Origin of the sequence: Chryseobacterium sp. CBo1 (assembly GCF_001693475.1) — a bacterium.
In the GTDB taxonomy this organism is placed as follows: Bacteria; Bacteroidota; Bacteroidia; order Flavobacteriales; family Weeksellaceae; genus Chryseobacterium; species Chryseobacterium formosense.
On sequence record NZ_MAUH01000070.1, the window covers coordinates 1 to 57,671 of the forward strand.

Below are 57,671 nucleotides of genomic sequence, written 5' to 3' on the forward strand. Positions count from 1 at the left end.
CAGTGATAAAGATACAAAATTTAAACTAAAAAAACAACATAAATATTTGATAATCAATTAATTAAAACAATTTCTTGTTTTACTAAAACACAAAAAAGTCGGAAGAAAAATCTTCCGACCATGACTACCTTTTCAGGTCTTTTTTATGTTTATAATCTAGAAATCGGTTGGGAATTCCGATAATTAATTATCAAGATTTTAATTAAAACTATTAACCTTCAACATTTTCAGCCAAAGCAAAATTCGGCTCAGAATCGTTAGAAATTTTATTGTCTCCTCCAATGATTTCTTTTCTATGTTTTATTCCCCAATCTGTCAGATTATTTATGATTGTCTGCAGAGATTTACCATGCGCTGTAAGTTCATATTGTACTGTTATAGGTTGAGTATCTAAAACCGTTCGTTTAATTAATTTATTGACTTCCAGCTCTTTCAATTCCTTGCTCAGCATTTTATTAGAAATCCCTACTACGTCGTTGAGGATATCAGAAAATCTTCTCTTATTATAATAGCAAATTGATGAAATAATGGATATTTTCCATTTCCCGCTCAATACATCCATCGAGTCCTGTACGGCCATCATTTCTTTTTTATGACCATCTGTTTTTAAGGGTTGACAACTCATAGGTGGTTACTTTTATGTTACAACGTTACTTCGTCGTTACTGTTACTTTTCGTTACAAAGTTACCAAAATAAATTTATATATAATAATTTTGTCTCAGAATTTTAAAACAGATAAGAACGATGGACAAATTGAAAAATAAAGTAGCTTTAGTTACTGGCGCTTCAAAAGGAATAGGAGCATCAATCGCTAAATATTTTGCAGCAGAAGGCGCAAAAGTAGTAGTAAACTACGCTTCGAGTAAAGAAGATGCAGATAAAGTTGTGAATGAGATTACCAACAATGGCGGAACTGCAATGGCTGTGCAGGGCGATGTCTCGAAAGAAACTGATGTCATCAGACTTTTTGACGAAATCAAAAATGCTTTTGGCACACTGGATATTTTAGTAAACAACGCCGGAATTTATAATTATGAACCTATCGAACAGGTAACCGCTGAAACATTTCATCAGCAATTCAACATTAATGTTTTAGGATCTGTTTTTGCGATTCAGTCGGCATTAAAATTATTTGGTGAAAAAGGAGGAAACATCATCAATATCAGTTCAGGAGCGAGCCGTTCTCCGTTGCCAACAGGTTCGGTGTATTCTGCTACGAAAACGGCGTTAGATGCTTTTACAGTTGCGCTTTCAAAAGAGTTTTCAGGAAGAAATATCCGCATCAATTCTATATTGCCGGGTGTTGTAGAAACAGAAGGATCTCACAGCGCAGGTTTTATCGGAAGTGAATTTGAAGCAAAACTTATATCTACAACTCCACTCGGACGAACCGGACAGCCGGAAGATATTGCAAAAGTGGCTGTATTTATTGCTTCGGACGATGCAGGATGGATTACCGGTGAACAGATCGCCGTTTCAGGAGGAATTTTTGGCTTATAATTAATGTAATAAAAATGAACAGATTAAAAAATAAAGTAACCGTTGTTACAGGTGGAAACAGCGGTATCGGATTTGGGATTGCAGAAGCTTTTAAAAACGAAGGAGCAGTTGGCACTATTACCGGAAGAAATAAAGCAACTCTGAATAATTCTGTTGAAGCTTTGGGCACAGATTTTATAGGTATTGTAGGAGATGTCACGAATCTTGATGATTTAGAAAACACTTTTAGACACACCTTCGAAAAGTTTGGTAAAATAGATGTATTGGTCGTCAATGCAGGAGGCGTAGTAGATGGTGTAGCGATGGGTACAATTGACCAGGTTACAGAAGAGAGCTACGATAAATATATGGATTTAAATTTAAAAAGTTCCTATTTCACGGTCCAAAAATCACTTCCATACCTTAACGACGGAGCTTCGGTTATTTTGATTGGTTCCAGTGCTGCTCATCGTGCTGCACCCGGAATGGCGATTTATTCGGCGGCAAAAGCAGCAATAATATCATTGGCAAAAGGCTTATCTTTAGATTTACTTCCACGAAAAATAAGAGTGAATGCCCTTTCTCCCGGTTCTATTGACACACCGGTTTTCGGGAAAATGGTACCGGAAGAACATTTGGACCAGGTGAAACAAACCTGGATAGATATTACACCCATCGGAAGACAGGGATTGCCTTCTGATATCGGAAATGCTGCTGTATTTTTAGCGTCAGATGAATCATCTTTTATTGTAGGAACAGAAATTCTTTCGGATGGTGGTCTTACAAATATTAGTTTAATGAAATAAATTCAGCAGATTAAACATTCATTTATAATAAGGTTTTCAATATTTCCGGACTTTCATTTGTTGTAACATATTTAAGATTGTGATACTTACCTGATAAATAACAATAAAAAACATCATTATGAAAACTTCTTTGAAAAATCAGTACGCTTATGTAAATCAGGTTTTAATTGCAGTAGTATCTGCAGTTTTAGGATACAATCTTTATCAGGAAATTGTACATCCCGAGAATTCGAGATTAACGATAAGTATCATTCTTGTGGTTCTAACTTATATCTTAGTTGAAAAATATGGTTATAAGCTGGAAAAGGAAATTGAAAAATAATTATCGCCAGAGGTTTGAAGAAATTCAGACCTCTTTTTTATTCTAATTTACCAGCCAATCTTTAAAATCCTTCCCCCGTTCGCGGCTTACTGTAATTTCTTCCTGCGGCTGGAAGTTGAGCTCCACTTTATAATTGGGTGACGTATGAATATTTTTGATGTAATCCGAATTAATAATAAACTGTCTGTTTGCGCGGAAAAACTTCTTATCATCAAGCACATCTGTCAATTCATCTAAAGTGAAATCTGAAGGATAAGCTCTGTCCTGAGTCTGCAGATAAACGATTTTATTTTCGCTGTAAAAACAGCTGATTTCGTGGGTTTGAACAATTTTCAGATTATAACCGATCTTTACCAGAATTCTTGAAAGTGTAGTTTTTTCTTTTTTAATGATCTGTTTAATATCATCCGAATTTACCAACTGATCTGAAGGAAGAAATGATTTAAATTTTTCAATCGCGCCCGAAAGATCTTCATCCATAATGGGTTTCAGAAGATAGTCGATGCTGTTGAGTTTAAAAGCTTTCAAAGTGTATTGATCGAAAGCTGTGGTGTAAATGATAAACGATTTCGTAGAAATTTTCTCGAAGATATCAAACGAAAGACCATCTCCCAAAACGATGTCCGAAAAAATGAGCTGTGGATGTTCGTTTTCAGAAAACCAGGCAATCCCCTCTTCCACCGATTCTATTTTCGCAAGCACTTCAATGTCAGGAAATTCGTTCAGCATTCTTTCCAGTTTTCTTGCAGCGGGTTTTTCGTCTTCTATAATGACCGTTTTTATCATTGAGCTTTGGTTTTAGTTTTATTCCGAAATAAAAATAATTAAATCTTTTCAGTTTTAAAAATTAATCGGCTTTTTGGTCTTCTTAAGTTCTTCTTCAATGATTTCGTTTTCCCATTCAGCATCAAAAACAAAAAGTTTTACGGCTTTTACAGCTAAAATAATTCCCCAAACCGTCAAAATAATAGATCCGTTAAATATTGATTGAGACAAATCTCCGCTTTTCATGAGTCTTCGGAAAAATATGAACAAGGCAACGATTCCAAACCACATACAGTTTTTGTAGAATGATTTCAGTTCTTTTACTCTTTTTTGTGCGCTGTTATAATTCATGATAATAAGTTTTTATTGATGATTAATTAAAGTGATTTTGAATTCTTTCTTTCCTCCTCCATCAATTCTTTTATTTTCTTTTCTTCCCAATCTTTTCCGATCCCGAAAGTGTTTACGGCGTGTGCTGCAATTCCGATTCCCCAACCCAACATTGGCCAGTAAAACCATAAATGATTTGGTGATGTTAAAAAATTTAAAATAATCAAAAAAGGAATAACTAAACAGTAAGAAGTAAGATTTCCGTAAAAACCTTTAAGGTCTCTTACTCTTTTTGCAGCTCTTTCGTACGCTAAATTTTCTTTGTTGAATGATAAATTTTCCATGATGTTTTGTTTTAGAATTATTATTTGTTTGTTTTCTTGAGTCAAATTTAGGTCGATAACAATGCTCGATTCAACTATATATGACTGAGCTGTAATTTTTCAATACTGAACAGTAAAAATCCCGACTCAATTGAAATCGGGATTTGCTTTTAAATATCATTTTAATTTTCAGATAAGAATTAGTTTTATCATTCTTCTTTATTTTTCTGCATAAACTCCCGGATTTTCTTTTCTTCCCAACGTTTTGCAAAATCGAAACGTGGCAAAAAAACAAATAAAGCATGCGCTAAAAGTCCGATTCCCCAAAAAATGGCTGTGAAAAAGTTTTTAAACTGAAAATAGCTTTCATTGGGAGCCAAATTGCTGTAATTAAAGAAGGCAATCATGATATTTACTGCCACATAAGAAAAGAGATGTCCGTAAAAACCCCGCAGTCTTTCGACCTGTTTCTTAGCTTGCTGATAATGAATATCGTTTTCGTCAAATTTTTCCATGATGTTTGTTTTTTTGTTTGTCCATAATTTCCTGAATCTTCTTTTCCTGCCAAGATTGCCCGATCCCAAAAACCTGAAATGCATGGGAAGCAACCCCGATTCCCCATCCTAAAAGCGGCCACCAAAACCAATGATACTTATTTTGAGTATAAAGATTTACAAAAATTAAAAAAGGAATGATGATGCAATATGAGGTAAGGTTTGCATAAAAACTTTTAATCTCTTTTACGCGTTTTTGAGCTCTTAGATAGGCTTTGTTTTCATCTTCTTTATTCAAAACAAGATTTGGCTTCTCATTAAGAATTGGAATTTTTACTTTAAAATAATCTTCAGACTTTTCAATAAAAACATTCTTTTTTGTGAGTAAAGAATACCGCTGAACAATATTTGCCAAACCTATTCCCGCACTTTCTTTGATCTGCTCGCGAATCTGCAGGTTATTTTCAATGCATAAAGTATCGCCTTCCGTAAAAATTTTGATCACCAAAGGCTTTGAAGAAGTTGCTAAATTGTGTTTAATGCAATTCTCCAAAAGCAACTGCAAAGAAAGCGGAACTACAAATCTTTTCAGGCTCTCTTTATCCACGTTAAAATCAAAATTCACGCTGTCCTCAAATCTTGTTTTCAGCAAATCACAGTAGATTTTTGCAAATTCAATTTCGTCTTCGACAGTAACCAGTTCTTTATCTTTCTGCTCCAGAACATACCGGTAAATCTTTGACATGGAAGCGGTAAACTTCTGAGCCTGAACAGGATTTTCGTCGATCAGCGAACTTAAAACATTTAAAGAATTAAACAAAAAATGAGGATCGAGCTGGTTTTTTAAACTTTCAAACTGGGCATTTGCTGATTTTGCAATTAATTTCTGCTCTACAACTTCTTTTTTAGACGTTTTTTTCAATTCGTCCATAAAACCTTTTGCATGAAGAAAAGCAGAGATCAGAAGCGCCACATTGATGGTAAACCAATTGATAAAATTGTATCTGCCCGTAAAATACTCTTCTGTTGTCGCCGCTTTCTGAAAAACAACAAAATTCATGTAATTACAGAAATAAACCAGAATAATATTAGCAATCAGAATAACGACAATGCTGATAATTCCTCTTTTAGTCGTTGCTTCAGACCATGGAAACTTTTTGTTGAGATAATCGTTTATCAAGCCGTTTCCTGCACCCAGAACAAACGAGTACATGAAAGAAATGAGAATGGTCAGCATGAAATTTTCGAACGTTTTCTCATTTGTAAATGCAAAAAAGAAAAACATCGATGTTCCTAGAGATATCCACGCTAAGGTTATAAAATTCTTCCGTTTCATAATGGGTTTCCGGCTTAAATAAGCATTAATAGAAAGGTTATTGCAGACAAAAATAGATATTTATTTTTCCGCAGGCAGACTCAGGAAATATTCAGCTTCAGATTTTCCCCAATTAGGATCTAAAGACGTTTTTGGTTTAAATGAATTGAATTTCTCTAAAGCAGATTGAAATAACTCCATTCCTTTCTTTTTACTTCCGCCAAATTGTTCAGGTGTGAAATATACGTCTTCGGCTTTAATCAAAGTTACTCTCGGGTTTTGAGGATTTAGCTGTTCGGCTTTCTTCAGTGTTTCATCTGCCTTCGTTCCGAAAGTCATGTATCTTTCCATCGGGTTTACCATCATTTTCAGAGAGTAAATCATTTTTTGAAGAAGATAAATCTCAGAATTATTTTTATCTGCTTCTTCAGCCTGATCTACAAATTTCTGAGCCTGATCTGCAACAGCGTCAAGTTCGCTCATTTTATTTTCTCGCATTAAAACTCTTCCCTTCTGAATGTGTGAAAACGCAGCGTAATAGCTCGGTTGCCATTTCCCTTTTTCTTTATCTGCAATTCTCTGGAAGTCGTTTGCTAAAGCATTGAAGTCTTCGGGCGTTTTACAGGCTTCAATTTTGGCAATTTTTTCTGTCATTACTTTTTCGTACTGATTCTGTGCAAAAGCAGTTAAGCTAAACATACTTAAAGCAAAACTTAAAATTAATTTTTTCATGATTTTTAAAATTTTAATGTTTGATATTTATAATTTTTAAACGCAAAGTGCGCAAAGATTTTATTTAAATAAATGAGGATATTTTTCGTTCGCAAAGGCGTTTCACTCAGCTATGACCACAATTGTTTTTAAGTGATTTATTAAAAGAAAATCTAAGATTTTCAAAAACTTATGTGTTCTTATCAACGTTATTATTTTAGCTAAACTAATGTAACTCATGTGTCAAAAAGCTTTTGTTACTTTTGACTTCGTCTAATCTGCGATTTGCGGTTAAAGTAAATTTAAAGGTTATTGTTAATCGCATCCTCTGTTTTATCGACCCCAAAGCTGATGAACATTCCTACAAAAACAAAGGTATTCACCGGCGGAACAATGGCTGATCTGAAATTTCCGTCACTTGAAAAGTTGTATCCGTAAATATTTTTTCTTCCTAAGACATTCGAAACACTCAATACAAGAACGGTAAATGCTTTTGCATCTTTTTTTCCGATATTCGGAAGATAATTAAAACTTAAATTAATTGAGCTGAAATCTTTCAGACTTCCTTCATTTCGAATGATATTCTCTCCGTTATCAGCAATAATATCATAATAAGGTCGTCCTTTAGCATAATTGAATGAAAGATTGGTCTGGAATTTCATTTCAGGGAAAAATCTTTTGGCAACGACCGATAATGTATGCTGAGATGCAAAACCCGGTTTTAAACGCATCGGATAATTCATAAAATCCCTTTCAGAATCCAAATATGAATAGCTTACCCAGTAATCAATATTTTTAATGGTTTTCTTATCTCTCCAAAAAAGCTCTGCACCTTTTGCATAGCCATCACCATTATTGTTAACAGCAGTTTGTACAGGTTGATACTGACCCGGAATATTAGCAATATTCTGTACCTTGATTAGATCATTGTATTTTTTATAAAATGCCTCCAATCTCACACTTCTGCCTTCCGCAGTTTTCTGAACCTGAAAAATATAATGCTGTGACTGCTGAAAATCTAATTGTGCCGCAGAATTGATGTATCTGCTTTCAGGATTTTGGTAAAAAATTCCGTAAGCAAATGAGGTTGTCCAGTCTTTAGCTAAACGATAGGCAAGAGCAAATCGTGGGGCAAAATTGCTTTCTTTCAGATAAGATGAATACTCAGCTCTGGCTCCGATTTTTGCCGAAAATCTATTGCTGAAACCAAGATCTGTCTCCACAAAAGCCGAAGAAATCAAATCTCTGTAACCTTTGTTTACATCTTCGATCGAAAGCTCTTCATTCGCATAATTGAGTTCAAAACCTCCTCTCACTGCGCTTATTCTATTCATCTTTCTCTCTAAAACAGTTTTAAAATTAAGATAATTCCCATCATTCAGCAATCTTGTAGGTGCAGATTGAACCTCATCCGATTCTGTTGAAAAATTAAGGTCTGAGCGGTTAAAAGAATATGAACTTCCGACATTGAGAAGATATCTTCCTAACTTTTGTCTGAATGAAAGGTTATGAAATGTATTTTTACCTCTCAATTTCACCAAAGAATATTGTGAATCTGAATCTAAACCAGCAGTTTTCACTCCCATTGCATCGGTATTGAACATTCCGTAATATTTCAGCACACCGCCGGATTTTGTTTTAATTCTAAAATTAAAATCACCATTGAAACCGCTCGGAGCTGCATTAAAATCAGTATTAAAATTAAAAACTTCCTGCATCAGTTTTAAGTTCGAATATCCTGCACTCGCTCCGAAAGAAAATGTTTTATCATCATTTACTCTTTGAAGGGCGACATTCAAAAATATAGGAGAAACGCCAAAATCGTAAGAGCTTTGATCAGGGAAATCTACACTTTCAAGCATTAAGGCTCCGGAAAGGGCTTGTCCGTAAAGCGCAGAATATCCACCACTGGAAAATACATTTCCTTTAAATAAAGACGTATTCAGACGGTCACGGCCTGCAATTCCGGGAACAGAATTGGAGAAATAGTTATTAACCAAGCTTCCGTCCATAAAAATCTTGGCTTCAGTTCCGGTTCCTCCACGGATGAAAAGCCCTTCTGTCTCGCCGACTTTCTGAACACCGGGAAGATAGGTAAGGTAAGAAGAAATCTGCGCATCCGAACCAGCCGTTGTATAAACATCCAGCGGACTGATAATTGCCGACCTGTTTTTGTCACTGGCTTCGATAGAACCCGCCGTTATCACCACAGCATCGATTTCGTTTACCTGTTCTTTTAAATCTATATTGATATTTAAATCCTGATCCGATATTGTTATATTTTTTTCAGAACCAATGTACTTAGTGTGCGAAAATATAAGCGTGTGATTTCCTTTTTCAGAAGTTTCAAAAGTAAAAAAACCTTCTTTATTGGTAGTTGCACCATCATAAGTATCTTTCAGAGTAACATCTACTGCGCTGATTCCTTTATTTTTGTAACTTACTCTGCCCGTAATTTTCACGTTCTGAGAAAAATGCAGAACGCAGACAAAAAGGGTAAAAAAGCAAAGATTTTTAGAATAAATGGTCTTCATGGCTGTTTATTTGCTTACAAATCTATATCTAAAACTTTATTCTTTAAGTTTTTTGTGACTGAACGGTAGATTTGTATGACTGAGCAGTATTTTTTAATTTTAGATAAATAACACTAGAATATTAATCACTAAAATATTATTAAAATGAAATCAACAAAGCTTTTACTTCTTGCAGGATGCACATTATTTGCTGTTTCCTGCTCTACATCAAAAACGTACAACATCATCGCAAAAAGCGGAACAGAAACCGGCGGAACAGCAAAATTTACCCAAGATGGAAATGAAGTAATTCTAAATCTTGACGTGACCAAGCTTACACCGGGAATTCACGCAGTACATATTCACGAGAAAGGAGATTGCTCTGCTCCCGATGCAGCATCTGCAGGAGGACACTGGAATCCCGGAAGCCACAATCATGGAAAATGGGGCGAAAATCAATTCCACATGGGCGATATCGGAAATCTTGAAGCTGATAAAGACGGGAATGCAAAACTCACTTTTAAAACCGATAAATGGTGTCTTGATTGCGTGGAAGAAAGCAAAAACATTATCGGAAAAGGTTTAATCATTCATGCCGATAAAGACGATTTTCAGACCCAGCCAACAGGAAACGCAGGCGGAAGAGTGGGTTGTATTGAGATTAAATAGATTTATTTTACCGCAAAAGAGGCAAAAGAAATTCTTGATAAAAGAAAGATTACTAAGTCACAAAATAGAAACTAATTCTTTTTGTAAATTTTTAGTTTACTAAAGAGGTATTAAAATCTTTTTTGCTTTTGCAATAAAAAATAATCCACATAAAATTTAAGCACAAAAAAACCACTAATTTTCGTTAGTGGTTTTTTCTTTTATTAATCAGTTTTTATTGCTTCGTTTTCATATCTGCAATGATGTTCATCGCTTCCTGAAGATAGGTATCTTTTCTTAGGTTTTTTACCCACATTTCAGATTTCTTTTTGAAAACCTCATCCTTTTTCTCTCTTTCGATTTCTGCAGGGAACATGGCAAATTTCAATCCGTTATCATATTTCGTAAGCTTTTTGAATTTTTCAATCTGAGCTTTTCTCTGCTTCATCAATTCATTAAACTTATTGATATTTAATGTAATGCTTTCTTCCTTATCCAGCTGCTCTCTCCATTGTGCAGACTCCAATAACAATTGATAGTTTGCATTCTTAGCCATTCTGTCGTTGCTTGCTTTTTCTAAAGCTTTCACATCAAAATAATTTACTTTCTGGAAATTAGCACTCGGAATTTTATCCCATGCCAAAGCAAAATCGTCGTATCTCTCACCAATTTCTGCATACGTGAAGAAATCTTTCATCTGAATATCAGAAACAATTCCTTTTCTCTGGTTTGATTCTCCTGTAACTCTGTAGAATTTCTGAATCGTCAGTTTTAAAGAACCGAAATCATCTTCCGTATTTAAGAATCTGTTCAGATCAACAAAAGTCTGTACTGTACCTTTACCGTAAGATTGAGGAGACCCAACAATTACCGCTCTTCCGTAATCCTGCATTGCACCTGCCAAAATTTCTGATGCTGAAGCTGAAATCTCGTTCTGCATAATCACTAAAGGTCCGGTCCAGATCGGAGTTTCCTGCTTGTTTTTCAACGTCTGGATTTTTCCGTTACTATCTTTTACCTGTACATAAGGACCTGCATTCATAAACAATCCCATAATATCCCCAACTTCTGTCAACGAACCACCTCCGTTATTCCTAAGGTCTAAAACAACCCCCTCAATTCCTTCAGCTTTTAATTTGATAATTTCGTTTTTGATGTCATCAGAAGCATTTCTTCCTTTTTCATCTTCAAAATCGGCGTTGAATCCTGGTAAGTTGATAAATCCGTATTTTTTTCCGTTGGGAGAATTTACGATAATACTTTTCGCAAAAGTGTCTTCAATAGCTACTTCTTCACGAATCATCGTCACTTCTATAATCGTTTTATCTTTTTTCTGAACCGTTAACGTAACCGGAGTTCCTTTTTCTCCTCTTATTAATCGAACGGCCTCATCAGAAAGCATTCCTACTACATTTACCGCTTCTTCATTCGGTTTAGACTTTACTTTCAAAATTTTATCGCCGTCGGATAGTTTTTTAGATTTCCAGGCAGGAGCCCCAATTGAAAGTGCACCTAGATAAAGGTTGCCTTTTTTCTCCTGAATGATTGCACCGATTCCTATTACTTTTCCTTTAAACTGAGTATCAAAATCTTCTTTGTCTTTTGGAGAATAATAGTTGGTATGTGGATCAAAAACTTCTGTATAGGCATTCATATACACCGAGAACCAATCCATTTTTTTTCTCTTCTTAAATCTCGTAAAAGTTTCTTTCACCAAATCTTTTACCTCATCCGTTGCTTTTGTAAGCTTTTGCTGAGGCGAAAGAATTTCCAGTTTTATGGTATCTTTTAATTTAAATTTCTGTACAGAATCTTTCTTCTCTTTCTGAGCTTCTTCTTTGCTGTTCATTGATTCAATTTCCTGAAGGATATTGTATTTGATAAATTTTTTCCACTCATTATATTGTTCCTTTTGGTCTGCAGGAACTTTTTTAATTTTAGATTCAAGAATAAGGGTTTCATCTTCTTCCAGATTGATCGGTTTGCTGAAGATTTCCTGTGTCATCTTATCTATTTCATCCACTCTCTGGTACAATCGGTCTACTGTAAGTTTATAAAACTGCAGATCACCCTGATTGATATAATCATCAAGCTTTGTTTCATGCTTGCCAAATTCGTTCATATCCGACTGCAGAAAATATCTTTTTCCGGGATCAATCATTTCAAAATAATGCTTGTAAACATCTTTTGAATAAGCATCATTAATAGGTTTCGGGCTGTAATGTAAGTATGAAAGAGTGTTTTTAACGCTCACCATTATCGTCTGCATTTTTTCGTCATCATTTTTAGGCGAATTGAAACAAAACATAAGACTTGTTAATGGAATAAAGAGTAAAAATTTATTTAGTTTAAAATTTTTCCACATAAATCTTTAGAGTATAAAATATTATTTAATAAAAATGGTTTGCCAATAAGTCTCTAAAACTCAACGGCTGTTACAAACTATCAAATTTAATACCTTATTTAGAAATAACCGTTAAATTTCAGTTTTTTTTAATAATAAAACATATGAAACGGTAATCCTTTGATTATCTGTGCAAAATTTGTTGACCATAAATTAAATTGAAGCTGTTTTTAGAGCAATGCTTTATTCATATATTTGTTAAAATTAAATATACAATATGGAAAAACCCCTAATTCTGGTTACAAATGACGATGGAATCACGGCTCCGGGTATCAGAAACTTAGTAGAATTTATGAATGAAATTGGAGAAGTTATTGTGGTAGCTCCCAATTCGCCTCAAAGCGGAAAAGGTCATGCCATTACGATCAACTCTACATTAAGCTATGAAGAAGTGCATTTAGACGGTCCTCAAAGAGATTTTTCGTGCAGCGGAACTCCGGTTGACTGTGTGAAAATGGCCTTAGATAAAATACTTCCGAGAAGACCGGATATTGTGGTTTCCGGAATTAATCATGGCGCCAATTCTTCGATTAATGTAATTTATTCGGGAACGATGTCTGCAGCCGTAGAAGGCGGTGTAGAAGGTCTTCCTTCAATTGGGTTCTCACTTTTAGACTTCAGCTGGGAAGCAGATTTTACGCAGGCAAAAGAATACATTCAAAATATTGTCAGAAAAACTTTGGAAAACCCGATGCCTAAAGGTGTTGTGCTCAATGTAAACATTCCTAAACTTTTAAAAGAAGAAATAAAAGGGGTGAAAATTTGCAAGCAGGCTCATGCAAAATGGGAAGAAAGTTTTGATGAGAGAATCAATCCGCATGGTAAAAAATATTACTGGCTTACCGGTTATTTCAACAATATGGATGAATCTGAAGATGCAGACGAAACAGCTTTGGCAAACGGATATATCTCAATTGTACCTGTAAAGTTTGATATGACCGCTTATGAATATATGAATACACTTCGTGATGTAATGGATTTTGAATAATGTACGAAAAATTAGATAACCCTGTATATCATTCACTTAATGAATATCATAAAAAGTTTTGCTTAAACTTCGGAGATTCTAAGTTTTATAATCCTGAAGTTGCTGCTTTTGGCGGGTCATTAAACGTTGCAAAAGAAAATGATATCACAGACTATGCAAAGATCTGTGATGATTTTCTTATTTTCGGAGCAAAACCTGAGTTAGGAGAATTTAAAACAGAAATGTCTCAGCTTGTTTGTGATCAATACGTTTTGGAAAACAAAATTGAGCTTGATTATACTGAAGAAATTGTTGAACTTCAACATGAAAACCATGAAGAATTATTGGTTTTTGTTAAAAAGTTTTATCCGCATTATTTCAAAAGCAGAACTCCGGAATTAGGGCGATATTTCGGTATTTTTAAAGATGAAAAACTTGTTGCTGTAACAGGTCAGAGAATGCAGATGAATGATATGACAGAAGTAAGTGCCGTCATTACAGACCCAGATTATCTGGGAAAAGGCTTTGCCAAGCAATTGGTCGCATTTGTTTCCAATACAATATTCGAAGATGGCAAAACACCTTTCCTTCATGTTGCAGAAAATAATCTCGGAGCAAAGAAACTTTATGAAAAACTAGGCTTTGATTTGAGAGGTAAAATAAATTTATGGGGTGTGAAAAGATAATTTTCATACCCTGTTTTATCTAAAACAAAACTTTATCATCTTTCCTCAGTTCTTCCAGATATTTAACCTTATCATCCCTGTAAAAGAGATTCATCGTCTCAAAAGGAATCATTTTTAAATCTTTATTCACAATATGAACGCAGGATTTTTTCACAGCACGAACATCAAAATCATGAGCATCCATAAAATTCATGATAATAATTCTGAACAGATTATCATAATCTAAATTCGGGGCCGAAACTTCAGGAAGACAGCACAATAACTGATTTACTTTAGGCTGAACTTTATCCACAGAAATTCCCGTACTGAAAATATCAAGAAGTTGCATCTGCAATCCGGTATCCTGTTCATAAACAATGGTATTTCTGGTTTCATTATTCAGCAAATCTGCGGGATTGATGTATCTCGTCAAAGGTATGGTTTCTCCTTCCAGTTTTAAAATATAACCCATCGCCAAAGCATCCGGATTACACGGGACGGGAATAATGTCATCGCCATTCAAAAGCGGAAACTGGTTTAAAATTTCCTGTCTTACTTCCGTCAATGTAATTTTTTCATGCGCAGAGTCTTCCCTGTTTCTTCCCGCAATTTCTACAGGCTGAAAGGTAATTCCTCGGACGCATTTCTGTTTTAAAGCAAAATCGATGATCTTACCGATTTCATCAATATTTTTATCTTTCTGAAGAACGATAACAAGCGTTGTAGAAAGATTTAAAGCATTCAATTTCTCCAAAGCTTTCATTCTCACATCTGTCAAATCTTTACCTCTGAAATCTTGTAAAACTTCAGGTTTAAAAGAATCAAACTGAAGATAAATTTCAAATTCCGGTGCATAAGTCGCTAGTTTTTCCGCAAAACCTGGGTCATTGGCAATTCTTACTCCGTTTGTATTGAGCATTAAATGTTTGATCGGTTTTGTCTTTGCAATATCCATGATTTTAAAAAACTCAGGATGGATGGTCGGTTCGCCTCCACTAATCTGGACAACATCCGGTTCACCTTCATTTTTAACAATGATATCAAACATCGCTTCAATTTCTTCCAAAGTTCTGTGACTTCCGTAATGCGGTGAAGACATCGCATAACAGGTCGGACAAGTAAGATTGCACCGATCCGTCACTTCCACAATCGAAAGACAGCTATGTTGCTCATGATCAATACACAAACCACAATCGTAAGGACATCCGTATTCTACATCGGTTCCGAAATGTACAGGTATTTCTGAGGCTTTATTGTAGTTTCTGATATTTTTGTAATATTGAACATCAGAAGCAATTTTAGTCTTAAAAAATCCATGATCAGGGCATCTTTTAGTCATGAAAACCGTTTCATCTTCAATGATAATCTTTGCTCCTACCCTTTTCAGACATTCCGGGCAAAGACTAATCGTATAATCGTAATAAGTATAATTTCGTACCGGCATAATTTTGATTTACATTCCACCACAAACAAAACCGCTTATCAAACCACCGATAAGCATTGATATCAGAACAGTTTTCCAAAACTGACCTGTTGAAAATTTCTTTGTATTGTCCCATTCATAAATGACTTTTGTAATCGCCCCAATCACCAACGAAACAACGAAAAGCACAATGGCAATGATTCCGATAATCATTATCACAAGACCTTCCAAACCACCGACTTCAAGTAAGGTTAAAAATTTCATGATTTGATATTTAAAGTGAAGTTACAACTTTTGTTTTTCTCAGTTTCAAGAAATAATAAAAAATCACGCCAATACAAACCAACTGTATCGTTCCTAAATTTCCTATTATTTCTATTCTTGGTTTAATAAAATCCAACATCAATCTAAAGCTGAAATAGCTCAGCATAAATAATTGAAAAACAAAACCTGAAGGATACTTATTTTTATTCTGAGCAGCCTTTAAAATGATCCATAAAATAATGAGAAAAGCAATTTCGTACAAAGCGACAGGATGTCTCAGATATTCATCGCCCAAATGCATTCCGAAAATAAAATCTGTGGGAATTCCGTACGTTTCTTCATGAACTCCAGTCAGAAAACACCCAATTCTACCAATAATCATTGCCAAAATTAAAGGAAAAACAATTAAATCTCCTGTGCTTTCTTTGTGACCCACAATTTTTTTTGCCCATTCCACACCTATCAATCCAAAAGCCAAACCTCCAACAATGGTATTATTTGTCCAAAATCTTTTAAAGTTGAAATTTTCGAATAATGTGTACGAATTTTCAAGATTTCCGATGAGCTTTGAACCGATTAAAGCTCCTGCCGTTGCTCCAATTAATACCGCTGCAGAAGTATTGAAGGACAGTTTTTCTTTTGATTTCCTTTTTAAATAAAAATAATACCGCATCCCGATGAAAATCCCGATGGTTTCAAAAATAGGATGCGCCAAAATCGTTTTACCGAAAATCTGAAAGGTAACAGGAAAATCCATGAAACCAAAAATAGGATATTTCAAATGATGATGATACAGATTTTGTGAATAAATTTCCCACAGATTTGCACGGATGTTTGCGCTAAATGTTTGTTCAGAATTTCTTAATAATTCCGTTCATATTTTTTATTCAATTCATGCCGTTTTTGCCACGAATGCACAAATTATTTACTCTTATATTTTAAAATATTCGTGCATTCGTGGCAATTACATTCTCAATCACCCGTGAAAATCCATGCAATCCGTGGGAAATCATTTTTTGCATCACTCATAAATATTTTATAAAACATTTTCTTTCGAGATTTCTAAAAATCTTTTGCTTAATTTTAAGTAAAATAATTTTCCAAAATATGCGTATAGAATATGATATAAAACTGGGATTCAAAGACGTAATGTTCAGACCCAAACGTTCAACATTAAAGTCCCGCTCTGAAGTAAATCTTGAAAGAGAATTCACCTTCAGACATACCAAAAAAAAATGGACAGGAACTCCCATCATTGCCGCCAATATGGATACAGTCGGAACTTTCGAAATGGCTGCTGAATTAGCAAAAGATAAGATCATCACGGCTATTCACAAACACTACACTCCGGAAGAATGGAGCAACTTTTTAAATAATCAACCTGAAGAAATTCATCAGTATATTGCTTTGAGCACCGGAACCGGAAAATCTGATGAGGAGAAAATAAAAACCATCATGGAAAAGCACCCAAAAATCGAGTTTCTCTGTATAGATGTTGCCAATGGTTATTCTGAGCATTTCGTTGAATTTGTGAAGAAAGCAAGAACAAATTTCCCCGATAAAATTATTATGGCAGGAAATGTCGTAACCGGAGAAATGGTGGAAGAGCTTCTTTTAGTCGGTGCAGATATTATTAAAGTCGGAATCGGGCCAGGTTCGGTTTGTACAACGAGAGTAAAAACCGGAGTTGGTTATCCGCAACTTTCTGCCATTATTGAATGTGCCGATGCAGCGCATGGTTTGAAAGGCCACATCATTGCAGATGGAGGCTGTAAAGTTCCCGGAGATGTTGCCAAAGCTTTTGGAGGCGGAGCCGATTTTGTGATGTTGGGCGGAATGTTTGCCGGTCATGACGAAAGCGGTGGCGAAATGGTGGAAGAAAACGGTAAAAAATTCAAACTCTTCTACGGAATGAGTTCTAAAACAGCAATGGATAAACATTCAGGAGGTGTGGCAGAATACAGAGCTTCAGAAGGTAAAACCGTGAAGGTTGCTTACAAAGGTTCTGTTTCAGAAACTGTGAAAGATATTTTGGGTGGTGTTCGCTCAACCTGCACTTATGTAGGAGCTTCTACATTGAAAGAATTGTCAAAAAGAACGACTTTTATCAGAGTTCAGGAACAGGAAAATCAAGTTTTTAATAGTTAAATTTCGTTAAAACCTTTTTTGCTTCATTTTACAGCAATAATTTTTAACCATATGGAAAACTCCCTGTTTAAAGCATTAACCGAACTAGAGGGCTAATTGAGGGGCTGTATTTTTGCATTTTTTTTCGAATTTCTGTCTATTTGCATTGTTCAATTCAGAGTTAAGAACACAAATGATGAAAAAAGAATCTCCGGATATTTTGGCCTGTAGGGTTTAAAAGTGTCCGGATTTTTTTTCTTTTAGATTGAACTTCTTCTTCCAAATATTCTTACATTTATTAAGAATTCAATGGCATAAAAATTGCCTTTGATTTTTCCTTACATTACAATCAACAATTTGAAAATTAACTGTTTGTTTTAACAATTAGTTTTTGCTGTCTTATTGTATTAATAAAAAACACAAATCAATTGAAAATAATATATTTTTTCTCCATCAGGCTCGTGCTGATTATGATTCTCTGGTCATGTTTTTTTCATGCGCAGAATACAAATTCTAGCTTAGAAGCAGATCGGCTTATAAAAAGCACAGAACAGTTTTATATAACCGGAAAATCAAACAATGTTTTAAATTATTCAGAAAAGATCATTAAGCTTTCAAAGCAATCTCAATATGAGAAAGGATTATCGTACGGATATTTTTATCTTGCTTCCTATTATTATGATCAGGCCAAATTTAAACAAAGTATTGATTATGCCAAGCAAGCACAAAAATATTCTGATTACCTGGAAACGGACGAAACGCATTCAGCCCGAATTTCTTCATTATTAGGCAGTAATTATCTGCTTTTAGAGCTTTATACTCTCTCTTTTAAGCATTATCGGAAAGCACTGGAGATTTTAGACGGTAAAAAACAGAAAACTCCCACAGATTTACTTACTGAAAGTGCTGCATATTCTAACCTGAGCTATATTTATGAGAACATCAATAAGCCGGATTCTATGTTCTATTTTTTGCAAAAAGAAAATAAGATTCTGAAAACAATTGATTTTAAAGATGATTATGTTCAAAATGGCTGCTCCTGTTTGGGATATGGAAATTATTATCTGAAACAAAATAAGATCGATTCTGCAAAGAATTATTACAACAAATCATTGGAATATTTTAAGGAGAATGAACATCCTTGTAAAATTGAATCATTGATGGGTTTGGGAAATCTTTATGCTTCACAGAAAAATTATTCCGAAGCTCAAAAATTTTATGATCAGGCTTTAAAAAACTTCGATCACAATAATTTCCCAGATATTCTGAGCGAACTGTACAGGAAAATTGCCGAGCTTAAAATCTCACAGGGAATTTCCGGTGAAGCAAAATATTACCAGGATCTCTATCTTAAAATACACAATGAGCTCGATGAAAGAATGAAGAAAGAACGTGATTTCGCTCTTAATCAAGTTATGAAAGAAGAAAAAATAAAGCATGATGAGGAAGTAAAAAATACCTGGAGGACAACATTCATTATCATTTCTTTACTTATCATCATCACAGGTTTCATCATTTATCTTTTAAAAAAATCAAAGCATAAAACTCAAAAAACAATTGAAATAACCGAAAAACTTATCAAAGAAAAAGAACTGCAGGAACAGGAATCTAACAAACTGAAACAGCAGCTTAATGAAGCTTTTGATGAAGTAATACAACTCGCAAAAGACAATAATCCTTCGTTTTATACCAGATTTCAGGAAGTTTATCCGAAATTTCAGGCTAAAATGCTCAAACTAAATGAAGCTTTAAAACCCAGCGAGCTTACTTTTGCAGCATACATCTATTTAGGTTTTACGACAAAAGAGATTGCAGATTATACCTTCAAAGCGGTAAAAACTATTGAGAATAACCGTTATAACTTCAGAAAAAAAATCAATCTTTCCCCAGAAAAAGATCTTCAGATCTGGTTGAGAAATTACATTAATGCAGAATAAAAAATCCCTCTCATAAGCTTTATGAGAGGGATCGAATATTTAGCTTAAATCTTATTAAGTCAACATTCCACCGTCAACATTTAAAACCTGACCGGAAATATAAGATGACATTTCACTCCCTAAGAATACACATGCATTTGCCACGTCTTCAGGTTGTCCTCCTCTTTTTAAAGGAATACCGTCTCTCCATCCCTGAACTGTTTTTTCGTCTAAAGCGGCTGTCATTTCAGTCTCAATAAATCCCGGAGCAATTGCGTTGCAACGGATGTTTCTTGAACCCAGCTCCAAAGCAATAGATTTGGTAAAACCAATCACACCGGCTTTTGAAGCTGCATAATTTGCCTGTCCTGCATTTCCTTTTACTCCCACTACAGAAGTCATATTGATGATAGAACCTGATTTTGCCTTCATCATTGGCTTAATTACCGCCTTTGTAAGGTTGAATACAGAATCTAAATTTACTTTGATAATAGTATCCCAATCTTCTTTAGACATTCTCATCAGAAGATTATCCTTCGTAATACCTGCATTGTTTACCAGAATATCAATTTTACCAAATTCAGCCATTACATCATCTACCAATTTTTGCGCTGCATCGTAATCTGAAGCATCAGACTGATAACCTTTAATTTGAGTTACAGAACTTAAAGCAGTTTCCAATTCTTTCGCTTTATCTACAGATCCGGCATAAGTAAAAGCCACTTTTGCACCTTGCTGGGCAAAAATTTCGGCAATACCTTTTCCGATTCCTCTTGTAGCTCCGGTAATTAGCGCTACTTTTCCTTCTAATAGTTTCATATAATGATTATTTATTTTTTAAAAAAATTGAGTGTAATAAATAAATTATTCGGTTTGCAAATATAGATAATTTGTCTTTGCGAATTTTAAATTCACAAACTAAAGGTTTTCTAAAACATTACTTTGTCTTCGGAAGAACTAAAGTCAATAACTTCCGACTCCTTGTCTTTTGTAAGGGTAAGTTTTTTGTTATCTGCAGAATATTTATCATAAACCACCTCTTTAAGAGGCTCATTTTTGAGATTGGTAACTCCAAACTTATCTCCTTTTTGTACTACAACTTCATCTCCGGAAAGAAAACTTACGATATCATCGTAGATAAAAGGAACAATTTCTTTTCCCTCCTCATCAAGCATTCCGTAAAGATTTTCTTTATTTTTACAGATAATGGCAGGGTAAAACTGAAATGGCTTTATCGAAACAATATCTTTAATCGGCGTATAAGATTTATCTTTCGGCGAAAATTTATAATACGTTTCTTCTTTTTTAACAATGACATTATTAAAAAAGATTTTCTCAATCTGAAAGCCATCTTTCAAAACACTTTCAAAGTTTTTATCTAAAAGCTTCTCCTCATTGTCTTTGCTTACAAAAACATAATCTTCACCTTTTATTTTAAAACTTTCTACAACGTCGTATTCTTTTGGTAAAATCACCTCACCACTCACTTTAATAACAGCAATTTTAGGATTTTTATAATCTTTAAGCGTCTTAAAATTGCCATTGAATAAATGATTCACATAATGATATTCGGTAGGGAAAACTTTTTTTTGTGTTTTATCAAAGACACTTACTTTATTATCTTTAATAAGGTAAATATAATTTCTCCCTACATAAGCCTGTTCGTAAATGTTTTCTGCTAAAACCTGCTCATTTTCATCTACAATCCCATACTTATTCTTGGCAATATCTTTCGTTATTAAAAAAGGAAAACCATTAATATCTTCAATGTAATGATCTGAAAACTGACTGACTGTTTTACCATCAATATCAACCACTTCTCCGGTTTTGGTTCCTGTATTTAAATATACTTTTCCTTTGTAAAATCTCAGGTTTTCTTTGAACTCTCTTTCAGAAACCTGTTGTCCGTCAAAATTATAAATAAACCAAAGTTTATCTCTTTTAATGAAAAATCTGCTTTCGTTCGCAAATTCTATTTTATCCTGAAAAGGAATAATTTCTTTTCCGTTGTAGTCGTAAACACCGTCTTTTCCATCTCGTGATACAATTAAACGGTCTTTATTTTCCCAGGTTTTATATTTAAATTTATCTAATGGGATCAACTGATTTCCCTTAGCATCAATCAAAGCCGTTTTTCCGATGGCATCTCCATCTTTTACTTGCAGAATGAATCTGTCTTTCGAGAGTCGGAGAATTTCACTTTTAAAAGGATAATTAAATGAAATATTTCCCAAAGAATCTATGATGGAAGATGATGAGATTTTAGCGTCAGATACAATACCATACCCTTTAGAATATGAATGTACTTCTTTTCCAAGCTGTTTAGATAAAAGAATTTCTTTGTATTGATTGGTTTGTGCAGAAAAAAAGCCGGACAGAAGTATAAAAATAAGTTTTTTCAATGAAATTATTTTACAGAATTATTGACAATTAAAACAATCTCACCTTTTAAAGTTTTACTTTTAGAAAATTCTATTAATTCATTGATTGTTCCTCTCTTAGTTTCTTCAAATTTTTTGGAAATCTCCCTGCTTAAGCTTGCTTTTGTTTCTTCACCGAAAAATTCTTTGATTTGCTCTAAAGTTGTATTGATCTTGTGCGGACTTTCATACAAAACAATTGTTTTTTTCTCTTCAGCCAATTGTTTAAGCTTCGTTTGTCTGCCTTTTTTCTGCGGAAGAAAACCTGCAAAAAGAAATTCATTATTGGGTAATCCGGAAACCACCAAAGCCGGAATCAAAGCTGTTGCACCGGGAAGACAAATCATTTCAAGATCATGATCTGCTCCTGCTTTTGCCAGCAAATAACCGGGATCTGAAATTCCTGGCGTTCCTGCGTCGGTTATAATGGCGATATTTTGACCATTTTTCAGGTCAGCAATCACTTTTTCTGTCGCCTGATGTTCGTTGTGAAGATGATAAGATTTTAGAGGTTTCGAAATCTCAAAATGTTTCAGGAGAATTCCCGAAGTTCTCGTGTCTTCACACAAAATATAATCTACTTCTTTCAGCGTATTAATCGCTCTGAAAGTCATATCTTCAAGATTTCCGACGGGTGTCGGAACAAAATACAGTATACCGCTCATTAATTCAAATATTTGAATCCAAACAAGCCTTTATCATAAAACACATTTATGGTATCCCCATGTTTTAATTGTGATAAAGATTTTTGTTGGTTCATTTTTCTTTTTCTATCTATTTTCTCTGTAAAACTATCATCGAAAATAAATTCTTCGTTAGTCTTATTGCTAAGTGAAATTATTTTATCGTGATTAAAAACCTGATAAACAACCTTTTTCTTTTCAACAGATTTTATCTGATTTAAAAATAAAGTTTGCGTTGTAATAAAATGATTGAGCCAAACATAACCAACTATTAAAAAAAATATGGTTGCGAGAAGAAATCCTCCTATTGCTTCTTTACTTTTTTCAATTTTGAAAAATCCGAATAGTAAAAAGAAAATAATAATTACAAGATAAATTTTCCAAAAATGATTATTTGCAAAATATTCAATGTCACTTTTTAGATAAATTGACTTAATAAAAGGCTTTTCAACAAAACTGTAAATAGAAAAAATAACAATAAAAATACTATAAAACAGAATCCTTCTAAGTTTTATTTGTTTTCCGAAAATTGTTATCGTTTTATTCATTTAAGTTTTTACGCGAACTTATTTTCTACCAAAATCCACAGTCTCTGTGCGTATTCATCCACTTTATCCCAGCTTTTTGCGTAATAAAGATCACTTAGATATTCTTTTGCTTCTTCCAGATTTCTGCAGCTGTTCAGTTCCGTCATGGCATTATTTAAATCCGATTGACTCCCGCCAAACAAAACTTTTGTAAATGCAATTCTGTCGTTCAGATCTAGTCTGAATTCTGGTCTTAGCTTTTCAGCCTCCATAAAATCTGTAGGAATATTTGTTTTAATCAAACTTCCGGTGTCTTCTTTTACCACAGGAATTTCAACTTTTTCATGCGGAGTTTCTCTTTCCAAAGGATCATCATCAAACAAAGTCTGAATATTTTTTAACCCTCTGATATTCGCTAATTTTATCTTCTTTTCCTGACGATATGCTTCAATGTTTTCAAAGCTTTCGTCTGATTTAAGATTTTCCTGGTCTATTTCAGCCTCCGGTTTTTCTATTTCAACAATCTTTCTTCTTTCTGAGTCTTCAGGTTTTAATTCTGTTTTTTCACCAACAATTTCAGCTTCTGAATCTTTTTTTATTTCGGTTAAAATTACTTCTACATTAGAGTTTTCAGTGATTATTTCTTCCTGATTATGGTTGAATTCATTAGACTGATATTCGGTTTCGGTTTCTTCAATCAGAATTTCATCTTCATTTTGTTCAACCTCAAAAATGTCTTCTATAACTTCTTTTTCTTCAGAAAGAATCTCATTTTCAGCAATTTGATTTAACTGATCATTGAAAACCTCTTCCTCTTCAGTAACCGGCTGATCAAAAATATTTTCATCAAGATCATCATCATTTTCGGGCTGAGAATCTTCCAAAATGCGCTCTTCATCTACAAAACTCAGAACCTGATCCGTATTTTCCGGTTCTTCGTCCTCATCAATTTCATTTAACTGATTATTGAAAACGGCCTCTTCCTCAAGTTGCAAATGATCAGAAATCTCGTCCGAAACAAAATTCGCATCCGCTTCAGGCTGGTTTTCTTCTGCGAGGTTTACCATATTTTCATGGAAATCACTTTCGATGATTTCAGTCAGTTGATGGTCAAAAATGGCTTCCTGTTCTTCTGTAGAAATTTCATTATCTGTTTCCGGATAATTTTCACCAATTTCATTTAATTCATTGTTAAAAATAGCTTCTTCCTCAGTTACAGGCTCATCATTCAGCAATGCATTATCAGAAAAACCGATATTTTCGCCGTTGTAATGCTCCAGATTTTTGTGAAGCAATTTTAAAAAAGAAGTTTTTTCAGCGAGATCATTAATCAGATCATGCTTTGAAATCAGCTCGTCAACATTGTTTATTTTGCCCAAAATATCTAATAGATTTCTGGATTCAAAAAAAATCTTTTCCTGTAAATCTTGAATGTTCTGCATCGTAGATTCTTGTTAAAATTTGCTTACTTTTGAGGTTAAAATATTACGGCTAATTTAACAAATGTTTTTAGAAAATACAATTAATCATTCCAAACAAAGCGGTTGGATGGAAGTTATTTGTGGCTCAATGTTTTCCGGAAAAACCGAAGAGTTGATCCGAAGGCTGAGAAGAGCAGAAATGGCGGGGCAGAATGTGGAAATTTTTAAACCAAAAATAGATGTGCGATATTCTGATGAGGACGTAATTTCTCATAATCAGAATAAAATTCGCAGCACCCCGGTGGAAAATCCTAATGAAATACTGCTGTTGGCTTCCAATTGCGATGTTGTGGGAATTGATGAAGCTCAATTTTTTGATGAAGGCATTGTAGATGTAGCCAATCAATTGGCAAACAGCGGAATCAGAGTGGTAATTGCCGGCCTCGATATGGATTTTTTGGGAAGACCTTTCGGACCGATGCCTAATTTGATGGCGACTGCAGAATATGTTACCAAAGTTCATGCGATTTGCAGAAGAACAGGAAATCTTGCCAATTATTCAATGAGAACGTCCGCAGGAAAAGATCTTGTAGAACTCGGAGAAACAGAATCTTACGATGCTGTAAGCCGAAGAGTTTTTGTGGATGAAGTTTTGAATAAAAAAGAGGATTAATATCATATTTATTTTTAATTTTGTTTAAAATTTAATAGTTAAAACTCTCAAAAAATGATATTAGAAATCAAAAATTATATAAAAATCAGCAATTCTATTGATGAGATTTTGAAAAATTCGCCCTTCAAGTTGAAATATATCATTGAAAAAAGCGGGATTTCTGAGCCTACATTTTTTAGAAAAATGAAAGAGAAAAAATTTCTTCCGGAAGAGTTGTTGAAGATTGCAGAAATTATTGAGCCGGAAAAAAATTCTAAAGATGATATTTTGAATGCTATTCGAGAAGGAATTGAAGACGTAAAAAACGGAAGAATTACGGAGCATTCGATTGTAATGAATGAAGCAAAAGAAAGAATTGCAAAAAAGAAAAATGTACATTTTTTGGACAAATAGAGCCAAATCAGATTTGGAAATTCTGGGAGATTTTCTCATTGAAAATTGGGGCTTTGATGTTTTGGAGGATTTTTATGAAATTTTAGAAAGAAAAATATCTTTACTTGAAAATGGAAATCTTATTCACCAAAAATATGAAGACACGGAATTTCATAAACTATTGGTAACAAAGCACAACTCTATCATTTACGAAATTTCAGGAAATCAAATAAATCTTTTGAACATGATCAACAATTTCAGAAATCCCGATTCTAATTATAACTTAATTACAGAAAAGTAGTTTATGAACTACACTATAAATCAAATCGCAGAAATCACCAATTCAAAAGTTATTGGAGACAGAAGTTTAATGATCAAAAACATTGCTTTTGACAGCAGAATTATTTATTCTACTAAAAATACTGCGTTTATTGCCATCAATACTCATAAAAATTCTGGGGAAAAATTTATTGAATCTGCTATTGACAGAGGAATCAATGTTATTATTTCTGAACATCAATTCCCGCAATTTGAAAATATAACTTGGATTATTGTTGAAAATTCGGTGGAGTTTCTTCAAAAATTATCCAAATTTCATTTCGAAAATTCTCATTTAAAATCGATCGGAATTACGGGAAGTAATGGAAAAACTATTTTAAAAGAATGGTTGTATCAATGCCTTTGGAACGAATTTCCTACGGTAAAAAGTCCGAAAAGTTTCAATTCTCAGATCGGTCTTCCGCTTTCTCTGCTTCAGATAAATGATTCTCACGAACTTGGAATTTTTGAAGTCGGGATTTCCAAACCAAACGAAATGGAAAAACTGGAAACTATTTTCCATCCGCAAATTGGTTTGCTTACGCATATCGGAACTGCTCACTTGGCGAATTTTAAATCGGAAGACGAGTTGATTGATGAAAAAATTAAACTCTTCAAAGATTCCGAAGTTATTATTTACAATGGTGACAATTTATCGGTTGATAAAAAAGTAAGAGAATTATATTCTGATAAAAAATTAATCTCTTACGGTTTCAAAGACCACAACCAAGTTTACTTTAAAAATAATATCTCAAAAAACGAAGACGTTGTTGTAGAATATTTTGATGAAGAAATATCTTTTCCCGCTCATCAAAGAGACGAAGCGACGTTAACTAATGCTTTGGCGCTTTTAACAGTTTTAAAGGAGTTAGGAGTCGAAAATAAAAAGATCGTCGAGAAAATCAACGCTCTGAAGGCCGTTGAAATGAGGCTTGAAGCGATTGAAGGAATTAAGAGTAATATTGTGATTAATGATTCTTTCAATCTTGACCTCGATTCTCTGAAAACTGCTCTTCAGTTTTTAAATGAATATAATAAACCGAAGAAATCTTTGGTGTTAACAGATATTGTTGGAGTCAATTCAAATTCTAAAGAACTGTATGAGGAAGTTTCGGATTTGGTAAATGAACAAAAATTTGATTCTGTTTTCCTGATCGGCGATGAAATATCAAAATTTAGTGAATTATTTAAAGCTAAAACTTTTACTTTTATTAATACTCAGGAATTAGTTGACAGTAAACATCTTACTGAACTTGAAAATCAGATCATATTACTAAAAGGGGCAAGAAAATTTGAGATTGAAAAGCTTAAAGACATTCTTGAACTCAGAAAACACGACACTGTTTTAGAAATTAACCTCAATGCAATCCTTCATAACATCAATTATCATAAATCTTTACTGAAGCCAACCACAAAAATGATGGCCATGGTAAAAGCAAACTCATATGGCTTAGGAAGTTATGAGATTTCAGAATTTTTACAGCATCATCACATCGATTATTTGGGAGTAGCTTTTGTGGATGAAGGAGTTGAGCTTCGAAAAAAAGGAATTACCGTTCCTATTGTTGTCATGAATCCGGAGCAACACAGTTATGAAACGGTGATTGAATATAATTTAGAACCTGAAATTTACAGTTTCCGTGTTTTGGAATTATTTTATCAGGCAGTTCAGAAATCGGGTTATGATAAAAAGTATCCTATTCATATCAAATTGGAGACAGGAATGCATCGTCTTGGCTTTAAGGAATATGAATTGGATCAATTAAGTCAGACTTTAGATCATAAAAATTTAAAAGTTCAAAGTATTTTCAGCCATCTTTCGTCTTCAGATATACCGGAAGAAAAAGAATTTACTTTAAATCAGCTAAAAACTTTTGAAAAAAATTCAACCTATTTAATAGAAAAATTGGGATACACTCCTATCCGTCATATTTTAAATTCATCAGGAATTACCAGCTATACCGATCATCAATATGATATGGTAAGAATCGGGATCGGAATGTTAGGAGAATCACCAAATAGTGAAATACAAAAACAACTGCATTCTGTTGTAAGCTTTAAAACCGTAATTTCACAAATTTCTGTTGTAGACAATGGAGAATCTGTAGGGTACAGCCGTAGATTTAAAGCAGATCATAAAACAAAAATCGCCACCATTCCTGTAGGATATGCCGACGGAATTCCGAGATTAATTGGAAACCAGATAGGAAATGTGGGAATTAATAAAACTCTCGCTCCGATTGTCGGTAGCATTTGTATGGACATGATGATGATTAAAGTAGACGATGTTCCCAATGTAAAAGAAGGCGATACGGTAACTGTTTTTAATGCTAAACCAAGCTTAAAAGAATTCGCAGAATACTGCAAAACGATAACCTATGAAGTTCTAACCTCCATTTCGCCACGTGTGAAACGGATTTATGTAAAAGATTAGCCTATGAGAAAGCTCCTGATCCTATTATTTGCATTCCAATTACTTCTGATACAGTCACAGGTAAAAAAGAATCTTGTGATTCCGAAAAATCCAAGAATCGGGCTTTCACTGGCAGGTGGCGGAGCAAAAGGTTTTTCTCACGTCGGCGTTCTCAAAGTATTAGATTCTTTAGGGGTTAAAGTCGATTATATTTCAGGAACAAGTATGGGTGCTATTGTCGGAGGTCTGTATGCGTCTGGTTATTCCGGGAAAGAAATCGAAAAAATTGTAATGGATACCGATTTCTATTCATTGATACGTGATCCAAAATCAAGAAAAGAAAGCACTTTTTTCAACAAATCGGTCGATAAATATCTTTTTTCAATTCCTCTGAAAAACGGAAAAATAACCCTTCCCTCTTCCATCAGCTCCGGACAAAAGAATGTCTATCTTTTAAAAGAGTTATTTAAAAACGTTTCAAGCGTTAATGATTTTTCAAAACTGCCAATTCCTTTCATGTGCATCGCCACAAATCTCGAAAGCGGAAATATGGAAATTTTTGAAAAAGGAGATTTGGTACAGTCTATCATGGCAAGTTCGGCATTTCCTTCTTTAATGGATCCTGTGAAGATTGGCGACAGTATTTATATTGATGGAGCAATGACGGTAAATTATCCTTCAAAGCCATTAAAAGAAAAAGGAATTGATATTGTAATTGGGGTAGACCTGAATCAGGATCTTTCAAAAAGAGAAGATTTAAATAACATTATAGCAATATTAAACCAGGTAATTGATTTCGGAATTCAAAAAGATACCAGAAGACAATATAAATATACGGATATCAACATTAAGCCCAATCTAACCGGAATGACCGCAACAAGCTACGATGACAAGAAAAAAATTCTTGATAGCGGATATGTTGAAGGGCTGAAGTATTCAGCAATTCTGGATCAACTTCCTAAACGTGAATTTGACCGTCTTAGACAGCCTATAAATCAGATTTATTCTAATGTTTATAAGATTGATAGCATTTCGATAGAAGGAGGCCGTATTTACGGTAAAAACTATGTTCTCGGTAAAATGGGACTGCGTCTTCCATCCATGCAGACATACGGAAGTATCAACAAAGGTTTAGACAAACTTATTGCTACAAACAATTATCGATTCATCAATTACGACATTGTTACAGAAAATAATTTTAATTACCTTAAATTATATGTTACCGAAGATGAAGCAAGACATTTTCTTAAAGTCGGTTTGCATTATGATGAAATTTTCAAAACTGGTCTTCTTTTAAATTATTCAGCAAAAAGATTGTTATTTAAAAATTCAAACTTATCCTTAGATGTTGTTGTCGGAGATAAGCCAAGATATTATTTAAACTATTTTATTGATAATGGCTACATTCCTGGCTTTGGTATTTACTCTTCCGGAATGAGTTTCGATTTGAGAGGAAATGATAATATAAGCATAGATAAATGGCAGTGGTTGCGAAACGAAGCTTATATACAATCTGTATGGAAAGATAAATTTGCAATCGGAGCAGGAATCAGTCATGATTATTTTGAAGCAGATATGAATGGTTTAAATAAAAGATACAACCGCTTTCTGAATCCGTACGTATTTTTAAAAAGCGATACCCAAAATGACCGCGATTTTCCAACCAGAGGATTTTATCTAAACGCTGAAGGTAAAGTGATCGATCTTCTCAAATCTGAAGTCGACAAACGTCTTATCCAAGTAAAAACTGATGTAAGAATTAATTTACCACTCATCAGAAAGCTGAGCTATCATTTAAATCTTTATGGCGGAATTACAATTGGAGAAAATCTGCCACAGTTCTACCAATACAGATTGGGTGGAATTTTTGAGCAGAATATTATCAACTTTCACAATTTTGCAGGATTTTATTTCGCTCAGCTTAATACCAATAATGTGGTCTTGATTTCAAACGATCTGCAATTCAAATTTTATAAAAACTTATTCCTGAGCGGTAATTTTTCTTTTGCCAACCTTTCAAACGATATTACTTTCGAAGATGCGGTAAAGGTTAATTATAGCTCAATGGGAGCAACTATAGGCTATAGATCTCCGTTTGGACAGATCAAATTCAATTTCAGCCATTCACTAAAAAACAATCAAAAAGGCATATTCAGTGTTATTTTAGGACACTGGTTTTAATACAATGATACAATTCTTTTACGAAAGCTTACCCGAATCTGTAAATACAGACTACAAAACATGGCTGGAAGAAATTATTCTTTCAGAAGGAAAAAAAGTCGGCGAAATCAATTATATCTTCTGTGACGACGAATATTTATTAAAAGTAAATCAGGATTATTTACAACACGATTACTATACCGACATCATTACATTCGACTATGTAAAAGGCAAAACAATAAGCGGCGAGATTTTCGTATCTTTGCAGCGCATTTCAGACAACGCTTCTACCCTTTCCAAAAATTTCGAAGAAGAACTGAGAAGAGTTTTGGCTCACGGTATTCTTCATCTTAGCGGATATAAAGATAAAACCGAGGAAGAAGAAAAGTTGATGCGAAGCAAAGAAGATTTTTATTTAGCAAAATACAATTAAGTTTTATTTTTTTAGAAGCTTAATCCCGCTCTCCGCACTCGCTATTTTCTTTTTTTCAAAAAGAAAATAAGCTCAAACAATTGCTGCGATCGGGGCTAAAAACACAGCATATAGGCGATTATAGCCTATAATTTACAATAATGTTTCACGTGAAACATTTATAAAAAAGATTAAAATTTAAGGCTTAAAATAAGCAATAAAGAAATGATTTCAGAAATATATGACGTAATTGTAGTTGGTGCCGGTCACGCAGGATGTGAAGCAGCAGCTGCAGCAGCCAATTTGGGTTCAAAAACGCTGCTTGTTACAATGAACATGCAGACTATTGGACAGATGAGCTGCAACCCTGCAATGGGAGGAATTGCAAAAGGACAAATTGTACGAGAAATCGATGCAATGGGAGGATATTCAGGAATAATAGCAGATAAATCTGCTATACAATTCAAGATGCTTAATCTTTCCAAAGGTCCTGCAATGTGGTCTCCAAGAACTCAAAATGACAGAATGCTTTTTGCAGAAGAATGGCGTTTAGCATTAGAAAACACCCCGAACCTGGATTTCTTTCAGGATATGGTAAAACAGCTTATTATCGAAAACGGTAAAGCTGCAGGAGTTGTAACTTCATTAGGAATCGAGATCAGATCAAAATCTGTAGTTCTTACAAATGGAACATTTCTGAATGGTCTTATACACGTTGGTGACAAGCAATTAGGCGGTGGAAGAATGGGTGAACCGAGAGCTTTTGGCATCACCGAACAATTGGTTTCTTTGGGTTTTGAAGCAGGAAGAATGAAGACCGGTACTCCACCGAGAGTAGATGGAAGAAGCCTTGACTATTCTAAAATGGAAGAACAAAAAGGAGATGAAAAACCTCAAAGATTCAGCTATTTAGACACTCCTAAATTAACAAAACAATTAAGCTGTCACATCGTTTACACTAATGAAACAGTTCATGATATTTTACGTGAGGGATTCGACAGAAGCCCTATGTTTAATGGTACAATCCAAAGTTTAGGTCCAAGATATTGTCCAAGTATTGAGGATAAAATCAATCGTTTTGCTGAAAGAAACAGACATCAGCTTTTCGTAGAACCTGAAGGCTGGAAAACGGTAGAAATCTATGTCAATGGGTTCAGTTCTTCACTTCCTGAAGATGTTCAGGTTAAAGCAATGAAACATATCCCTGGATTCGAAAATGTAAAAGTTTTCCGTCCTGGCTATGCCATTGAATACGATTACTTCCCTCCTACCCAATTAAAGCATACCTTAGAAACAAAATTAGTAGATAATTTATATTTCGCAGGTCAAATTAATGGTACAACTGGATATGAAGAAGCAGCAGGACAAGGTTTAATTGCAGGAATCAATGCTCACAATAAAGTAAAAGAAAAGGAAGAATTTATTCTCAACAGAGACGAAGCATATATCGGCGTTTTAGTAGATGATTTAATTACAAAAGGCACAGAAGAACCTTACAGAATGTTTACTTCCAGAGCAGAATATAGGCTTCTTTTAAGACAGGATAATGCAGATATAAGGTTAACGGAAAAAGCTTTTGAACTTGGTTTAGCAAAAGAAGAAAGATTAAAAAGAGTTCAGGAGAAGGTAGCTAAAAGCCAGGAACTTGAGACCTTTTTACGAGAAACTTCTTTAAAACCTGGAGTTATTAATCCTATTTTAGAAAGCATAGAAAGTAATCCGGTAGATCAGGCCTACAGAGCATCTCAGTTCCTAACAAGACCAAATATTACCTTAGAAAAATTAGATAATATCGATGTTATAAAAGAATTTACTTCTCAATTTGATGACGAAGTAAGAGAACAGGCAGAGGTAAATATTAAATACAAAGGCTATATCGAAAAGGAAAAAGAAAATGTAGCAAAACTAAATCGTCTAGAAAATGTAAAGATTCCGGAAGATTTTGATTATTTAAAAATATCAAGTTTATCTGCGGAAGCAAAACAAAAAATGAATAATGTAAGACCAAAAACAGTAGCTCAAGCTGGTAGAATAAGTGGTGTTTCTCCTGCCGATATCAACGTTTTATTGGTCTATTTAGGACGATAATTAAGAGATGTTTCACGTGAAACATAGAAACAATTTGAATAAAGTTAATTGAAATTTGAGGCTGAAAACAGCTTCAAATTTCATTTTAAATTAAGATATAAATAATGAAAATTAAAGATCATTTTCTTTCACAGGAAATTTTTGAGATTAAAGAAACGGAAACAGAAGGTGTTTTCAAAACTACCCCTATTCCATCCAATATTTCAAAATATTATGAAAGTGAAGATTACATTTCTCATCATCAGGACTCAGGAAGTTTTAAAGAAAAACTTTATAAATTCTTACAATCTTTCAATTTACAGTATAAAAAAACAATTCTTTTAGACAGAATTAAAAAGGGTTCAAGAGTTTTAGATTACGGATGTGGTGCAGGAGAATTTGTAAAATACATAGAAAACGATTTCGAAACTTTCGGGTTTGAGCCAAATTCTAATGCCAGAAATGCAGCAAAAAATAAGATTTCAAAAGCTACAGTTTTAGATAATATCAACACTATTGACGATCAAAGTTTAGATGCCATTACACTTTGGCATGTCTTCGAGCACGTGGAAAATCAAGATGAAATGCTTGAAATCTTTAACAAAAAATTAAAAGAAAAAGGATTACTCATAATCGCTGTTCCGAACCCCACTTCTTATGACGCAAAACATTACCAAGAGTATTGGGCAGCTTATGATGTACCAAGACACATCTATCATTTTTCAAAAAAAGGAATGGAAAATCTGATCTCAAAGAAACCAAATTGGAAAATGAGAAAAATTAAACCTCTGGTTTTAGATTCATACTATATCTCTATGTTGAGCGAAAAATATAAAAAATCTCCTCTTTTTTGGCTAAAAGCTACAATCAACGGAACGATTTCTAACGTAAAAGCACTTTTTTCGAACGAATTTTCAAGTTTGATCTATATTATCGAGAAAAAGTAGAAAATCGATTTTTGAACCGTTTCTAAAGGTCAATTTTCAGCATTATTAGAAGAAAAACTATAAACTCAGGAATTTTTCTTGAGTTTTTCTTTTTTTTACTCTACTCTACTTTCCAATTTTCACATGAAATTTTACAACGAATGATGAAATAATCTTTAGCACAAGAATTACTATTCATAGAAAATTTAGCAAAAGGAAAAAAATATTATTAAAAATACAAATTCTGAAAATTTATAATTTAAGGCTTGTCAAATTTGAATCCCTATAAAAGTAGGCTAAAAATTAACAAAACAATTTGATAATAAATTCAAGCTAGAAATTGAAAAGTTGAAAAATTGAAAAAAAGTGAAAATTTCAAACTGAAAAAGTAAATTGATTCAGAAATATTATATTCTTATCTTAAAATTTAAATTATATATCAAGTATTGAAAATTTTCTATTTCTCGATTTTAAATGCATTTCTGAGGGTCATTTTTTTCGATTTATTTTTTAAAATTTAATTTGAGAAAAGCTGATCATAAAAAAGTCCGCTGAGTTTTCAGCGGACTTTAATTTTTTCAAAAATAAAATGTTTAATTATTAATTGCGGCAACACCTGGAAGTTCTAAACCTTCAAGACTTTCAAGCATCGCACCACCTCCGGTAGAAACATAGCTTACTTTTTCGCCATAACCAAATTGTTTTACGAAAGCAACACTATCTCCACCTCCAACTAAAGAAAATGCACCTTGTTTTGTAGCTTCCGCAATACTGTCACCTAAAGCAATTGTTCCTGCAGCAAAGTTTGACATTTCGAAAACTCCTATAGGACCGTTCCATAAAATTGTTCTTGAATCTAGTAATACATCATTGAACTGATCTCTGGATTTCGGACCTGCATCAAGACCCATCCAACCTTCAGGAATTGAATAAATATCAACTTCGTTTCTATCTGCGTCATTACTGAAACTCTCTGCAATGATCGTATCAGAAGGAAGATATACTTTTACATTATGTTGTTTTGCTTTACCCAGGATTTCTAAAGCTAAAGGTAATTTATCTTCTTCCACTAATGAAGTTCCGATTTTACCTCCAAGAGCTTTAATAAATGTAAAAGCCATTCCGCCACCAATAATCAAATTGTCGATAGCAGGTAAAATATTTTCTATAATGGTAATTTTAGTTGAAACTTTAGATCCTCCAAGTATTGCAGTTACAGGTCTTTCTCCTGATTTTAATACTTTATCAATAGCTTTAAGTTCATTAGCCATCAGTAAACCGAAATATTTAGTTGAAGGAAAATATTTAGCAATTACTGCTGTAGAAGCGTGTGCTCTGTGAGCGGTACCGAAAGCGTCGTTCACGTAAGCATCTGCCAATTTAGAAAGTTTTTCTGCAAAAGCTTCATCGCCTTTTTCCTCTTCACTATGAAAACGTAGATTCTCCAACAAAAGGATTTCTCCTACTTTAAGTTCAGAAGCAGCCTGTTCTGCCTTCTCTCCTACACATTCTTCAACAAACTTTACTTCCTTACCCAATACATTAGAAACTTCTTCTACAATATGTTTAAGCGAAAATTCATCTTTAGCCTCTCCTTTTGGTCTTCCCAAGTGAGCCATTAGAATTACAGAACCTCCGTCTTTAAGAATTTTGTCAACAGTAGGTTTTACCGCAACTATTCTTGTATTGTCTGTAACTTTCAGCTGGTCATCCTGCGGAACATTAAAATCCACTCTTACAAGAGCTTTCTTTCCGTTAAAATTGAAATCATTGATTGTTTTCATATGCACTTTTATGTTATTTCTACACGATTATGAAATTGCTTTCTGCAAAACAGTTTAGTAAACCGTTGAACACTTCGATTTCATAAATTCTTTTTGATTTTTTGTTTCACAAATGTAAGATTTTAAAGTTTCGTAAAAAATCGAAACCTCCAAAAGTTTTCAGAATTTTCCTGACAAACCTACCACTCACTAATCAACACTATTTTCTTTTTTTTAAAAATAAAGAGTGAATACTGTTGTTGAGTATTGTGAGTTTCGGGGATAACTTTAATGTTAAAACTTCATAACATGTAATTTATTTACAATTCATATTTAATTCACAAAATAAAACGCTGTAAATCTGATTTTTCGATGAGTTACTAACAAATATTGATAACTTTTCCACGATGTTGAATATGAATAACCGATTTATGGAGAAACTAAAGAATTGCCCAATAAAAGTTTTTGAAAATTTTTGTCCGAATATTTGGAAGCAACTTCCATTAATAAATTTTCCGATGATAAAAAACATTATTTTCAACAAAGTTTTCCACACTTATTCACAATGCTTTTAACATTTTGTTAGAATTTAATTAACAATTATTAAAATAATACCTTATCAATTATAGTTTAATGAAAATCAATGCTTTATGCTTTAAATAACCTTTTTTAAGTTATTTTTGAAAAAAAATATTATTTGAATTGAATAATTGAAAATTCTTCAGAAATCTGGATTATTGAAAAAAAATTTGAATAAATCAGTTTTAATAAACCTTAAGCAATAAAGAAAATTAAAATAAGATTTACCGTAACTTTGTAAGAGTAAATAAAAGTAAAAATGAAAAGAAAAATTGCTATTGCATGTGATCACGCCGGTTTTGAATACAAAGAAATCTTGAAAAAATATCTTGAAGAAAACTTCGAGGTTCAGGATTTCGGAACTTTCTCTACAGATTCGGTTGATTATCCGGATTTTGTACATCCTGCTGCAACTTCAGTTGAAAACGGAGAAAACGAATTGGGAATTCTGATCTGCGGAAGCGGAAACGGCGTTCAGATCACAGCCAACAAACATCAGAAAATAAGATGTGCATTGTGTTGGATGCCGGAAATTGCTGTATTGGCAAGACAGCATAATGACGCCAATATGATTTCAATACCCGCAAGATTCATTGCAAAAGAGGTCGCTATAGAAATTGCAAATAAATTTCTTTCTACTGATTTTGAAGGTGGAAGACACCAAAACAGAGTTGATAAAATTGCATTTTGCTAAATTTGTAAAGGCTTGTAAATCAGATTACGAGCCTTGTTTATTTTTAATTTCATATATTTGCATTGTCCAACAGAATTTACCATACTGTTGATTCCTTTTGAAAATTTAAGATGCTTTATCAGAGTTCATCATAAAATTTTTTCTCTCCTTCTCCATATTTATTATAAATTTATACAAAAACTAAGTTTTGCGTTGTAAACAATAATGCTTAGAATAGAAACTCATAATGCTTGAAAATTCTCAAATACAATTTATTTCTAAAATTAAAAATAAAGTAAGAAATGCCCAGTACGAAGCAATGAAGGCGGTAAACGTTGCTTTGATCAATCTGTATTGGGAAATTGGGATGTCTATTTCAGAAAATCAGAATCAATTTAAATTTGAAATTTCAGATAAAGAGTATTTTATTGATTTGCTTCTTTTTCATAGACGGTTACAATGCTAGAATTAAAGATCGGTGAATTTTTACAGGAGTATAAAGGCAAAATGGAATTCTATTTGAATCTGCTTAATGATAAAATAAAATTACCTCACGAGAATGAAGCAATCGGAATTATTATCTGTAAGAGTAAAGACAGAACTGTTGTAGAATATTTATTAAAATCCAGTAATTTGCCGATAGGAATTACAACCTATTCAACGTCGGAAAAATTACCAAAAGATTATCAAAATTATTACCAAACACAAAAGAATTATCAGAAAAATTTGATAATTATATTAAAAATTTAAAAGAATAAAATGCCAAAAAAGAAAAAATATATAAGTCAGAAAAACGACCATAAACTCATGGAAATCGGTAAATTGATTATGAGGTTTATGAACCAAAATCAAACCAAATTATACAATTACAAGCAAATCTCAGACGGAATTGATTACAAAAATCCCCGACAGAGAGAAATGGTGATTCAGGCTTTGCATAAATTATTAGCAAACCAAAGAATTAAAGAAACCGAGAAAGGTAAATTCAGCATCAATCTTAATATTGCAGGAACTTTAACAGGAACCATCGATTTCAACCAAAGTGGAAATGCCTACGTAACGGTAGAAAATCTGAAAGATGATATTTTCATTCATTCAAAAAATGTGAAAGATGCTTTGCAGGGCGATAAAGTTTTAATTGTTACCTATAATTTTAAAGGTAAAAAGCTGGAAGGTTCTGTTTTAGAAGTTTTAGAAAGAAAACGTTCAGAATTTGTGGGAACTTTCCAATTGGTTCAGCATAAGGAATTCGGATTTGTGGTTTGTGATAAAAAGACCATCAATACCGATATTTTTATTCCAAAAGGAAAAATAAACGGAGCAGAAAACGGAAATAAAGTTGTTGTAAAAATGACCGAATGGAAACCGGGAGATAAAAATCCTGAAGGAGAAATTTTACAGGTTTTAGGAAATCCGGGAGAGCATGAAACCGAGATTCACTCTATTCTCGCAGAATACGGTTTACCGTACGAATTCCCGGAAGAAGTAGAAAGAGATGCCGACAAAATTGATCGTAGAATTACCGATGAAGAAGCTGCAAAGCGTTGGGATATGCGTGATGTTTTAACCTTTACGATTGACCCTAAGGATGCAAAAGATTTTGATGATGCTCTATCAATGAGAAAGCTGGAAAACGGAAACTGGGAAGTCGGGGTTCACATTGCAGACGTTTCTCATTATGTGGTTCCGGGAACTATTCTCGATGATGAAGCCTATGAAAGAGCGACTTCAGTTTATTTAGTCGACCGAGTTGTACCAATGCTTCCGGAAGTTTTGAGTAATGATGTTTGTTCGCTTCGTCCAAATGAAGATAAATATACATTCTCCGCAGTTTTTGAATTGAATGATAAAGCAGAAATTCAGAAACAGTGGTTTGGAAGAACAGTTATTCATTCCGACAGAAGATTCACATATGAAGAAGCTCAGGAAAGAATTGAGACCAAAGAAGGAGATTTGCAGGAAGAAATTAATGTTTTGGACAGATTGGCTAAAATTATGCGTGGTGAACGCATCAAAAACGGTGCAATTACGTTTGACAGAAGCGAAGTTCGATTCAATTTAGATGAAAACAATCAGCCGATTGGTGTTTATTTTAAAATCAGCAAAGATTCAAACCATTTGATTGAAGAATTTATGTTGTTGGCAAATAAAAAAGTTTCTGAATTTGTATCATTAAAAAAAGGAAGTCCAAACGGAAATACCTTTATTTATAGAATTCACGACGATCCGGATCCGGCGAAACTGGAAGCGTTAAGAGATTTCGTTTCCACTTTCGGATATAAAATGGATTTGGCAAACACCAAAAAAGTTGCAGAATCTTTAAATACTTTATTGAAAGATGTAAAAGGAAAAGGCGAAGAAAATATGATTGAAACTCTGGCGATGCGAAGTATGAGTAAAGCGGTCTATTCTACCGAACCGATCGGTCACTATGGTTTAGGATTCGATTATTATTCGCATTTCACCTCTCCTATCCGTCGTTATCCGGATTTGCTTGCACACAGATTGTTGCAGCATTATCTGGATGGAGGAAAATCTCCCGACAGAAATGAATTGGAAGAAAAAGCAAAACACTGCAGTGCAATGGAACGTTTGGCCGCTGATGCAGAAAGAGATTCTATCAAATTTATGCAGGTGAAATTCATGGAAAAACATTTGGGAGAAACTTTCACAGGGGTTATTTCCGGAGTTGCCGAATTTGGTTTCTGGGTTGAAATTCCGGAAAATGGCGCAGAAGGTTTAATTAAACTTCGCGATTTGATGGATGATTCATACACCTATGACAAAGCTACACACGCAGTTTACGGTAACCGTACAGGAAATCGGTATCAGTTGGGAGATCAGGTTCAGATTAAAGTGGTAAAAGCTAATTTGATTGCAAAACAACTTGATTTTAAAATTGTTGAATAGAATTTTATAATTTTAAATATTAAAGATCACATTTTGTGGTCTTTTTTTATTTAAATTAGAATTAAAACAATAACCTTTTTAAACCTCAATAAAAATATAATCTTTAAATTTGAATTTGAAACAAATTTTTAATGTTTGAACTCATATTTTCTGCCATTGGTTTAGGCTTTATGCTGAGTCTCGTTTTTATCGGGCCCATTTTTTTCCTGTTGATCGAAACCAGCTTTACAAGAGGACCTAAACATGCTTTAGCGCTCGATTTTGGTGTTATTACGGCAGATTTGCTTTGTATTATTGCGGCGTATTATGCCAGTGCAGATATTGTACAGCTTATTGATAAACATCCAGGTTTTTACAGAATAACATCCATCCTTATTCTCACATACGGAATAATCATGTTGATTACAAAAACCAAAATGCACATGCCCGGTGAAGAAAAACTGATCAGTCAGAATTACTTTAAAACATTTCTAAATGGGTTTTTATTAAACCTTCTGAATGTTGGGGTCATTCTTTTTTGGTTAGTAACGGTAATTGGTGTGAGAAATCAATATCCCGATACAGAAAGTGTTATTTTCTATCTGGGAATTGTAATTGCCACTTATCTTGCGATTGATTTTCTTAAAATATTTTTGGCAAAGCAGTTTCACGACAGGCTGACTCAAAGGTTAGCAAATAATATCAGAAAAGGTGTTGGTGTCGTATTGATTATTTTCAGTTTTTTTATCTTCTTACAGAGTTTTAAAATGTTTAATCAATTCGATAAACAACTTGAAGAAGCCGAGAAAAAAGAAGTAAAATTTAAAAAAACAAATGGAAAAAATATTCCCGAAACCACTAAAGAAAGGCGATAAAATAGCCATTATTTCCCCTGCTGGTTCAGTAGAACCTACTCAACTGGAAAAAGGTATAGAAATGATTAAATCTAAAGGTTATGAACCCGTTTTAGGTAAAAATCTTTATACCAAATTTTCAAATGGCTACAATTATGCAGGAACAGAAACAGAAAGGTTAAAAGATATGAACTGGGCCTTAAATGACAACGAAATCTCTGCAGTCTGGGCTTCAAGAGGTGGTTATGGCTGTCAACATTTATTGGAAAGTCTAAACTTAAAAGAATTCAGCAAAAATCCGAAATGGTATATCGGATATTCTGACAACACAGTTATTCAAAGTTATTTGCTGAAAAAAGGTTTTGCTTCTATTCATGGACAAACCATTAAAACTTCAAGTTTTGGAGTGACAGAGGAAAGCTATGATTTGCTTTTTGATATTTTAAAAGGTAAAAAGCTAAAATACAGCTTAAAATCACACCAACTTAATAAGCAGGGAATTATTGAAGGAGAATTGATTGGAGGGAATTTAGCCTTAGTTTATGCGCTTTTAGGTACGAAATATTCATTTGATTTTAAAGATAAAATTTTATTCATTGAAGATATTGGTGAAAATTTCTATGCTTTAGACCGAATGATCATGAGTCTGGAATTGGCCGGAGTTTTCACAAAAATAAAAGGGTTAATTGTTGGAGGAATGACCAATATGGGCGATGAAAAAGAGAACAAACAATACGAAGAAAGCTTTGATGAATTTGCCTATAAACTGATTTCAGACAGAATTTCAAAATACAATTTTCCTGTGGTTTTTGGTTTTCCGAATGGTCATATTAAAGACAATCGACCTTTAATTATTGGAAGTAAGATCAAGATGAAGGTTGAGGATAAGATAAAAATTGAGTTTTAATCTACTCTAAAACTCTCCCACTCTCAAACTCAAAAAATGGCGGATCACAACGAATTAGGAAAAGAAGCAGAAAATCTTGCCGCAGATTATTTAATTAAAAACGGCTATAAAATTCTTGTGCGAAATTTTAGATTCAAGAAAAATGAAGTAGATATCATTGCCGAAAAAGATAATCTGATTATAGTGGTCGAAGTAAAAGCCAGATCTACAGATTTTTTCATTCTTCCGCAGGAAGCGGTTACAAAAGGTAAAATCAAATCTATTGTTTCGGCTGCGAATCATTTCATGGAAGAATTTAATAAAAATCAGGAAGTAAGATTTGATATTATTTCTGTTCTTCCTGACGAAAAAAGAAATTTAAACATAGAGCATATTGAGAATGCATTTGAGGCATTTGATGCAAATTAGCTTCTTTCTTTTGGCAGCAAACTATTAGTTTTTAATACACAATAAAAAGCCAGATGCTAAAAAGCTAATGGCAAAATCAAAATTATGAAAACAATACTCATCACCGGAGCAACTTCCGGAATAGGAAAAGCAACAGCAGAACTCTTAGCAAAACAGGGAAACAGAATTATTATTTGCGGAAGACGTGCTGAGGTTTTAGAGAAGGTAAAAAATGAATTATCAGCTTTAACCGAAATATTTAGTTTAAAGTTTGATGTTCGAAATTTAGAAGAAGTTGAAAATGCTGTTTCATCACTTCCTGAAGAATGGAAAAATATTGATGTTCTTATTAATAATGCAGGAAATGCGCATGGTTTAGAGCCTCTTTCAGCAGGAAGTACAAATGATTGGGATAATATGATTGACGGAAATGTGAAAGGTCTTTTATACGTCTCAAAAAAGCTGATTCCGATGATGAAAGAAAGAAGTTCAGGACAGATTATCAATATCAGTTCGGTTGCTGCAAGACAGACTTATGCGAATGGAGTTGTGTATTGTGCCACCAAAAAAGCTGTTGATGTGATTTCCGAAGGAATGAGAATCGAATTGACAGAATTTGGAATTCGTGTGACCAACATTCAGCCGGGAGCTGTAGAAACCGATTTCTCATTGATTAGATTTAAAGGAGACCAGGAAAGAGCAGCGACCGTTTATGCCGGTTACGAAGCTTTGAAAGCTGAAGATATTGCCGATGCAATAGCCTACTGTATTAATGCTCCGCAACACGTTACAGTTTCGGATATGACAATTTATCCGAGTGCTCAAAGTGAACCGAGAACGATTTACAGAAAAGGATAATTTCAATTTGAGAATTTGAAATGAAGTTCTTCCCTATTCTATTTCTGTTTTGTTGCATTTTTGGATATTCTCAGAATTATTCAAAACAACAAAAACAATTGCTGTCTCAAACCAAAAAGCTGGATTCTTTGATGCAGAACAATGATTCTAAAATCTTAAATTTGTTTGAATCAAATGTTTCATTCGGTCATTCCAACGGATGGATTCAGAATCTGGATGATTTCAAAAAAGATTTGTCGTCCAGAAAAGTGGTTTATAAAGAAATCAAACAGACTGAAGTTTCTGAGATCAAAAAGTTCAAAAATACTTTCAGTATCAGAAGGAAAATAAAAGTTTCAGGATTATATAAAAATGAAGACTTTGAAATGAATTTATCGCTGCTTGAAATCTGGACTAAAAACAAATCAGCGTGGAAATTGTGGAGTCGGCAAAGTGTGGAAATAAAGCCATAAATTTGCAGAATCAAAGCAAAAATTAGATTTGCTGTTTAGAAATTAGTTTAAAATGAAAATATTATATCTCGAAACTTCCTCCAAAAACTGTTCGGTAGCTATTTCTGATGGCGAGAAACTTTTATGTGTCTGCGAAGAAGTTTCAGAAAATTATAAACAAAGCGAATCGCTGCATACATTTGTAGAATGGGCTTTAGAAGGCGCAAAATTGACCATGAAAGATATCGAAGCGGTTTCTTTGGGAAAAGGTCCCGGTTCTTATACTGGTTTAAGAATTGGTGCGGCTTCGGCAAAAGGGTTTTGTTACGGCTTAAAAATTCCATTAGTTGCAGTGAATTCTATGGAAAGCATGATAGAGCCGTTTTTAGGGCAAAATTTTGATTACATCATCACTTTAGTCGACGCAAGAAGAATGGAGGTTTATACGGCCGTTTATGATGGCCAGACAGGAACTGAGATCTCGGCAACCGAAGCAAAAATTTTAGATGAAAATGCTTTCGAAGAATTTAAAGATAAAAAAGTTCTTTTTGTTGGCGATGGTGCATTAAAAACAAAAGATATTGTACAGCTTCCCAATGCTGAATTTAATGCAGACATCTACCCTTCTGCAAAATATTTGGTAAAGAAAACTTTAGAGAAAATAGAAAAAAAAGAGTTTGAAGATATTGCTTATTTCGAGCCCTTCTATCTAAAAGATTTTCATGGAGTAAAGAAAAAACAAAAAAGCGAAGAGTAAATCTTCGCTTTTCTTTTATTTATTCATCGGCTTTGCTTCAACAGGAGCTTCGAGTTTTTGCATCTGAACGCCCTTTTTCATGTTATTGTTATTCTGAGGATTATTGTTCATCATCTGACTTTTATTATTCATCTGCATCTGATTATTCCCCGGAGCAATATTATTCTGATTATTTTGAGGAATATTTGTTGGTTTACCAGGTCCGTTGAACGGGCTGTTCTGAACCGCATTTCCTTTATTGTCTGTTGCCTTGAATGCCAAATCGCTTTTCAAATAATTAAGCATTTCTTTAGCTTTTAAACCTTCCGGAGTTTTGGCGTAGTTGAGAACAATCTGCTCAAGCTGAAGAATCATTACTTCCTTTCCGCTTGTTTTTCCGGCATTGAATGCATTCAGGAGATTCAGTTTCGGAATCATGGCATCTTTCGGATATTTAAGAATCACCTGATCTATTTTCCCCTGACTTTCCGTAAATTTTTCAGATTCGTAGAGGGCATAAGCCATTTTGTATTCGTTTTCAACTTCTTCAGAAGATTTTACAAAAGAGTTATTCTTAGGATTTCTTACGAATTCTGCATAAGAAGTATAAGGATAATCGGTCAGTAAAATCTGCTTCGCTCTCGCTGCAATCTGCGGATTTTTCTCATAATTCATTGCAAAGATTTCATATAAAGCCTGCAACATTACTTTTTCTTCAGGTTTTACATCTATCAGATCATACAATGTTTTTGTAGCTAAAGCGGTATTGGTAAAATAGTTCTGATACATGATTCCAAGTCCCAAAGAAGCGGTATCTCTGTCTTTTTTAAGCTGAGATAATTTTCCTGCATCAGATGGTATTTGTTCGATATAATAAGAAGGTTCAAAACGTCGCGGGTTGGGTGCAGAAGTTATTCCCAATGCTTCGTTTTTCATATCTTCAATCGTAGCCATTTTTTTAGAATAGCGCCAGTTATCAACCAAAGCACGATCTCCCCAAACCTGCTTAAATGTTGATGTACCTTTGCTTACCGTTCCTGTATTGCCAAAATAAAAACCTTTTTGCGCCACTCCGAAATCTTCAAAAGAATTTCCGCTGTTGGCAAATAAAGAATTGGCATTGTAATCTCCGGTATCAAAACCTTTGCTTCTCTCGGCACGTCTTCTCTCAAGTTCTTCTTTTTCTTCTTTGATTTTTAGTTTCTCAATATATTTTGCAAAATAATCAGTTTTCTGTGGCTCTGTCATTTTTGCCAATGTAAGAATACTGTCATTTTTCTTGATTAAATAATAGTTTTTTGAGATCTTTTTGATGTAATTCGACTGATCCTGCAACAAAATTTTTGATGGTTGGTACGTCATTGAAGCCAGTGCCGAATCATAGTAAGCTCCTGCTCCGATGTAATCGTTTCGGTCTAAATAATCTCTCCCGATTTCATAATAAGTCAAACCTCTCACCTGCGGATCAGAAACCTTCTCAAGCAATGATTTTCTGAAAAACTCCTGGCCTTCTTTCTTCTTCCCGGCTTTGGTAGCCATTAAACCTAAGGCATAATAAAACTCATTTTTTCTGGAACCATACGTTCCTTTTTTACTTATATTTTCAAGATAATCTTTTGCCCCTTCATAATTTCCTCTTCCATTAAAGGTTTTAGCAATCTCGATCTGTGATTTTACTTCAAATTCAAAATCATTCGCATATTTGTAAGCGGCCACAAAGCTTTCTCTGGCTAATTCTGATCTCCCCAATTCCTGTAAAACCTGACCTCTCAAAAAAGCAATTCTACTTTTTAGTTTTCTGTTACTATTTAATTCAAAAGCACGGTCCAGCTCTTTTACAGAAGCTTCTTTTTTACCTTGATCCAAAAGAGATTCTGCATAATAAATACTCAGCAGTTTCTCATGATCTTTGCTTAATTTTTCACTTTTAACCTTATCAAAAATCTCATCCGATTTGTGATAATTTTTAATCTGTGAATAAGCCAAAGCTTCATAAATATGAGCTAAAGGAAGCCTTTTGTCTTCCTTCATGTGGGTGAAAACGTAATTCAGTGCATCCAGTGCTTTCACGGCTTTACCCTGATAAATTCTTGATTGTGCTAAAATGATATACGCATCAAAAATCACTTTATTCTTCTCCTCTCCTTTTCTGATGACAGAATATTTATTGATAGCTTTTAAGGCTTTTGCTTCTGCGATTTCTAAAACTGTTGCTCCTTTTGCAGCTTCTGGATTGTTGGCATCCTGAGGCATATTTCCGGGCATTCCAGGACCATTTGAAGGCATTCCCGGACCTGTTCTTCCAGGTTGTTGCGGTCGGTTTACTTCTGCCATTTTCATCGAGTTTTCGGCAAAAGCAGCAGATTGTCCCAAATCACTTCCTAAAGGCTGCTCTTCGTAAGTAAGGATAGGAATGTATGGCGCATAAAAATTGTCTTTATGGGCTTTATCTCTGTCTGTAAATTCACTGTTCAACGCATCTTTTGCATTAAAAAGTGTATTGTAATATGTTGAAAATCCTTTTAAAAACTTAGATCTTGCTTCCGGCTTTTTCACTTTCGTGCTGCAGGAAACGACAACGATTGCGGCTAAAAGGAGTAATATATTCTTTTTCATTATTTCAATATAACTCGCTAATTTACTTTTTATTATCAGCAGTTTGATGATTTTGTAAAAATAATAAAATTTTATTTTGAAAATATTTAGATTTCCTTCAAAATTTTATAGACCAAATGAGTGGGCAATCCCATGATGGTATAAAAACTCCCGTTGATCTTTTTGATTTTCGACATTCCGAGCCATTCCTGAACTCCGTAGCTTCCTGCTTTATCGAAGGGTTTGTAATTTTTAATATAAAAATTGATTTCCTCATCCGAAATTTCATCAAATTCTACATCGGCAACATCAGTTTCTGTAATGGTTTTATCTAAAGTTTTAATCGTAATTCCGGTGTAAACCTGATGTGTTTTTCCGGATAATGACTGAAGCATTTCTTTGGCTTCGTTTTCATCTTTCGGTTTTCCGAGAAATTTATTATCATTTGCAACAACCGTATCGGCAGTCAGTAAAACTTCTCCCTCTAAAAGATTTCTGAACGCATTAGCTTTTAATTCAGATAAATACGCTGCAGCCTCTCCTATTTTTATATTTCCTGGTAAAATTTCTTCACAATCGATTTTTACAACTTCAAAATCAAACCCTAAGTTTAACAACAGTTCTTTCCTTCTCGGAGATTGCGATGCTAATAATATTTTCATCATTAAATTTTAAACAGATTGCGTATTATCATCATGCCATTTACCCTGAACTTTCATTACCTGTTCGATGACATCACGTACTGCCCCGCTTCCACCTTTGATCTGAGAAATATAATCTGCAATTCCTTTGATCTCAGGAACGGCATTTTCAGGACAGGCTGCAATCGCCGAATTCTGCATCATATGAAAATCCGGTAAATCGTCTCCCATTGTAAGAATCTGCTCGTTTTTAAGCTTATATTTTTTCTTAAAATCTTCATAATCTACCATCTTATCATGCGATTTTGCATAATAATCCTGAATTCCCAGATAACTGATACGGTGCCTCACCATTTCGTCATTTCCACCCGTAATAACGCCAATGAGATAGTCGTTTTTTAAAGCTTTTACAACCGCATAACCATCCAAAACGTTCATTACACGGCTCATATTTCCACCGGGCATCAGATAAACGCTTCCGTCTGTGAAAACACCATCTACATCAAATACAAATGCTTTTATATCTTTTAATTTCTCTTTATAACTCATTTTAATTAATGATTGATCAATGATAATTGATGAATGATAAAAAATTCAAGTCAATCGCATTCACTAATCGCATTTTATTTTTTATTAATACTAATTTTAATCAAGATTATACGTAAGTCTTACGGTAATTCTCGCCGATTTTTCCTTGCTGGAAGTATCAAAATTTCCTCCATAGCTGTCTTCATCAGTAGAACCTTTCGCCGTAATCTGGAAAACACCCATCGAAGCATCTTTTAGTTTTCCTAAATCTCCGTCGGCACTTTTTACAATTTTTTCGGCTCTTTCTTTGGCATCTTTTGAGCCCTGTTCTATCAAACTGTGCTTTAAAGAAGAAAGATCAGAATACGTATATTGTGCTGAAGACGGCTCAAACTGAACACCATTGTTGATGAGTTCTGCAGTTTTATCAATAACGCTTTCAATTTTCTTCATCAAAGCCGGATTTTTCTTCGCTCTGAAAAACACGCTCTGAGTAGCTTTATAGCCATCAAAAATATCTTCAGATTTTTCTGATCCGTCTGCTTCTTTTGTGGTAATGGTACGATAAGACCTTGAAAAATTAACCCCGCCAAAAGCAAATTCACCAGCTTTGAAACCTTTACTGTAGAAAAAAGCTTTTACTTTTTCTTTATCCTGCGAGATTAAATTATAGGCTTCTTTGGCATCCATCGCACTGGCGTCGAAACTTCCGCCCCAACTTATTTCGTCTGAAATAAAATCCTTAGAACCAAGACCAGTAACGGATATGGTGTCCTGTTTTAAGTTTCTGTTTTTAAAGCTTGAGCCTAACACAAAAGCGGTAATAACGATGGCTGCTCCGATGATGAGGGAACGAATGATATTTGTATTCATTTTTTCTGTTTTCCTCAAAGTTAAAACTTTATGGCAATTGATACATTTTTTTAATCGACTGATTCATCGTTTTATAAATCTCAAGACTTTCGTCCTGCAATAATTGCTCGTGTAACTCAAGAACTCTTTTGTCGTTTCTCACAGCTGGTCCGGTTTGTGCAGATTTTGGTTCAATTTCATGAATTTTCTGAACGGTTTCATCAATTAATGGTAAAAAATAATCAAACGGGATTTTCTGAGCATCTGAAATTTCTTTCGCTCTCGAAAAAAGATGATTCACAAAATTGCAGGCGAAAACTGCTGTTAAATGAATATATTTTCTCTTTTCGTGCGTACTTTCCATTACATTTTCTGAAATTTTTGAGGCTAAATCGATTAGGATTTTTTGATCTTCTGTATTTTCAGCTTCAACAAAAAAAGGTATTTTTGTATAGTCTAAATCTTTCGATTTTGAAAAGGTCTGTAAAGGATAAAAACTTGATTTTCTGTACTCTCCTACCAAAACTTCTTTAGGAAGAGATCCTGAAGTATGAGCAACCAGACTATTTTTTTTAGAAATTATTTTAGAAACATCTTCTACAGAATTGTCACTTACGCAGATAAAATATAAATCTGCATCTTCCAGTTTTTCTGTTGAAAAAGGAATATTTAATTCTGAAGAAATTTTTTGAAGTTCATTCTCATTTCTACCAAAGATTTGGGCTAAAGAAATACCATTCTGAACGAATGCTTTTGCCAGATGATAGGCAACATTTCCGGATCCGATAATGACTGTTTGCATTGAACAAAGATAAATATTTTGATTGGGTGATGGAAGTCAGACGATGGATGTTTTTTTAACTTTTAATAATAAGAACCCAAATTATAGCACAAAAATTGAATAAGTAATTTAACTTTTAAATATTTTTGTAATCAAAACCAATGAAAGCATCTTATGAAGATTAAGGACGCGGAAATTATTGCGCTGATGCAAGACCCACGAACACTTGAAAAAGGTATTCGTGTGCTGATGGATGCTTATCAAAGCAGATTATATTGGCATATTCGACGTATTATTGTAGATGCAGACCTTGCTCAGGATACTTTGCAGGAAACCTTCATCAAAGCGTACCAGAATTTTCATCAGTTCAAAAATGACAGTCAGCTGTACACCTGGCTTTACAGAATTGCAACCAATGAAGCGTTGCAGCAGATTAATAAGCTTAAGAAAATGCAGAAGACCGACGAAGATCCTGAATATTATATGCAGAATCTGGTTGCCGATAACACCGAAGGTGATGCGGAAGAAATACAAATTTTTCTGCAAAAAGCGATACAAAGTCTGCCTGAAAAACAGAAGTTGGTATTTATGATGCGGTATTATGATGATTTACCTTACGAAGAAATATCTCAGATTGTAGATATGTCGGTGGGGACATTAAAAACAAATTATCATTATGCCAAACAAAAAATAGAAGAATATATCAAAGAGAATTACGAAAGATAATTTTTGAGAAAACAAGAAATGGAAAATTTTGATCTGGATAATTTAGAACGCAAAAACATCTATAAAGTTCCTGAGAATCTTTTTGAAAGCATTCAGGAAAACGTGTTGGGCGGAGTGAAAGATTTTGATCTGGAAAAATTAGAACGTAAAAATATTTACAAAGTTCCTGAAAATATGTTTGAAACGATTCAGGATAGAGTTCTAAGCGGAGTGCAGAGTTTTGATTTGGATAAATTGGAACGCAAAAACATATATAAAATTCCTGAAGGTGTTTTTGAAACTGTTCAGGAAAATGTATTGGATGAAATAAAAGCTGAGAAAAAAGCGCCAATTTTTAAACTGAATTGGGGATATGCAATTGCAGCGTCTGTAGCTCTTATTTTTGGAGTGACTTTTGTTTATAATTCAAATTCTCCGGTAAATGGAGATTCGGTTAATCGTTATGCTAATAACATAGAAGTTCCAAAAAAAGAAAGTCAAATAGCTTACGAAACTTTAGCATCAGATTTAACTTCTGTTGAAAATGCTAATCAAACAGTTGAAAGTCAGATGAATATAAAGCCTGTTGTTTCTCAGGTAGTGAATAATAATTCTGAAAATCAGAATAAAAAATCGGTAAAAGCAGCAAATGACGTTCATATGAATGAATATCTTGAATCTCTTACCAATTCTGAAATCGCCGAGTTAGCCAATAACTCGAGTCAGGATGTTTATTTGGACTTATATAATTAAAAAGAAGATGAAAAAAATATTATTTACACTTTTTATAATTTCAGGGTTTGGCTTGAATGCCCAGGTCAAGGATTATGACTGGAAGAAAATGAGTCCGGAAAAGAGGAAAGAGGTGATAAATAGTATGTCACCGGATGAAAGAAAAGCTCTTCTTACTGAATTCAGAAATAAAATGGTTGTCGATATGCTGGAAGTTTCACCGCAGGATAAAGCAGAGTTTACTTCTATTTACAATGAATATCTGGATGATCAGAAGAAAATAAAAAGCCAGTTTGATTCTAATTTTGATCCGGAGAAACTTAATGAAGAAGAAGCGAAAGTAAAACTTCAGCAAAGTTTTGATTTAGGACAAAAATTGTTGGATAACAAAAAGAGATATGCAGAAAAAATGCAGACCGTTATTCCTTGTCAGAAAGTATTGAAACTTTTCAATTCTGAAGCGATGATGAGAGATAAGATGAACGAAAAAAAGTCTCATGATGGGAAGAGAAATTCTCCCAGACCGAAGCAAAACCCATAATAGTTTATTTTTTTAATGTTGGACGACTCTTGCAATTTATTGTGAGGGTCGTTTAATTTTAGAATATTTGTAGAAAATATTTTTAATGAAAAAATTGATCTTTTTCCTATTGATTTCCGCAACAGTAGCTGCTCAAAAAGTTGAACTCATAACTTTGAATCAGAATATTAAAGATAAAAAAGGTTTCATTAAATCATTAACTTTAATAGATAACAGAAACGATAAGACTATCGGTAGCGTAACAGATAAAGATGAAAAAGCTGAAATTAAATTTGCTGATGTAGACCTTAAAAGCCACTTTGAAAAATGGTTTAAGGAAGCTAATGATAATGTAGGGAATACAGATATTGTGATTATGCTTGAAAATTTGAAAGCATATGATGAACAAGACGAAAACAAAACTTTTCCTTATGCCAAAGCCAAGATAAAAATATCAGGTTTTTTGAAGAGAAATGATAAATACTATTTCATTACGAGATTCGATAACGTTATTGTCTGCAATCCAAAAACGGTCTCTCACCCACAAAAATACTTAGCCCAGCAAATTTCAGATATTATTTCTGAATTTATTAAAATTACCTATTCAGGTTCCGTTTCGGGATCTTATATTCCGGAAAATCAGATAAATAATTATGATGAATATTTGATTAAAAACAATAAAGCATTAACCAATCCTGTCCTTGAAAACGGTGTTTATACAAGTTCTAAAACTTTTTACAATCAGCAGCCAAACTTTGATTACAGGGTAGAAAAAAATAAAAAAGGAAAAGTGGTACGATTAATCAAAAATCAAGTGAGTACCTCTTTTTCAGAAATGTATTGTTATGTGGAAAACGGCGTAGCCTATAAACTGACACCCGTTGGTTTTGACGAAATGAAAAAAAATGAAAAAGGATTTTATATTCATACTTCGAGAGTAAATCTTTTTTCTGAAACAAAAACAGGCGGTATTATGATAGGTGCACTTGCAGGTGGAGTCGTAGGAGCTTTGATTGGAGCAGTAGTAGATTCTGGATCTAATGGGGCAAACGGTGCTGTAAACGGAATAGGATTCAAATCGACTCAGGAATCTGATGTTTATATTGATTCCCTTAACGGAACTTATATTTTTGAAAAATAATTATAAACTTTTCTATATTTAATTATTACCCGTTAAAATTCAAAAAAATAAAAAATGAAAAAGCTATTCCTATTCATTTTAGTTTCAGCATCTCTATGCGCTCAAAAAACCGAAACAATAAAACTTTCGCAGTCAGTTAAAAGCAAAAAAGTTAATTATAAAAACTTTACGGTAATTGATCAAAGAGAAAATAAAGAAATTGGCTCTGTAATGTACCATAAAGACCAGGTAAATATAGCGTTTGAAAATAATGCAGTCAAAGATTTCCAGGATTGGTTTTACAGTGATAATCCTGTAAAAGGAAATGACGAATTAGTTCTTTTGATTGAAAATATAAAAGTTTCTGAAGATAAACAAGAGAAGTTCTCAATAGGAAAACTTGAAGTCCGCGCAAGCACATTTCTTAAAAAAGAGGACGGGTATCATTTATTATACCGAAAAGACACCGTTGCAACAGTTTCTTCTCGCGTAACGCCGTATCTTGCTCAAAGTCTTGCTAAAAAAATCAGTCTTACGTTTTCGGAATTATTAAAAGGTTCTTATAATGCAAAACCTTGGGAGATTACGATTTCTCAGGAGGAACTTCAAAATTATGAAACCATTTTAAAAGATACACTTGAAATTTATAAAGCAGATCATCTAAAAGAAGGTGTTTATAAAGACTATTACAGTTTCTTTACTCACCGTCCTGAACATGGCTTTATCATTGAAACCAATAGTAAAGGAATCGTTACCAAAGCAGTAAATGGAGAAGAGAAAATGCCAATCAGAAATTTTTATGCTTTTGTATATAATGGAGTTCCGTATAAAGTAATTCCGGTAGGGTATACTGAAATTTTCAGGGATGAACTGGGGCTTTTTATTGAAGTTAAAAAAGAAGAACTTTTCCCGGAATCTAATTCTTCGTTTATAATGGTTGGCGGCGGTATTGCGGGATTAATAGGAAGTGTGGTTGCTAATGTGGCAATCGTGGCAATTGATGCCAAAGCTGCAAAAAAGAGAAAGGCAATGGCAGGAACTGAAGTTTCACTTGATCCTTTAACCGGACATTATATATTACCAGAGAATTTTGGTAAATCTAAATAAGTATCCAAGAAAAACATTTTACCTCTCTTTTTCAATTTAAATCAACAGAATAAATGGTGTTTATCACTAAAAATTAAAAATGAAATTCTCCTGCATTTTTTTATCTTTGCAAATTACATAGTTCTTAAATGAAAAACATACGAAATTTTTGCATAATCGCCCATATCGACCACGGTAAAAGTACTTTGGCGGATCGTCTTTTGGAGTATACCAATACGGTGACTCAAAGAGAGTTACAATCTCAGACGCTTGATGATATGGATTTGGAAAAAGAACGTGGGATTACGATTAAATCTCACGCCATCCAGATGGATTATGAGCTTAATGGCGAAAAATATATTTTGAATCTTATCGATACACCGGGACACGTAGATTTTTCTTACGAAGTTTCTCGTTCTATTGCAGCTTGTGAAGGAGCACTTTTAATTGTTGATGCTGCGCAAAGCATTCAGGCACAAACGATTAGTAATTTATATTTAGCTTTAGAAAACGACTTGGAAATTATTCCGATTCTTAATAAAATAGATCTTCCATCTGCTAATCCTGAAGAAGTTACCGACGAAATCATGGGACTTTTAGGCTGTAAATACGAAGATGTTCTTAGAGTTTCTGGTAAGACAGGAGAGGGTGTTCACGAATTATTAGAGGAGATTGTGAAAAGAGTTCCGCCACCGGTTGGAGATCCTGAAGCACCACTTCAGGCATTGATTTTCGATTCTGTTTATAACCCTTTTAGAGGAATTGAAGCTTATTTCAAAATTGTAAATGGAAGTATTTCCAAAAACGAAAAGATCAAATTTTTTGCTACAGGAAAGGAATATGGTGCGGATGAAGTCGGAACTTTAAAACTAAAGCAGGTTCCAAAGAAAACAATTGAATGTGGAGATGTAGGTTATCTTATTTCGGGGATTAAAGATGCCCGTGAAGTAAAAGTAGGAGATACGATTACCTCTTTTGTAAACCCTGCAGATGCACCAATTGATGGATTTGAGGAAGTAAAACCAATGGTTTTTGCCGGTATTTATCCTATCGAATCGGAAGATTTTGAAGAATTAAGATTCTCATTGGAAAAATTAAGATTAAATGATGCTTCTTTGGTATTCGAACCGGAAAGTTCTGCAGCTCTTGGTTTTGGTTTCCGTTGCGGATTCTTAGGAATGCTTCATATGGAAATCGTTCAGGAACGTTTGGAAAGAGAATTTAATATGAACGTTATTACAACCGTTCCCAACGTTTCGTACCACGGATATTCTAAAAAAGAACCCGAAACAGCAATTTTAATCAACAACCCATCTGAAATGATTGATCCTAATCTTTTAGACAGAGTTGAAGAACCTTATATTAAAGCTTCGATCATTACAAAATCTGACTTTGTTGGAGCCGTAATGACGCTTTGTATTGAGAAAAGAGGAGAGATTGTAAACCAAAGTTATTTAACGGCAGATAGAGTAGAATTAACATTCAATATGCCTTTAGCAGAAGTTGTTTTTGACTTTTACGATCGTTTGAAATCAATTTCTAAGGGTTATGCTTCATTCGATTATTCACCAATTGGGATGCGTTCTTCTAAGCTGGTTAAAATGGATATTCTGATTAATGGTGACATGGTGGATGCGCTTTCTTCATTGATTCACGATTCTAATGCTTATTACATTGGTAAAAAAATGTGTGAGAAACTTCGTGAACTGATTCCGAGACAGCAGTTTGACATTGCAGTTCAGGCAGCTTTGGGAGCGAAAGTTATTGCAAGAGAAACCATTAAGGCTTTAAGAAAAGACGTTACCGCAAAATGTTACGGAGGAGATATTTCCAGAAAGCGTAAACTTTTGGAAAAACAGAAAGAAGGTAAAAAGAAAATGAAGCAGATTGGCAGGGTAGAAGTTCCGCAATCGGCATTTATGGCTGTATTGAAGCTTAATGATTAAGTAAAAGAGCCAGGTAAAAGGCAAAAATAAAAGTAAAATCCGCAGAGATTTCTGCGGATTTTTTTGTTTTAGAGTATTTATTTTCTGGTAAATTTTATTTCCATTGTTTTAAACTCTTTTCCGGTCTTCGGATCTGGACCAAACATTTCCATTTTTTGGGTGTTATCATCAACGAAAGTGAAAACTTCTCTTACATTACAATCTTTTCCGGGTCTTGAAGGATCGGTCATTTTTCCTTTAAATTCAATAGATTTTGAGGATGAATTCCAATCGCCTTCCATGTTCATAATTCCGGTACCCATATTGTCGATCCAGGTGCTTACAAACTTCTTTTTAGAATTGTCATATCCCAGAATACTTACTCCTTCAAAAGGCATTCCCATCATATTCCCTTTGTGTGTGCTCATTTGATAGCGACCGTCGAACATCATTTTGTTTGTCGCTTCAGATTTGCTAGTCATTGGTTGTGCGCCATCTTCCATCCACATAGTAGTTTCTCCGTTCCAATTTCCGTCGGCTTTAGCAATCATTTTCTGCATTTCTCCAGGAGTTGCATAATCCATCCATGCTTTGGTTGCGGTTGCCGAATCTACGGGTTTCCATTCGTCGTTGGCTAAAGAATCTTTTTTGTCAGAATTTTTCATATCCACTTTTACCTTGTCACAGGCAATGAATAGAGTAGCGGTGCAGAATGCAAGAAATAATTTTTTCATAATAGTTTAGTTTTAAGTTAGTTATTAATTAAAATAAATATAATAAATTTTTGAATAGAGTGAATTATTTTTTATTTGACAGTAAAAAGAGACAGATTAATTTTAAAGATCCGAATTAAAACAATATTTTTGTGTATTCGTAACGCAAATTAATATTATGGAGTCTCCAAAAAAATTACAGGATATAAAAGTTGCTGTAGACGCAGTTATTTTCGGATATTTTGATAAAAAAGATCTTCAGCTTTTGTTGATTAAAAGAAATATTGAACCTTTCAAAGGAGGTTGGGCGCTTCCCGGCGGATTGGTTTTGGATGATGAAAACCTCGATGATGCTGTAAAAAGGGAGCTCCACGAAGAAGCAGGCATAAAACCCGATTTTTTGGAACAACTCTATACTTTTGGTAATGTTGGTCGCGATCCGCGAAATAGAGTGGTTTCTATCACTTATTTGGGACTTGTTAACCCTTCTTATCATGAACTGTTTGCGGATTCTGATGCGGAAGATGCGCAATGGTTCAGCGTAAACCAGCTGCCTAAATTAGCTTTTGATCATCAAACAATTATTGATATTGCATTAAAAAGACTTCGTACAAAAATCCAATATCAACCCATTGGTTTCAACCTCTTGAGTGAAGAATTTGCTTTTTCAGACCTTGAAAATCTTTATAAAACAATCGTTGGTAAAGAAATAGACCGCCGAAATTTCCGTAAAAAGATTATGAGTTATGATCTGTTGAATGAAACCAATAATCTTAAAAAAGAAGGCAGCGGCAGACCTGGGAAATTATTCACTTTTAATCAGGAAAAATATAAAGAATTGGAAGAGGAAGGCTTTTATTTTGAAATAAAATAGCTTTTTTTAAACATTAATTTCATGAATGAATTCGTAGAATAAGCAACCACCGATTGGTTACACCGATCCATTCAGAATGAAGCAAAGTGGAAGAATCTACAAAACATGAAAATAGATTCTTCTTTCATCAGAATGACAAAAATGCGTGGATAATTTATCCTTCAAAATAACTACGAATCTAGATTTTCAACATCGATAGGAACGGACTTTAGTCCGTTTTCAATTCAAAATACATCAAATTGGCTTTAGCCAAAACATAGAAATAATCAAAATTGTATCATTTGTGGAAAACATTTGTGTCATTTGTGTTTACATAAAATAAATTTTAATTACTGAAAATCAATTGATTAAATAATTTAGTGTAAAATTAACGCAAATAAATTTGGATGATAAAATCAGATTCTTTTAAATTTGTGTAAAAATAACACAATATGAAATATACATTACAAAATATAATTGAAAAGTTTCAGAAAAAAGAGACGTTGAATTTCCTGTTCTTTTGGGGACACACGGTAAAAGATGAAATTACAAAAGCATGTTTCAGTCAATGGTTTCCGTTTGAGTTTCACGAAAATGGAATTGTTTATAAAACTGCTGAACATTATATGATGGCCGGAAAAGCGAAATTATTTAATGATATGGAAATTTTAGAGAAAA

General features: G+C 33.8%; 58 protein-coding genes (1 of these 58 running past the window's edge). 34 read left to right on the top strand and 24 right to left on the bottom strand.

Translation table 11 applies throughout. The features are described from left to right. Nucleotides 1–211: 211 nt before the first annotated feature. The gene (locus BA768_RS19625; RefSeq protein ID WP_065722097.1) at nucleotides 212–625 is read right to left on the bottom strand and encodes a winged helix-turn-helix transcriptional regulator; all 414 of its coding nucleotides are present in this window, start codon (nucleotides 623–625) and stop codon (nucleotides 212–214) included. Between the two features lie 120 nt (nucleotides 626–745). Here BA768_RS19625 and BA768_RS19630 point away from each other — a divergent pair, with 120 nt between their 5' ends. The 3 genes from BA768_RS19630 (at nucleotide 746) to BA768_RS19640 (ending at nucleotide 2,608) form a co-directional block, all read left to right on the top strand. Then, on the top strand, nucleotides 746–1,501 hold the full coding sequence (locus tag BA768_RS19630) for an SDR family NAD(P)-dependent oxidoreductase (RefSeq protein WP_034672825.1): 756 nt from the start codon (nucleotides 746–748) through the stop codon (nucleotides 1,499–1,501). Between the two features lie 14 nt (nucleotides 1,502–1,515). Then, nucleotides 1,516–2,286, top strand: coding sequence for an SDR family oxidoreductase (locus BA768_RS19635; protein ID WP_034672826.1), 771 nt, complete (start codon nucleotides 1,516–1,518; stop codon nucleotides 2,284–2,286). Between the two features lie 118 nt (nucleotides 2,287–2,404). Further along, a complete protein-coding gene (locus tag BA768_RS19640; protein WP_065722098.1) occupies nucleotides 2,405–2,608 on the top strand; it encodes a hypothetical protein in 204 nt (67 codons plus the stop codon). Between the two features lie 42 nt (nucleotides 2,609–2,650). On the opposite strand, the gene BA768_RS19645 is transcribed toward BA768_RS19640, so the two are convergent. The 7 genes from BA768_RS19645 to BA768_RS19675 form a co-directional block, all read right to left on the bottom strand. Continuing rightward, nucleotides 2,651–3,394 carry a LytR/AlgR family response regulator transcription factor gene (locus BA768_RS19645; protein WP_083206753.1) on the bottom strand — a complete coding sequence of 248 codons (744 nt, stop codon included), beginning with the start codon at nucleotides 3,392–3,394 and terminating at the stop codon, nucleotides 2,651–2,653. 54 nt (nucleotides 3,395–3,448) lie between these two features. Beyond that, the gene (locus tag BA768_RS19650) at nucleotides 3,449–3,724 is read right to left on the bottom strand and encodes a 2TM domain-containing protein (protein WP_065722099.1); all 276 of its coding nucleotides are present in this window, start codon (nucleotides 3,722–3,724) and stop codon (nucleotides 3,449–3,451) included. A gap of 26 nt (nucleotides 3,725–3,750) precedes the next feature. Next, complete coding sequence (locus BA768_RS19655; RefSeq protein ID WP_065722100.1) at nucleotides 3,751–4,047, bottom strand: 2TM domain-containing protein; 297 nt, start codon at nucleotides 4,045–4,047, stop codon at nucleotides 3,751–3,753. 188 nt (nucleotides 4,048–4,235) lie between these two features. Further along, nucleotides 4,236–4,541, bottom strand: coding sequence for a 2TM domain-containing protein (locus BA768_RS19660; RefSeq protein ID WP_065722101.1), 306 nt, complete (start codon nucleotides 4,539–4,541; stop codon nucleotides 4,236–4,238). After that, nucleotides 4,528–5,757, bottom strand: a complete 1,230-nt coding sequence (locus tag BA768_RS19665; protein ID WP_228388524.1) for a 2TM domain-containing protein — start codon at nucleotides 5,755–5,757, stop codon at nucleotides 4,528–4,530. The genes BA768_RS19660 and BA768_RS19665 overlap by 14 nt, the downstream gene beginning before the upstream one ends. A 159-nt stretch (nucleotides 5,758–5,916) precedes the next feature. Next, a complete protein-coding gene (locus BA768_RS19670) occupies nucleotides 5,917–6,567 on the bottom strand; it encodes a hypothetical protein (protein ID WP_065722103.1) in 651 nt (216 codons plus the stop codon). A 281-nt stretch (nucleotides 6,568–6,848) separates the two neighbouring features. Then, nucleotides 6,849–9,080, bottom strand: a complete 2,232-nt coding sequence (locus BA768_RS19675) for a TonB-dependent receptor (protein WP_065722104.1) — start codon at nucleotides 9,078–9,080, stop codon at nucleotides 6,849–6,851. Nucleotides 9,081–9,224: 144 nt separating this feature from the next. Between BA768_RS19675 and BA768_RS19680 the strand changes: the two genes are divergently transcribed. After that, nucleotides 9,225–9,728 carry a superoxide dismutase family protein gene (locus tag BA768_RS19680; RefSeq protein WP_034672843.1) on the top strand — a complete coding sequence of 168 codons (504 nt, stop codon included), beginning with the start codon at nucleotides 9,225–9,227 and terminating at the stop codon, nucleotides 9,726–9,728. 214 nt (nucleotides 9,729–9,942) lie between these two features. On the opposite strand, the gene BA768_RS19685 is transcribed toward BA768_RS19680, so the two are convergent. Beyond that, on the bottom strand, nucleotides 9,943–12,072 hold the full coding sequence (locus tag BA768_RS19685; RefSeq protein WP_065722105.1) for a carboxy terminal-processing peptidase: 2,130 nt from the start codon (nucleotides 12,070–12,072) through the stop codon (nucleotides 9,943–9,945). A gap of 256 nt (nucleotides 12,073–12,328) precedes the next feature. Here BA768_RS19685 and surE point away from each other — a divergent pair, with 256 nt between their 5' ends. Together surE and BA768_RS19695 are read left to right on the top strand one after the other, a co-directional pair. Then, nucleotides 12,329–13,099: a 5'/3'-nucleotidase SurE gene (gene surE, locus BA768_RS19690; RefSeq protein WP_065722106.1), complete on the top strand. Its 771-nt coding sequence runs from the start codon at nucleotides 12,329–12,331 to the stop codon at nucleotides 13,097–13,099. Next, complete coding sequence (locus BA768_RS19695; protein ID WP_065722107.1) at nucleotides 13,099–13,764, top strand: GNAT family N-acetyltransferase; 666 nt, start codon at nucleotides 13,099–13,101, stop codon at nucleotides 13,762–13,764. The genes surE and BA768_RS19695 overlap by 1 nt, the downstream gene beginning before the upstream one ends. 19 nt (nucleotides 13,765–13,783) lie before the next feature. Here BA768_RS19695 and BA768_RS19700 read toward each other — a convergent pair whose 3' ends face one another. Genes BA768_RS19700 through BA768_RS19710 form a run of 3 tightly spaced genes read right to left on the bottom strand, consistent with a single transcriptional unit; the run spans nucleotide 13,784 to nucleotide 16,187 of the window. Continuing rightward, nucleotides 13,784–15,187: a radical SAM protein gene (locus tag BA768_RS19700; RefSeq protein WP_065722108.1), complete on the bottom strand. Its 1,404-nt coding sequence runs from the start codon at nucleotides 15,185–15,187 to the stop codon at nucleotides 13,784–13,786. A gap of 9 nt (nucleotides 15,188–15,196) precedes the next feature. Beyond that, nucleotides 15,197–15,430: a hypothetical protein gene (locus BA768_RS19705; protein WP_034672858.1), complete on the bottom strand. Its 234-nt coding sequence runs from the start codon at nucleotides 15,428–15,430 to the stop codon at nucleotides 15,197–15,199. Between the two features lie 10 nt (nucleotides 15,431–15,440). Beyond that, a complete protein-coding gene (locus tag BA768_RS19710; RefSeq protein WP_065722109.1) occupies nucleotides 15,441–16,187 on the bottom strand; it encodes a prolipoprotein diacylglyceryl transferase in 747 nt (248 codons plus the stop codon). A gap of 350 nt (nucleotides 16,188–16,537) precedes the next feature. Here BA768_RS19710 and BA768_RS19715 point away from each other — a divergent pair, with 350 nt between their 5' ends. Beyond that, a complete protein-coding gene (locus BA768_RS19715) occupies nucleotides 16,538–17,578 on the top strand; it encodes a GMP reductase (RefSeq protein WP_065722110.1) in 1,041 nt (346 codons plus the stop codon). A gap of 407 nt (nucleotides 17,579–17,985) precedes the next feature. Then, entirely contained in the window at nucleotides 17,986–19,494 is a 1,509-nt protein-coding gene (locus tag BA768_RS19720; RefSeq protein WP_123947147.1) for a tetratricopeptide repeat protein, read from the top strand. Between the two features lie 54 nt (nucleotides 19,495–19,548). Here BA768_RS19720 and fabG read toward each other — a convergent pair whose 3' ends face one another. The 5 genes from fabG to BA768_RS19745 all read right to left on the bottom strand — a co-directional run bounded on the left by fabG (nucleotide 19,549) and on the right by BA768_RS19745 (nucleotide 24,545). After that, a complete protein-coding gene (fabG, locus tag BA768_RS19725; RefSeq protein ID WP_065722112.1) occupies nucleotides 19,549–20,292 on the bottom strand; it encodes a 3-oxoacyl-[acyl-carrier-protein] reductase in 744 nt (247 codons plus the stop codon). A gap of 110 nt (nucleotides 20,293–20,402) precedes the next feature. Next, the gene (locus BA768_RS19730) at nucleotides 20,403–21,875 is read right to left on the bottom strand and encodes a WG repeat-containing protein (RefSeq protein WP_065722113.1); all 1,473 of its coding nucleotides are present in this window, start codon (nucleotides 21,873–21,875) and stop codon (nucleotides 20,403–20,405) included. Between the two features lie 5 nt (nucleotides 21,876–21,880). Beyond that, on the bottom strand, nucleotides 21,881–22,558 hold the full coding sequence (rsmI, locus tag BA768_RS19735) for a 16S rRNA (cytidine(1402)-2'-O)-methyltransferase (protein ID WP_065722114.1): 678 nt from the start codon (nucleotides 22,556–22,558) through the stop codon (nucleotides 21,881–21,883). Then, nucleotides 22,558–23,124, bottom strand: coding sequence for a hypothetical protein (locus BA768_RS19740; RefSeq protein ID WP_065722115.1), 567 nt, complete (start codon nucleotides 23,122–23,124; stop codon nucleotides 22,558–22,560). The genes rsmI and BA768_RS19740 overlap by 1 nt, the downstream gene beginning before the upstream one ends. An 8-nt stretch (nucleotides 23,125–23,132) precedes the next feature. Beyond that, complete coding sequence (locus tag BA768_RS19745) at nucleotides 23,133–24,545, bottom strand: hypothetical protein (RefSeq protein ID WP_065722116.1); 1,413 nt, start codon at nucleotides 24,543–24,545, stop codon at nucleotides 23,133–23,135. A 61-nt stretch (nucleotides 24,546–24,606) separates the two neighbouring features. Here BA768_RS19745 and BA768_RS19750 point away from each other — a divergent pair, with 61 nt between their 5' ends. The 8 genes from BA768_RS19750 to BA768_RS19785 all read left to right on the top strand — a co-directional run bounded on the left by BA768_RS19750 (nucleotide 24,607) and on the right by BA768_RS19785 (nucleotide 33,886). Continuing rightward, a complete protein-coding gene (locus BA768_RS19750) occupies nucleotides 24,607–25,197 on the top strand; it encodes a thymidine kinase (RefSeq protein WP_034672883.1) in 591 nt (196 codons plus the stop codon). Nucleotides 25,198–25,251: 54 nt separating this feature from the next. Next, nucleotides 25,252–25,590 carry a hypothetical protein gene (locus BA768_RS19755; RefSeq protein ID WP_051882513.1) on the top strand — a complete coding sequence of 113 codons (339 nt, stop codon included), beginning with the start codon at nucleotides 25,252–25,254 and terminating at the stop codon, nucleotides 25,588–25,590. Further along, nucleotides 25,568–25,870, top strand: a complete 303-nt coding sequence (locus BA768_RS19760; protein ID WP_065722117.1) for a type II toxin-antitoxin system RelE/ParE family toxin — start codon at nucleotides 25,568–25,570, stop codon at nucleotides 25,868–25,870. The genes BA768_RS19755 and BA768_RS19760 overlap by 23 nt, the downstream gene beginning before the upstream one ends. Nucleotides 25,871–25,873: 3 nt before the next feature. After that, nucleotides 25,874–28,321 (top strand): bifunctional UDP-N-acetylmuramoyl-tripeptide:D-alanyl-D-alanine ligase/alanine racemase, encoded by a 2,448-nt coding sequence (locus BA768_RS19765; RefSeq protein ID WP_065722118.1) that lies wholly within the window; start codon nucleotides 25,874–25,876, stop codon nucleotides 28,319–28,321. Nucleotides 28,322–28,324: 3 nt separating this feature from the next. Then, the gene (locus BA768_RS19770) at nucleotides 28,325–30,481 is read left to right on the top strand and encodes a patatin-like phospholipase family protein (RefSeq protein WP_065722119.1); all 2,157 of its coding nucleotides are present in this window, start codon (nucleotides 28,325–28,327) and stop codon (nucleotides 30,479–30,481) included. Nucleotides 30,482–30,485: 4 nt separating this feature from the next. Next, on the top strand, nucleotides 30,486–30,893 hold the full coding sequence (gene ybeY / locus BA768_RS19775; protein WP_065722120.1) for an rRNA maturation RNase YbeY: 408 nt from the start codon (nucleotides 30,486–30,488) through the stop codon (nucleotides 30,891–30,893). Nucleotides 30,894–31,097: 204 nt separating this feature from the next. Next, nucleotides 31,098–32,960 carry a tRNA uridine-5-carboxymethylaminomethyl(34) synthesis enzyme MnmG gene (gene mnmG, locus BA768_RS19780; RefSeq protein WP_065722121.1) on the top strand — a complete coding sequence of 621 codons (1,863 nt, stop codon included), beginning with the start codon at nucleotides 31,098–31,100 and terminating at the stop codon, nucleotides 32,958–32,960. A 104-nt stretch (nucleotides 32,961–33,064) separates the two neighbouring features. Next, entirely contained in the window at nucleotides 33,065–33,886 is an 822-nt protein-coding gene (locus BA768_RS19785) for a class I SAM-dependent methyltransferase (protein WP_065722122.1), read from the top strand. Between the two features lie 572 nt (nucleotides 33,887–34,458). Here the strand turns inward: BA768_RS19785 and BA768_RS19790 are convergent. Then, on the bottom strand, nucleotides 34,459–35,649 hold the full coding sequence (locus BA768_RS19790) for a phosphoglycerate kinase (RefSeq protein WP_065722123.1): 1,191 nt from the start codon (nucleotides 35,647–35,649) through the stop codon (nucleotides 34,459–34,461). Between the two features lie 817 nt (nucleotides 35,650–36,466). On the opposite strand from BA768_RS19790, the gene rpiB reads away from it, so the two are divergent. From rpiB to tsaB, 10 genes are all read left to right on the top strand, one after another. Then, nucleotides 36,467–36,901 carry a ribose 5-phosphate isomerase B gene (gene rpiB, locus BA768_RS19795; RefSeq protein ID WP_065722124.1) on the top strand — a complete coding sequence of 145 codons (435 nt, stop codon included), beginning with the start codon at nucleotides 36,467–36,469 and terminating at the stop codon, nucleotides 36,899–36,901. Between the two features lie 226 nt (nucleotides 36,902–37,127). Next, nucleotides 37,128–37,346 (top strand): DUF1016 N-terminal domain-containing protein, encoded by a 219-nt coding sequence (locus tag BA768_RS21565; RefSeq protein ID WP_065722125.1) that lies wholly within the window; start codon nucleotides 37,128–37,130, stop codon nucleotides 37,344–37,346. Then, nucleotides 37,340–37,630, top strand: a complete 291-nt coding sequence (locus tag BA768_RS21570; protein WP_065722126.1) for a PDDEXK nuclease domain-containing protein — start codon at nucleotides 37,340–37,342, stop codon at nucleotides 37,628–37,630. Before BA768_RS21565 ends, BA768_RS21570 begins: the two co-directional genes overlap by 7 nt. Nucleotides 37,631–37,639: 9 nt before the next feature. Beyond that, a complete protein-coding gene (gene rnr, locus BA768_RS19810; RefSeq protein WP_034672900.1) occupies nucleotides 37,640–39,790 on the top strand; it encodes a ribonuclease R in 2,151 nt (716 codons plus the stop codon). Nucleotides 39,791–39,921: 131 nt separating this feature from the next. After that, on the top strand, nucleotides 39,922–40,644 hold the full coding sequence (locus BA768_RS19815; RefSeq protein WP_051882517.1) for a LysE family translocator: 723 nt from the start codon (nucleotides 39,922–39,924) through the stop codon (nucleotides 40,642–40,644). Further along, on the top strand, nucleotides 40,604–41,530 hold the full coding sequence (locus BA768_RS19820; RefSeq protein ID WP_065722127.1) for an LD-carboxypeptidase: 927 nt from the start codon (nucleotides 40,604–40,606) through the stop codon (nucleotides 41,528–41,530). Before BA768_RS19815 ends, BA768_RS19820 begins: the two co-directional genes overlap by 41 nt. Nucleotides 41,531–41,566: 36 nt before the next feature. Next, a complete protein-coding gene (locus tag BA768_RS19825; RefSeq protein WP_065722128.1) occupies nucleotides 41,567–41,938 on the top strand; it encodes a YraN family protein in 372 nt (123 codons plus the stop codon). Between the two features lie 84 nt (nucleotides 41,939–42,022). Then, nucleotides 42,023–42,775, top strand: coding sequence for an SDR family NAD(P)-dependent oxidoreductase (locus BA768_RS19830; protein WP_065722129.1), 753 nt, complete (start codon nucleotides 42,023–42,025; stop codon nucleotides 42,773–42,775). A 20-nt stretch (nucleotides 42,776–42,795) separates the two neighbouring features. Next, nucleotides 42,796–43,227, top strand: a complete 432-nt coding sequence (locus BA768_RS19835) for a hypothetical protein (RefSeq protein ID WP_065722130.1) — start codon at nucleotides 42,796–42,798, stop codon at nucleotides 43,225–43,227. A 52-nt stretch (nucleotides 43,228–43,279) separates the two neighbouring features. Then, the gene (tsaB, locus tag BA768_RS19840) at nucleotides 43,280–43,963 is read left to right on the top strand and encodes a tRNA (adenosine(37)-N6)-threonylcarbamoyltransferase complex dimerization subunit type 1 TsaB (protein WP_034672911.1); all 684 of its coding nucleotides are present in this window, start codon (nucleotides 43,280–43,282) and stop codon (nucleotides 43,961–43,963) included. Nucleotides 43,964–43,978: 15 nt separating this feature from the next. Here tsaB and BA768_RS19845 read toward each other — a convergent pair whose 3' ends face one another. The 5 genes from BA768_RS19845 to BA768_RS19865 all read right to left on the bottom strand — a co-directional run bounded on the left by BA768_RS19845 (nucleotide 43,979) and on the right by BA768_RS19865 (nucleotide 49,360). Next, nucleotides 43,979–46,558 carry a tetratricopeptide repeat protein gene (locus tag BA768_RS19845; protein WP_083206754.1) on the bottom strand — a complete coding sequence of 860 codons (2,580 nt, stop codon included), beginning with the start codon at nucleotides 46,556–46,558 and terminating at the stop codon, nucleotides 43,979–43,981. An 86-nt stretch (nucleotides 46,559–46,644) separates the two neighbouring features. Then, a complete protein-coding gene (locus BA768_RS19850) occupies nucleotides 46,645–47,199 on the bottom strand; it encodes a Maf family nucleotide pyrophosphatase (protein ID WP_065722203.1) in 555 nt (184 codons plus the stop codon). A 9-nt stretch (nucleotides 47,200–47,208) separates the two neighbouring features. Further along, nucleotides 47,209–47,727, bottom strand: coding sequence for a KdsC family phosphatase (locus BA768_RS19855; RefSeq protein ID WP_065722131.1), 519 nt, complete (start codon nucleotides 47,725–47,727; stop codon nucleotides 47,209–47,211). A 96-nt stretch (nucleotides 47,728–47,823) separates the two neighbouring features. Next, nucleotides 47,824–48,579 carry an SIMPL domain-containing protein gene (locus tag BA768_RS19860; RefSeq protein WP_065722132.1) on the bottom strand — a complete coding sequence of 252 codons (756 nt, stop codon included), beginning with the start codon at nucleotides 48,577–48,579 and terminating at the stop codon, nucleotides 47,824–47,826. Nucleotides 48,580–48,607: 28 nt separating this feature from the next. After that, nucleotides 48,608–49,360 carry a Rossmann-like and DUF2520 domain-containing protein gene (locus tag BA768_RS19865; protein WP_034672915.1) on the bottom strand — a complete coding sequence of 251 codons (753 nt, stop codon included), beginning with the start codon at nucleotides 49,358–49,360 and terminating at the stop codon, nucleotides 48,608–48,610. A gap of 153 nt (nucleotides 49,361–49,513) precedes the next feature. Between BA768_RS19865 and BA768_RS19870 the strand changes: the two genes are divergently transcribed. The 6 genes from BA768_RS19870 to lepA all read left to right on the top strand — a co-directional run bounded on the left by BA768_RS19870 (nucleotide 49,514) and on the right by lepA (nucleotide 55,448). After that, entirely contained in the window at nucleotides 49,514–50,065 is a 552-nt protein-coding gene (locus BA768_RS19870; protein WP_034672917.1) for an RNA polymerase sigma factor, read from the top strand. 18 nt (nucleotides 50,066–50,083) lie between these two features. Then, complete coding sequence (locus BA768_RS19875) at nucleotides 50,084–50,797, top strand: hypothetical protein (protein ID WP_228388526.1); 714 nt, start codon at nucleotides 50,084–50,086, stop codon at nucleotides 50,795–50,797. 7 nt (nucleotides 50,798–50,804) lie between these two features. Then, on the top strand, nucleotides 50,805–51,317 hold the full coding sequence (locus BA768_RS19880; protein WP_034676904.1) for a hypothetical protein: 513 nt from the start codon (nucleotides 50,805–50,807) through the stop codon (nucleotides 51,315–51,317). Between the two features lie 85 nt (nucleotides 51,318–51,402). Next, nucleotides 51,403–52,437, top strand: a complete 1,035-nt coding sequence (locus tag BA768_RS19885; RefSeq protein WP_065722133.1) for a hypothetical protein — start codon at nucleotides 51,403–51,405, stop codon at nucleotides 52,435–52,437. 54 nt (nucleotides 52,438–52,491) lie between these two features. After that, a complete protein-coding gene (locus tag BA768_RS19890; protein ID WP_065722134.1) occupies nucleotides 52,492–53,523 on the top strand; it encodes a hypothetical protein in 1,032 nt (343 codons plus the stop codon). 128 nt (nucleotides 53,524–53,651) lie between these two features. Beyond that, nucleotides 53,652–55,448 carry a translation elongation factor 4 gene (gene lepA, locus BA768_RS19895; protein WP_034672923.1) on the top strand — a complete coding sequence of 599 codons (1,797 nt, stop codon included), beginning with the start codon at nucleotides 53,652–53,654 and terminating at the stop codon, nucleotides 55,446–55,448. A gap of 77 nt (nucleotides 55,449–55,525) precedes the next feature. On the opposite strand, the gene BA768_RS19900 is transcribed toward lepA, so the two are convergent. After that, a complete protein-coding gene (locus BA768_RS19900) occupies nucleotides 55,526–56,161 on the bottom strand; it encodes a DUF1579 domain-containing protein (RefSeq protein WP_065722135.1) in 636 nt (211 codons plus the stop codon). Between the two features lie 157 nt (nucleotides 56,162–56,318). On the opposite strand from BA768_RS19900, the gene BA768_RS19905 reads away from it, so the two are divergent. Next, complete coding sequence (locus BA768_RS19905) at nucleotides 56,319–57,014, top strand: NUDIX hydrolase (protein ID WP_065722136.1); 696 nt, start codon at nucleotides 56,319–56,321, stop codon at nucleotides 57,012–57,014. A gap of 431 nt (nucleotides 57,015–57,445) precedes the next feature. After that, a protein-coding gene (locus BA768_RS19910; protein WP_065722137.1) for an NADAR family protein crosses the window boundary here: on the top strand, nucleotides 57,446–57,671 show its 5' end (the start). Its footprint extends 317 nt past the window's final position; the window shows 226 of its 543 coding nt (coding positions 1–226); its start codon is at nucleotides 57,446–57,448; its stop codon lies off the right edge, out of view.

Bases quoted from the DNA above. Each gene is read 5' to 3' on its own strand.
- BA768_RS19625 (WP_065722097.1), bottom strand. From the start codon at position 625: ATGAGTTGTCAACCCTTAAAAACAGATGGTCATAAAAAAGAAATGATG.
- BA768_RS19630 (WP_034672825.1), top strand. From the start codon at position 746: ATGGACAAATTGAAAAATAAAGTAGCTTTAGTTACTGGCGCTTCAAAA.
- BA768_RS19635 (WP_034672826.1), top strand. From the start codon at position 1,516: ATGAACAGATTAAAAAATAAAGTAACCGTTGTTACAGGTGGAAACAGC.
- BA768_RS19640 (WP_065722098.1), top strand. From the start codon at position 2,405: ATGAAAACTTCTTTGAAAAATCAGTACGCTTATGTAAATCAGGTTTTA.
- BA768_RS19645 (WP_083206753.1), bottom strand. From the start codon at position 3,394: ATGATAAAAACGGTCATTATAGAAGACGAAAAACCCGCTGCAAGAAAA.
- BA768_RS19650 (WP_065722099.1), bottom strand. From the start codon at position 3,724: ATGAATTATAACAGCGCACAAAAAAGAGTAAAAGAACTGAAATCATTC.
- BA768_RS19655 (WP_065722100.1), bottom strand. From the start codon at position 4,047: ATGGAAAATTTATCATTCAACAAAGAAAATTTAGCGTACGAAAGAGCT.
- BA768_RS19660 (WP_065722101.1), bottom strand. From the start codon at position 4,541: ATGGAAAAATTTGACGAAAACGATATTCATTATCAGCAAGCTAAGAAA.
- BA768_RS19665 (WP_228388524.1), bottom strand. From the start codon at position 5,757: ATGCTGACCATTCTCATTTCTTTCATGTACTCGTTTGTTCTGGGTGCA.
- BA768_RS19670 (WP_065722103.1), bottom strand. From the start codon at position 6,567: ATGAAAAAATTAATTTTAAGTTTTGCTTTAAGTATGTTTAGCTTAACT.
- BA768_RS19675 (WP_065722104.1), bottom strand. From the start codon at position 9,080: ATGAAGACCATTTATTCTAAAAATCTTTGCTTTTTTACCCTTTTTGTC.
- BA768_RS19680 (WP_034672843.1), top strand. From the start codon at position 9,225: ATGAAATCAACAAAGCTTTTACTTCTTGCAGGATGCACATTATTTGCT.
- BA768_RS19685 (WP_065722105.1), bottom strand. From the start codon at position 12,072: ATGTGGAAAAATTTTAAACTAAATAAATTTTTACTCTTTATTCCATTA.
- surE (WP_065722106.1), top strand. From the start codon at position 12,329: ATGGAAAAACCCCTAATTCTGGTTACAAATGACGATGGAATCACGGCT.
- BA768_RS19695 (WP_065722107.1), top strand. From the start codon at position 13,099: ATGTACGAAAAATTAGATAACCCTGTATATCATTCACTTAATGAATAT.
- BA768_RS19700 (WP_065722108.1), bottom strand. From the start codon at position 15,187: ATGCCGGTACGAAATTATACTTATTACGATTATACGATTAGTCTTTGC.
- BA768_RS19705 (WP_034672858.1), bottom strand. From the start codon at position 15,430: ATGAAATTTTTAACCTTACTTGAAGTCGGTGGTTTGGAAGGTCTTGTG.
- BA768_RS19710 (WP_065722109.1), bottom strand. From the start codon at position 16,187: ATGGATTTTCCTGTTACCTTTCAGATTTTCGGTAAAACGATTTTGGCG.
- BA768_RS19715 (WP_065722110.1), top strand. From the start codon at position 16,538: ATGCGTATAGAATATGATATAAAACTGGGATTCAAAGACGTAATGTTC.
- fabG (WP_065722112.1), bottom strand. From the start codon at position 20,292: ATGAAACTATTAGAAGGAAAAGTAGCGCTAATTACCGGAGCTACAAGA.
- rsmI (WP_065722114.1), bottom strand. From the start codon at position 22,558: ATGAGCGGTATACTGTATTTTGTTCCGACACCCGTCGGAAATCTTGAA.
- BA768_RS19740 (WP_065722115.1), bottom strand. From the start codon at position 23,124: ATGAATAAAACGATAACAATTTTCGGAAAACAAATAAAACTTAGAAGG.
- BA768_RS19745 (WP_065722116.1), bottom strand. From the start codon at position 24,545: ATGCAGAACATTCAAGATTTACAGGAAAAGATTTTTTTTGAATCCAGA.
- BA768_RS19750 (WP_034672883.1), top strand. From the start codon at position 24,607: ATGTTTTTAGAAAATACAATTAATCATTCCAAACAAAGCGGTTGGATG.
- BA768_RS19755 (WP_051882513.1), top strand. From the start codon at position 25,252: ATGATATTAGAAATCAAAAATTATATAAAAATCAGCAATTCTATTGAT.
- BA768_RS19760 (WP_065722117.1), top strand. From the start codon at position 25,568: ATGTACATTTTTTGGACAAATAGAGCCAAATCAGATTTGGAAATTCTG.
- BA768_RS19765 (WP_065722118.1), top strand. From the start codon at position 25,874: ATGAACTACACTATAAATCAAATCGCAGAAATCACCAATTCAAAAGTT.
- BA768_RS19770 (WP_065722119.1), top strand. From the start codon at position 28,325: ATGAGAAAGCTCCTGATCCTATTATTTGCATTCCAATTACTTCTGATA.
- ybeY (WP_065722120.1), top strand. From the start codon at position 30,486: ATGATACAATTCTTTTACGAAAGCTTACCCGAATCTGTAAATACAGAC.
- mnmG (WP_065722121.1), top strand. From the start codon at position 31,098: ATGATTTCAGAAATATATGACGTAATTGTAGTTGGTGCCGGTCACGCA.
- BA768_RS19785 (WP_065722122.1), top strand. From the start codon at position 33,065: ATGAAAATTAAAGATCATTTTCTTTCACAGGAAATTTTTGAGATTAAA.
- BA768_RS19790 (WP_065722123.1), bottom strand. From the start codon at position 35,649: ATGAAAACAATCAATGATTTCAATTTTAACGGAAAGAAAGCTCTTGTA.
- rpiB (WP_065722124.1), top strand. From the start codon at position 36,467: ATGAAAAGAAAAATTGCTATTGCATGTGATCACGCCGGTTTTGAATAC.
- BA768_RS21565 (WP_065722125.1), top strand. From the start codon at position 37,128: ATGCTTGAAAATTCTCAAATACAATTTATTTCTAAAATTAAAAATAAA.
- BA768_RS21570 (WP_065722126.1), top strand. From the start codon at position 37,340: ATGCTAGAATTAAAGATCGGTGAATTTTTACAGGAGTATAAAGGCAAA.
- rnr (WP_034672900.1), top strand. From the start codon at position 37,640: ATGCCAAAAAAGAAAAAATATATAAGTCAGAAAAACGACCATAAACTC.
- BA768_RS19815 (WP_051882517.1), top strand. From the start codon at position 39,922: ATGTTTGAACTCATATTTTCTGCCATTGGTTTAGGCTTTATGCTGAGT.
- BA768_RS19820 (WP_065722127.1), top strand. From the start codon at position 40,604: ATGGAAAAAATATTCCCGAAACCACTAAAGAAAGGCGATAAAATAGCC.
- BA768_RS19825 (WP_065722128.1), top strand. From the start codon at position 41,567: ATGGCGGATCACAACGAATTAGGAAAAGAAGCAGAAAATCTTGCCGCA.
- BA768_RS19830 (WP_065722129.1), top strand. From the start codon at position 42,023: ATGAAAACAATACTCATCACCGGAGCAACTTCCGGAATAGGAAAAGCA.
- BA768_RS19835 (WP_065722130.1), top strand. From the start codon at position 42,796: ATGAAGTTCTTCCCTATTCTATTTCTGTTTTGTTGCATTTTTGGATAT.
- tsaB (WP_034672911.1), top strand. From the start codon at position 43,280: ATGAAAATATTATATCTCGAAACTTCCTCCAAAAACTGTTCGGTAGCT.
- BA768_RS19845 (WP_083206754.1), bottom strand. From the start codon at position 46,558: ATGAAAAAGAATATATTACTCCTTTTAGCCGCAATCGTTGTCGTTTCC.
- BA768_RS19850 (WP_065722203.1), bottom strand. From the start codon at position 47,199: ATGAAAATATTATTAGCATCGCAATCTCCGAGAAGGAAAGAACTGTTG.
- BA768_RS19855 (WP_065722131.1), bottom strand. From the start codon at position 47,727: ATGAGTTATAAAGAGAAATTAAAAGATATAAAAGCATTTGTATTTGAT.
- BA768_RS19860 (WP_065722132.1), bottom strand. From the start codon at position 48,579: ATGAATACAAATATCATTCGTTCCCTCATCATCGGAGCAGCCATCGTT.
- BA768_RS19865 (WP_034672915.1), bottom strand. From the start codon at position 49,360: ATGCAAACAGTCATTATCGGATCCGGAAATGTTGCCTATCATCTGGCA.
- BA768_RS19870 (WP_034672917.1), top strand. From the start codon at position 49,514: ATGAAGATTAAGGACGCGGAAATTATTGCGCTGATGCAAGACCCACGA.
- BA768_RS19875 (WP_228388526.1), top strand. From the start codon at position 50,084: ATGGAAAATTTTGATCTGGATAATTTAGAACGCAAAAACATCTATAAA.
- BA768_RS19880 (WP_034676904.1), top strand. From the start codon at position 50,805: ATGAAAAAAATATTATTTACACTTTTTATAATTTCAGGGTTTGGCTTG.
- BA768_RS19885 (WP_065722133.1), top strand. From the start codon at position 51,403: ATGAAAAAATTGATCTTTTTCCTATTGATTTCCGCAACAGTAGCTGCT.
- BA768_RS19890 (WP_065722134.1), top strand. From the start codon at position 52,492: ATGAAAAAGCTATTCCTATTCATTTTAGTTTCAGCATCTCTATGCGCT.
- lepA (WP_034672923.1), top strand. From the start codon at position 53,652: ATGAAAAACATACGAAATTTTTGCATAATCGCCCATATCGACCACGGT.
- BA768_RS19900 (WP_065722135.1), bottom strand. From the start codon at position 56,161: ATGAAAAAATTATTTCTTGCATTCTGCACCGCTACTCTATTCATTGCC.
- BA768_RS19905 (WP_065722136.1), top strand. From the start codon at position 56,319: ATGGAGTCTCCAAAAAAATTACAGGATATAAAAGTTGCTGTAGACGCA.